Origin of the sequence: Nocardia sp. JMUB6875, from assembly GCF_041154655.1 — a bacterium.
In the GTDB taxonomy this organism is placed as follows: domain Bacteria; phylum Actinomycetota; class Actinomycetes; order Mycobacteriales; family Mycobacteriaceae; genus Nocardia.
In genome coordinates, this window is sequence record NZ_BAAFGR010000017.1 from 1 (window position 1) to 57035 (window position 57035).

The 57035-nt window shown below is 67.7% G+C and carries 53 protein-coding genes, 1 pseudogene and 1 riboswitch (1 of these 55 running past the window's edge); of the genes and pseudogenes, 30 read left to right on the top strand and 24 right to left on the bottom strand.

The window, feature by feature from the left end:
* Positions 1-924 (top strand): annotated as a pseudogene (locus ACAM49_RS06770) (DNA polymerase Y family protein); the annotation flags it as partial.
* Between the two features lie 18 nt (positions 925-942).
* Here the strand turns inward: ACAM49_RS06770 and ACAM49_RS06775 are convergent.
* Positions 943-2511, bottom strand: coding sequence for an ArnT family glycosyltransferase (locus ACAM49_RS06775; protein ID WP_369634581.1), 1569 nt, complete (start codon positions 2509-2511; stop codon positions 943-945).
* A gap of 241 nt (positions 2512-2752) precedes the next feature.
* Here ACAM49_RS06775 and ACAM49_RS06780 point away from each other — a divergent pair, with 241 nt between their 5' ends.
* The 4 genes from ACAM49_RS06780 (at position 2753) to aspS (ending at position 6656) form a co-directional block, all read left to right on the top strand.
* Positions 2753-3517, top strand: coding sequence for an alpha/beta fold hydrolase (locus ACAM49_RS06780; RefSeq protein WP_369634582.1), 765 nt, complete (start codon positions 2753-2755; stop codon positions 3515-3517).
* A 24-nt stretch (positions 3518-3541) separates the two neighbouring features.
* The gene (locus ACAM49_RS06785; RefSeq protein WP_369634583.1) at positions 3542-4102 is read left to right on the top strand and encodes a YdeI family protein; all 561 of its coding nucleotides are present in this window, start codon (positions 3542-3544) and stop codon (positions 4100-4102) included.
* A 16-nt stretch (positions 4103-4118) separates the two neighbouring features.
* Positions 4119-5114: a sucrase ferredoxin gene (locus tag ACAM49_RS06790; RefSeq protein ID WP_369634584.1), complete on the top strand. Its 996-nt coding sequence runs from the start codon at positions 4119-4121 to the stop codon at positions 5112-5114.
* Between the two features lie 243 nt (positions 5115-5357).
* Positions 5358-6656 (top strand): aspartate--tRNA(Asn) ligase, encoded by a 1299-nt coding sequence (gene aspS, locus ACAM49_RS06795; protein ID WP_369634585.1) that lies wholly within the window; start codon positions 5358-5360, stop codon positions 6654-6656.
* Here the strand turns inward: aspS and ACAM49_RS06800 are convergent.
* The 4 genes from ACAM49_RS06800 to ACAM49_RS06815 form a co-directional block, all read right to left on the bottom strand.
* On the bottom strand, positions 6607-8073 hold the full coding sequence (locus ACAM49_RS06800) for a hypothetical protein (protein WP_369634586.1): 1467 nt from the start codon (positions 8071-8073) through the stop codon (positions 6607-6609). The two genes, aspS and ACAM49_RS06800, sit on opposite strands and share 50 nt — an antisense overlap.
* Before the next feature lie 77 nt (positions 8074-8150).
* A complete protein-coding gene (locus ACAM49_RS06805; RefSeq protein WP_369634587.1) occupies positions 8151-8801 on the bottom strand; it encodes a response regulator in 651 nt (216 codons plus the stop codon).
* A 3-nt stretch (positions 8802-8804) separates the two neighbouring features.
* Positions 8805-9953, bottom strand: coding sequence for a sensor histidine kinase (locus ACAM49_RS06810; RefSeq protein WP_369634588.1), 1149 nt, complete (start codon positions 9951-9953; stop codon positions 8805-8807).
* 93 nt (positions 9954-10046) lie between these two features.
* Positions 10047-11036 (bottom strand): SDR family NAD(P)-dependent oxidoreductase, encoded by a 990-nt coding sequence (locus tag ACAM49_RS06815; RefSeq protein ID WP_369634589.1) that lies wholly within the window; start codon positions 11034-11036, stop codon positions 10047-10049.
* A gap of 152 nt (positions 11037-11188) precedes the next feature.
* Here ACAM49_RS06815 and ACAM49_RS06820 point away from each other — a divergent pair, with 152 nt between their 5' ends.
* Entirely contained in the window at positions 11189-14536 is a 3348-nt protein-coding gene (locus ACAM49_RS06820) for an error-prone DNA polymerase (protein ID WP_369634590.1), read from the top strand.
* Between the two features lie 46 nt (positions 14537-14582).
* On the top strand, positions 14583-14813 hold the full coding sequence (locus ACAM49_RS06825) for a DUF167 domain-containing protein (RefSeq protein WP_369634591.1): 231 nt from the start codon (positions 14583-14585) through the stop codon (positions 14811-14813).
* Positions 14814-14838: 25 nt separating this feature from the next.
* Here ACAM49_RS06825 and ACAM49_RS06830 read toward each other — a convergent pair whose 3' ends face one another.
* Positions 14839-15303, bottom strand: a complete 465-nt coding sequence (locus tag ACAM49_RS06830) for a tRNA (cytidine(34)-2'-O)-methyltransferase (protein ID WP_369634637.1) — start codon at positions 15301-15303, stop codon at positions 14839-14841.
* Positions 15304-15466: 163 nt separating this feature from the next.
* On the opposite strand from ACAM49_RS06830, the gene ACAM49_RS06835 reads away from it, so the two are divergent.
* A complete protein-coding gene (locus ACAM49_RS06835) occupies positions 15467-15712 on the top strand; it encodes a DUF3017 domain-containing protein (protein WP_369634638.1) in 246 nt (81 codons plus the stop codon).
* An 87-nt stretch (positions 15713-15799) separates the two neighbouring features.
* On the opposite strand, the gene ACAM49_RS06840 is transcribed toward ACAM49_RS06835, so the two are convergent.
* From ACAM49_RS06840 to ACAM49_RS06855, 4 genes are all read right to left on the bottom strand, one after another.
* The gene (locus tag ACAM49_RS06840) at positions 15800-15961 is read right to left on the bottom strand and encodes a hypothetical protein (RefSeq protein WP_167333420.1); all 162 of its coding nucleotides are present in this window, start codon (positions 15959-15961) and stop codon (positions 15800-15802) included.
* A gap of 202 nt (positions 15962-16163) precedes the next feature.
* Positions 16164-17285, bottom strand: a complete 1122-nt coding sequence (locus ACAM49_RS06845; RefSeq protein WP_369634639.1) for a homoserine O-acetyltransferase — start codon at positions 17283-17285, stop codon at positions 16164-16166.
* Positions 17286-17326: 41 nt separating this feature from the next.
* The gene (locus ACAM49_RS06850) at positions 17327-18676 is read right to left on the bottom strand and encodes a bifunctional o-acetylhomoserine/o-acetylserine sulfhydrylase (protein WP_369634592.1); all 1350 of its coding nucleotides are present in this window, start codon (positions 18674-18676) and stop codon (positions 17327-17329) included.
* Positions 18677-18772: 96 nt separating this feature from the next.
* Positions 18773-18884, bottom strand: a riboswitch (SAM riboswitch).
* A gap of 12 nt (positions 18885-18896) precedes the next feature.
* Entirely contained in the window at positions 18897-19634 is a 738-nt protein-coding gene (locus tag ACAM49_RS06855) for a TetR/AcrR family transcriptional regulator (protein ID WP_369634593.1), read from the bottom strand.
* Positions 19635-19882: 248 nt separating this feature from the next.
* Between ACAM49_RS06855 and ACAM49_RS06860 the strand changes: the two genes are divergently transcribed.
* From ACAM49_RS06860 to ACAM49_RS06875, 4 genes are all read left to right on the top strand, one after another.
* Positions 19883-21289, top strand: coding sequence for an MFS transporter (locus tag ACAM49_RS06860; RefSeq protein ID WP_369634640.1), 1407 nt, complete (start codon positions 19883-19885; stop codon positions 21287-21289).
* Positions 21290-21664: 375 nt separating this feature from the next.
* Complete coding sequence (locus tag ACAM49_RS06865) at positions 21665-22882, top strand: NADP-dependent isocitrate dehydrogenase (RefSeq protein WP_369634594.1); 1218 nt, start codon at positions 21665-21667, stop codon at positions 22880-22882.
* Positions 22883-23160: 278 nt separating this feature from the next.
* A complete protein-coding gene (locus tag ACAM49_RS06870; protein WP_369634595.1) occupies positions 23161-24561 on the top strand; it encodes an FAD-binding oxidoreductase in 1401 nt (466 codons plus the stop codon).
* Positions 24562-24716: 155 nt separating this feature from the next.
* A complete protein-coding gene (locus ACAM49_RS06875; RefSeq protein WP_369634641.1) occupies positions 24717-25922 on the top strand; it encodes an MFS transporter in 1206 nt (401 codons plus the stop codon).
* Here ACAM49_RS06875 and ACAM49_RS06880 read toward each other — a convergent pair.
* Positions 25817-26221, bottom strand: a complete 405-nt coding sequence (locus ACAM49_RS06880; protein WP_369634642.1) for a DUF6879 family protein — start codon at positions 26219-26221, stop codon at positions 25817-25819. The genes ACAM49_RS06875 and ACAM49_RS06880 overlap by 106 nt on opposite strands.
* Before the next feature lie 170 nt (positions 26222-26391).
* A complete protein-coding gene (locus ACAM49_RS06885; RefSeq protein WP_369634596.1) occupies positions 26392-26823 on the bottom strand; it encodes a DoxX family protein in 432 nt (143 codons plus the stop codon).
* 119 nt (positions 26824-26942) lie between these two features.
* Between ACAM49_RS06885 and ACAM49_RS06890 the strand changes: the two genes are divergently transcribed.
* Positions 26943-27326: a VOC family protein gene (locus ACAM49_RS06890; protein WP_369634597.1), complete on the top strand. Its 384-nt coding sequence runs from the start codon at positions 26943-26945 to the stop codon at positions 27324-27326.
* Between the two features lie 60 nt (positions 27327-27386).
* Here ACAM49_RS06890 and ACAM49_RS06895 read toward each other — a convergent pair whose 3' ends face one another.
* The 6 genes from ACAM49_RS06895 to ACAM49_RS06920 form a co-directional block, all read right to left on the bottom strand.
* Entirely contained in the window at positions 27387-28646 is a 1260-nt protein-coding gene (locus ACAM49_RS06895; protein ID WP_369634598.1) for an acyl-CoA dehydrogenase family protein, read from the bottom strand.
* An 18-nt stretch (positions 28647-28664) separates the two neighbouring features.
* Positions 28665-29543, bottom strand: a complete 879-nt coding sequence (locus ACAM49_RS06900) for an SDR family oxidoreductase (protein WP_369634599.1) — start codon at positions 29541-29543, stop codon at positions 28665-28667.
* A 10-nt stretch (positions 29544-29553) separates the two neighbouring features.
* Positions 29554-30420 carry a MaoC/PaaZ C-terminal domain-containing protein gene (locus tag ACAM49_RS06905; protein WP_369634600.1) on the bottom strand — a complete coding sequence of 289 codons (867 nt, stop codon included), beginning with the start codon at positions 30418-30420 and terminating at the stop codon, positions 29554-29556.
* Position 30421: 1 nt separating this feature from the next.
* A complete protein-coding gene (locus ACAM49_RS06910) occupies positions 30422-30859 on the bottom strand; it encodes an SRPBCC family protein (protein WP_040804814.1) in 438 nt (145 codons plus the stop codon).
* Between the two features lie 72 nt (positions 30860-30931).
* Positions 30932-32137, bottom strand: coding sequence for a lipid-transfer protein (locus ACAM49_RS06915; RefSeq protein WP_369634601.1), 1206 nt, complete (start codon positions 32135-32137; stop codon positions 30932-30934).
* Positions 32138-32295: 158 nt separating this feature from the next.
* Entirely contained in the window at positions 32296-32940 is a 645-nt protein-coding gene (locus tag ACAM49_RS06920) for a TetR/AcrR family transcriptional regulator (RefSeq protein WP_369634602.1), read from the bottom strand.
* Positions 32941-33127: 187 nt separating this feature from the next.
* Between ACAM49_RS06920 and ACAM49_RS06925 the strand changes: the two genes are divergently transcribed.
* Positions 33128-34675 (top strand): zinc ribbon domain-containing protein, encoded by a 1548-nt coding sequence (locus ACAM49_RS06925; protein WP_369634603.1) that lies wholly within the window; start codon positions 33128-33130, stop codon positions 34673-34675.
* A 312-nt stretch (positions 34676-34987) separates the two neighbouring features.
* On the top strand, positions 34988-35689 hold the full coding sequence (locus ACAM49_RS06930) for a hypothetical protein (protein ID WP_369634604.1): 702 nt from the start codon (positions 34988-34990) through the stop codon (positions 35687-35689).
* A 28-nt stretch (positions 35690-35717) separates the two neighbouring features.
* Here the strand turns inward: ACAM49_RS06930 and ACAM49_RS06935 are convergent, their stop codons facing one another.
* Positions 35718-36536: an SAM-dependent methyltransferase gene (locus ACAM49_RS06935; protein ID WP_369634605.1), complete on the bottom strand. Its 819-nt coding sequence runs from the start codon at positions 36534-36536 to the stop codon at positions 35718-35720.
* Positions 36537-36724: 188 nt separating this feature from the next.
* On the opposite strand from ACAM49_RS06935, the gene ACAM49_RS06940 reads away from it, so the two are divergent.
* Together ACAM49_RS06940 and ACAM49_RS06945 are read left to right on the top strand one after the other, a co-directional pair.
* Complete coding sequence (locus ACAM49_RS06940; protein ID WP_369634606.1) at positions 36725-37537, top strand: PTS sugar transporter subunit IIA; 813 nt, start codon at positions 36725-36727, stop codon at positions 37535-37537.
* A 9-nt stretch (positions 37538-37546) separates the two neighbouring features.
* The gene (locus tag ACAM49_RS06945) at positions 37547-39097 is read left to right on the top strand and encodes a PTS ascorbate transporter subunit IIC (RefSeq protein WP_369634607.1); all 1551 of its coding nucleotides are present in this window, start codon (positions 37547-37549) and stop codon (positions 39095-39097) included.
* 3 nt (positions 39098-39100) lie between these two features.
* On the opposite strand, the gene ACAM49_RS06950 is transcribed toward ACAM49_RS06945, so the two are convergent.
* Positions 39101-39955 carry an alpha/beta fold hydrolase gene (locus ACAM49_RS06950; protein ID WP_369634608.1) on the bottom strand — a complete coding sequence of 285 codons (855 nt, stop codon included), beginning with the start codon at positions 39953-39955 and terminating at the stop codon, positions 39101-39103.
* 69 nt (positions 39956-40024) lie between these two features.
* On the opposite strand from ACAM49_RS06950, the gene ACAM49_RS06955 reads away from it, so the two are divergent.
* From ACAM49_RS06955 to ACAM49_RS06980, 6 genes are all read left to right on the top strand, one after another.
* A complete protein-coding gene (locus tag ACAM49_RS06955) occupies positions 40025-40831 on the top strand; it encodes an exodeoxyribonuclease III (RefSeq protein WP_369634609.1) in 807 nt (268 codons plus the stop codon).
* On the top strand, positions 40828-41319 hold the full coding sequence (locus ACAM49_RS06960) for a ribonuclease domain-containing protein (RefSeq protein ID WP_369634610.1): 492 nt from the start codon (positions 40828-40830) through the stop codon (positions 41317-41319). The genes ACAM49_RS06955 and ACAM49_RS06960 overlap by 4 nt, the downstream gene beginning before the upstream one ends.
* A gap of 1 nt (position 41320) precedes the next feature.
* Positions 41321-41848, top strand: coding sequence for a barstar family protein (locus ACAM49_RS06965; protein ID WP_369634611.1), 528 nt, complete (start codon positions 41321-41323; stop codon positions 41846-41848).
* Positions 41849-41985: 137 nt separating this feature from the next.
* Positions 41986-43611: a phospholipase C gene (locus ACAM49_RS06970; protein WP_369634612.1), complete on the top strand. Its 1626-nt coding sequence runs from the start codon at positions 41986-41988 to the stop codon at positions 43609-43611.
* Between the two features lie 138 nt (positions 43612-43749).
* Positions 43750-44847: a PQQ-binding-like beta-propeller repeat protein gene (locus tag ACAM49_RS06975; RefSeq protein WP_369634613.1), complete on the top strand. Its 1098-nt coding sequence runs from the start codon at positions 43750-43752 to the stop codon at positions 44845-44847.
* Between the two features lie 55 nt (positions 44848-44902).
* Positions 44903-45700: a hypothetical protein gene (locus ACAM49_RS06980; RefSeq protein ID WP_369634614.1), complete on the top strand. Its 798-nt coding sequence runs from the start codon at positions 44903-44905 to the stop codon at positions 45698-45700.
* On the opposite strand, the gene ACAM49_RS06985 is transcribed toward ACAM49_RS06980, so the two are convergent.
* Entirely contained in the window at positions 45633-46271 is a 639-nt protein-coding gene (locus ACAM49_RS06985; protein WP_369634615.1) for a TetR/AcrR family transcriptional regulator, read from the bottom strand. The genes ACAM49_RS06980 and ACAM49_RS06985 overlap by 68 nt on opposite strands.
* Before the next feature lie 110 nt (positions 46272-46381).
* Between ACAM49_RS06985 and ACAM49_RS06990 the strand changes: the two genes are divergently transcribed.
* Genes ACAM49_RS06990 through yhjD form a run of 3 tightly spaced genes read left to right on the top strand, consistent with a single transcriptional unit; the run spans position 46382 to position 49433 of the window.
* Positions 46382-47326 (top strand): oxygenase MpaB family protein, encoded by a 945-nt coding sequence (locus tag ACAM49_RS06990; protein ID WP_040804906.1) that lies wholly within the window; start codon positions 46382-46384, stop codon positions 47324-47326.
* A gap of 21 nt (positions 47327-47347) precedes the next feature.
* Positions 47348-48373 carry a tryptophan--tRNA ligase gene (gene trpS / locus ACAM49_RS06995; protein WP_369634616.1) on the top strand — a complete coding sequence of 342 codons (1026 nt, stop codon included), beginning with the start codon at positions 47348-47350 and terminating at the stop codon, positions 48371-48373.
* Positions 48374-48410: 37 nt separating this feature from the next.
* The gene (yhjD, locus tag ACAM49_RS07000; protein ID WP_369634617.1) at positions 48411-49433 is read left to right on the top strand and encodes an inner membrane protein YhjD; all 1023 of its coding nucleotides are present in this window, start codon (positions 48411-48413) and stop codon (positions 49431-49433) included.
* 1 nt (position 49434) lies between these two features.
* Here the strand turns inward: yhjD and ACAM49_RS07005 are convergent, their stop codons facing one another.
* A complete protein-coding gene (locus ACAM49_RS07005; protein ID WP_369634618.1) occupies positions 49435-50769 on the bottom strand; it encodes a D-alanyl-D-alanine carboxypeptidase family protein in 1335 nt (444 codons plus the stop codon).
* 42 nt (positions 50770-50811) lie between these two features.
* Entirely contained in the window at positions 50812-51486 is a 675-nt protein-coding gene (locus ACAM49_RS07010; protein ID WP_369634619.1) for a SnoaL-like polyketide cyclase, read from the bottom strand.
* A 162-nt stretch (positions 51487-51648) separates the two neighbouring features.
* Here ACAM49_RS07010 and ACAM49_RS07015 point away from each other — a divergent pair, with 162 nt between their 5' ends.
* Both ACAM49_RS07015 and ACAM49_RS07020 read left to right on the top strand, forming a co-directional pair.
* On the top strand, positions 51649-53163 hold the full coding sequence (locus ACAM49_RS07015) for an MFS transporter (RefSeq protein ID WP_369634620.1): 1515 nt from the start codon (positions 51649-51651) through the stop codon (positions 53161-53163).
* Entirely contained in the window at positions 53153-53773 is a 621-nt protein-coding gene (locus ACAM49_RS07020; protein WP_369634621.1) for a TetR family transcriptional regulator, read from the top strand. Before ACAM49_RS07015 ends, ACAM49_RS07020 begins: the two co-directional genes overlap by 11 nt.
* Here the strand turns inward: ACAM49_RS07020 and ACAM49_RS07025 are convergent.
* Complete coding sequence (locus ACAM49_RS07025) at positions 53770-54660, bottom strand: phenylalanine 4-monooxygenase (RefSeq protein WP_369634622.1); 891 nt, start codon at positions 54658-54660, stop codon at positions 53770-53772. The genes ACAM49_RS07020 and ACAM49_RS07025 overlap by 4 nt on opposite strands.
* A 517-nt stretch (positions 54661-55177) precedes the next feature.
* On the opposite strand from ACAM49_RS07025, the gene ACAM49_RS07030 reads away from it, so the two are divergent.
* Positions 55178-55786, top strand: coding sequence for a chemotaxis protein CheB (locus tag ACAM49_RS07030; RefSeq protein ID WP_369634623.1), 609 nt, complete (start codon positions 55178-55180; stop codon positions 55784-55786).
* On the top strand, positions 55783-57035 hold the 5' portion of the coding sequence (locus ACAM49_RS07035) for a CheR family methyltransferase (protein ID WP_245568496.1). 634 nt of this gene lie beyond the right edge of the window; 1253 of the gene's 1887 nt are visible here — the first part of the coding sequence; it begins with the start codon at positions 55783-55785; the stop codon falls past the right edge of the window. The genes ACAM49_RS07030 and ACAM49_RS07035 overlap by 4 nt, the downstream gene beginning before the upstream one ends.

Genomic DNA, 57035 nt, shown 5'->3' on the forward strand with positions numbered 1-57035 from the left:
GTCCCGGAGCGCCCGCCCGCCGCCCGCCTGCCCGCCGCCGACCTGACCGTCGAGCACCGCTGCGATCCCCCGATCGAGCGCGTCGACATGGCCGCCTTCGTCGGCCGCATGCTCGCCACCGAACTGCACACCAAGCTCTCCGCGGCCGCCGTGGCCTGCACCCGCCTGATCATTCACGCCGAAACCGAAGCGGGCGACGAGCTTTCCCGCATCTGGCGCTGCGCCGAACCCCTCACCCCCGACAGCACCGCCGACCGCATCCGCTGGCAGCTCGACGGCTGGCTCACCCGCCGCGCCCTCGATCGCGCCCGGGCGCAACAGGATTCCGATGATCCGAACGCCGCCGTCACCATGCTGCGCCTGGAACCGGTCGAGGTGGTCTCGGCCGGTGCGCTGCAACTGGGCCTGTGGGGCGGCGTCGGCGAGGACGAGGAGCGGGCCCGCCGCGCGCTGATCCGGGTGCAGAGCCTGCTCGGCGGCGACGCCGTCCGCATGGGTGTGCTCAGCGGCGGCCGCGGTCCGGGGGAGCGGATCACCATGGTGACCCTCGGCGAGGAACCCGTCCCCGCAGCGGATCCGGCCCAGCCGTGGCCCGGCCGCTTACCGGAGCCCGCGCCCGCGCTGGTGCTCACCCATCATCCGAAGATCCGTTTGGAGGATGCCGACGGCGTTCCCATTTGGGTGACCGATCGTGGTCTGTTCACCGCGGATCCGGCACTGCTGCACTGGGGTAGCAGTTCCTGGCGGCTCACCGGGTGGGCCGGGCCGTGGCCGCTGGACGACCGCTGGTGGACGCATCGGGTCGAGCACGGTTTCGCCGCGCGGGCCCAGGTGCAGATTCACGCCGAAGATGTCCGCCGGCTGCGCGCGCTGCTACTGCTCGGCTACAACCGGACCTGGCATGTGGAGGGTCTGTACGAATGAATCGAAGGCGCGAATGAATCAAATGCCCAGCGGCAGGTGCAGATCCATCATGTCCGGCCACAGGTCGGTCCAGGGATGCGCGGGCCCGCGGCAGATCGAGATCGCGATATCGGTGTTCACGCCCGGGAAGCCATTGGGCACATCGAGGTGTTCGAGCACGGTCACCGAGGTGAACTGCCGCCGCAGGGTCGGGTCGGCGCTGTCGATGCCGACGTAGAGGACCGAGCCGGTGCCGGCCGGGGGCGGCCCGAAGTAGCCGAACCCGCGGTTGGGGGAGTACACGGGCGGGAGGCCATAGTCGCGGCCGAAGTTCTGCAGCGCGGCCGCCTGCCAATAGTTCTGGGCGACGATCACTTTCGGGCGCTCGGACTCCGGCAGCTGCCGGTAGGCCTCGGCGACCTTCGCGGTCAGTTCCGACCAGCCCGAGTACCCGTAGATGCTGGTGCGCACCGCGAAGTCGGCCTGGGTCCGGATGACGCCGTGCACCCGGGAGGCCGGCTGCGGCAGGCTGGCCAGCAGAATCGCGATGATGGCCAGCGACAGCGCGATGATCGGCCCCGCGATCATGCGCAACAGCCGCCCGCCGCGGTCGTTCACCGAGTACGGCAGCGAGGCCGCGCCGATGCCGAACAGCACCGGCAGGAATCCCGCTGTGTAGTAGGGCCGTCCGTGCCCGATGAGCACGACCAGCACCAGCAGGCCCGAGGCGACGAGCATGAACATGTAGGGCCGCAGCCAGCGCTGCCGGGCCAGGCACCAGAACGCCCAGCCGGCGAGCAGTCCGCCGAGCAGTCCGCACAGGCCGATCATTTGCGGCAGGCAGGCCAGGGGCCCGCCTCCCGCCGCGTCCTGTTCGGCGCCGATCACCTTGCTCATGGCCAGCGCCGGCCAGCCGTGCGTGTGCTGCCACCACAGGCCGGGCACCGCGGAGACCGCGAAGATGGCGACGCCCTTCCACAGCGCGCGTCGCCACAGCAGCTGCCGCGGGCCCGCGACGAGGATGCCGCCGGCCAGGCACAGCAGGATCGTGGGGATGAACCATTTGACCTGAAGATCAACCGCGGCAATGACGCTGAGAACGATGAGCAAACGGTCGTCACGGGTGCGGATCCAGCGGATCAGCAGCCAGATGATGGCGGCCTGCAGGGTGGCGTCGAAGGAGAAGGTGCTGAGCTGCACGGCCTGGGTCGCGGCCAGCGGCGAGATCCCGTAGGCGGCCGCCGCGACCAATTGCGCGGTGCGCGAGCCGCCCAGTTCGTGGGCGACCAGGGCGCTGATCACGATCGCGCCCGCGGTCATCAGCACCGCGGGTAATCGCAGCATCGGCGCCGAGCCCGGCGCCAGCACATCGGCCAGATGGGCGATGAGCGGGATGATGACGCCCTGGTCGGCATAGGTGAGACTGCGGTGGGCGCCGGCCGCGACGAAATACAGTTCGTCGCCGAAGAAGTCGTAGCGCCACGTCGGGATGGCCAAGAACACCGCGCAGAATGCGGTGAGCAGAAGGACCCGGACCGTAGCGAAGGATGGCCGCGGCGGGCTCGGTTCCTCGAGATCGACCGCGGGGGCGGCAGCATTGAGAACCATATTTCCCCGACTGAAAAGCACTGTTGAATCGGAGAAGACGCTACCGGCACGAATGACCGATTCTCCACAATGTGAAAGTGATCTATTTCATAGCCCGAACGCCTGCGCATTACCCCAGGACAGGTACTGTTTCGCTGTCATCCGCAATCGGAATGAATAGGCAACTGAATCGGTCACTCCGCTATGGCGGTGCGCACAAAGTGCGGCGCCGACACATCGCGGATCCGTACTCTGGACGATCGTGGAGTTAGCGGTCGCCAGGGTCTCGCTCGATGACGTCTCGATCGCCTACCGGGATTCCGGGGCGACGGGCGGGCATCTCCACAGCGACACCCCCGTGGTCCTGGTGCACGGCATGGGCGGGGACGGGCACACCTGGGATCGCTTCGCGGCGCAACTGGTGCGCCGCGGCCGCCGGGTGATCATTCCGGACCTGCGCGGCCACGGCCGCAGCGCACACACCGACTCGTATCGATTCCCCGAATTCGGGGCCGACATCCTGGCGCTGTGCGAACGGCTCGGGCTCGCGTCCGTCGATCTGGTCGGGCATTCGCTGGGCGGTTACGCCATCTCCTGGGTGGCGATGGAACGCCCGGAACTGGTGCGGCGCTTGGTGATCGAGGAACAGCCGCTGCCGCTGCGCTCCGGCGACGAGCAGATGAAGTTCACCCGGCGGTTGCCGTCGGTGCCGGAACTGTGGCACGCCACCACCAGTCTGATCCGGCATCCGCGCGCGGTGCTGGCCTTCGACCGGTCCATGACCGGCACGGCGCTCGAACAGTTCCGCAAGCCGTATCCGGAATGGTGGGAGGGGCTGGCCGACATCACCGCGCCCACCCTGTTCCTGCGCGGCGGGCCGGGCGGCATGGTGGATCCGGCGAAACTGGAGCAAATGCGGGCGAGTCTCGCCGACTGCACGGTGCGCACCTTCCGCTCCGGCCACAGCATCCACCGCGACCGCTATCGCGAATTCGAGACCGAAGTGCTCCCCTTTCTGGGGCATTGAGCTGGCGTTATCTACAGTTGAACGGTGTCCGCATCCGAGCGTCCCACGCTGTGGTTCTCCGACGAGCAGTCCTTCCGGGACTGGCTGACGGCCAATCACGCGGCCGTGGACGGGATTTGGCTGAAGTTCGCGAAGAAGGGCTCGGGATTCGTCTCGCTCGACTATGACGGGGCGCTGCGCCAGGCCCTGTGTTTCGGCTGGATCGACAGCCAATCGAGGACCCTCGACGACGACTTCTTCGTCATGGGCTTCACGCCCCGGCGGCGGCGCAGCCAGTGGTCGCAGCGCAATGTGGCGCTGGTGGGCGAGCTGATCGCGGCCGGGCTCATGCATCCGGCCGGGCAGGCCGAGATCGACCGGGCCAAGGCGGACGGGCGCTGGGAGAACGCGGTGGGACGCGATCTGCCGCAGGACTTCCTGGACGCGCTGGCCCGATATCCGGAGGCCGCCGCGTTTTTCGAGACGCTGCCCACGCAGTCGCGCATCGCGGTCGGGTACCACCTGGGCAGCGCGGTGCGGCCGGAGACGCGACAGCGGCGGCTGGAACAGGTGATTCGGAAGTTGATCGACGGGAAGCCACTGTGAATATGGGAATTTCGCTGTGACGGGGTTCGAGGGATTGTCGTGTTCGGCTGCGGCGGAGGAGGTTCCGCTACCCGGCAGCGCGACCCGGATCACCGGCTGGTTGTGCGTCGAACAGCCCGGCGCGTGGGGGCGCGATGTGATCGGCGACGAGGTGCTCGGTCCGGCCATCACGCCGGAACTGGCCGCGCGCACCAAGGCCGCGCATGTCCGGCCGACCCTCATCCGGCGTCCCGGCCGCAATGAATTCTCCGGTGTCCGAACGGTTCTGCTCGCCAGCTCGCGTCCGGAGGGCTCGTGGTGCGAGCGCTTCGAGATCACCGATCTGCGTGAGCTGCTCGATATCGACCTGCACCTGCTGAACGGCCCGTCCCCGGGAATCGGTGCGGCCGTGACGGATCCGCTGGTCCTGGTCTGCGCCCACGGCAAGCGCGACCAGTGCTGCGCCCTGCTCGGCCGCCCCATCGCCGCGAGCCTGTCCGCCGCGAATCCGGACCGGGTCTGGGAGTGCTCCCACACCGGCGGCCACCGCTTCGCGCCCGCCGTCATCGTCCTCCCCACCGGCCTCACCTACGGTCGCCTGACCGAGGATTCGGCCCACACCATGCTCGCCGCCGCCGACAAGGGCGAGGTCTCGCTCACCGGCTTCCGCGGCCGCAGCTGCTACACCCCGGTCGAACAGGTCGCGGAAGTCGCTGTCCGCCAACGCATCGCCGACGCCTCCTACACCCTGGCCACCCCGGCCATCGACGACTCCGGTTCCGTCACGGCCGCTCCCGGCGATATCGATCCCACCGTGGGCGTCGACGACCTCACCGTCACCCCGGCTCCCGACCATCCCGAATACTCCACCGACCCGGCCACCTACGCGGGTGCGGCCGAGGTGACCCATCGGGACGGCCGCCGCTGGCTCGTCACCACCCGCACCGTCGCCTACGCACCCCGCCAGGCCAGCTGCGGCGCGTCCCCCAAACCCGCCACCGCCGTCGTGGTCGACGAGGTCCACCCGCGATGACCTGCGAGGCGTAGCCGCTCCGACACGCCCTCGCCCACCGAAAATCGCGGGCGTGCGGGCCGTCGCGGCGGTTAGCATCGGGGTGCGGTGCTGACGGGCGTGACGAACCCCGAGCCGCGACGGCTGGTCACCGTGAACGACCGACCAGAGGCGGCCGGATCTCGGTCGCGAAGGTGTGGTGGCACCGCGACGGACCCGATCGCCCACACCTCCCGGGGAATGACTACCAGGAGGTGAGATTCGATGATGCGCAGTCTCTGCGGAAGCCTGGCGGCGGTGCACGACGCCGAGCCCGGATCGACGGTGATGCTCGAGGGCTGGGTGCATCGGCGGCGGCAGCTGGCCGGGGTGGATTTCGTGGTGATCCGGGACCGGTCCGGGCTCGCGCAGGTCGTGGTGACGGAATCGACTGTGCGGGAACAGGTCGCGGGGCTGCCGGAGGAGACGGTGGTGCGGGTGACCGGACGGCTGGCCGCCACGGCGAAGGCCCCGGGCGGGGTGGAGGTCGTCGAGCCGGCGTTCCACGCGCTCAGCGCGCCCGCGTTGCCATCGCCGGTCGAATTGTGGCGGCCCGCACTGGGTGCGACGCTGCCCACCGTGCTCGACCACGCCGCGTTGACCTGGCGGCATCCCGCGCGGCAGGCCGTCTGGAAGATCGCGGCGGCTTCGCTGGCCGGGTTCCGGCGGCACCTCGACGGGGCCGGGTTCACCGAGGTGACGACGCCGAAGATCGTGGACGGATCCACCGAGTCGGGTGCGAATGTGTTCGCGCTGGACTACTTCGGATCCACCGCGTATCTCGCGCAGTCGCCGCAGCTGTACAAGCAGATGCTGACCGGCGTCTTCGAGCGGGTGTACGAGGTGGGGCCGGTCTTCCGCGCGGAGCCGCACGACACGACTCGCCATCTGTCCCAGTACATCTCGCTGGACGTGGAGTTCGGGTTCATCGACAGCCACCGGGAGGTGCTGGCCGTGCTGCGGGACACGCTCGCGGCGATGGTCGAGGGCATCCGGGTGACGGCGGCGGCCTCGGTACAGATGCTGAGCGCCGCGTTACCGGTTGTGCCCGAGCGGATTCCGACCGTGCATTTCACGGAGGCACTCGAAATCGTCGGCGCACCGGCGGATGAACCCGACCTCGCGCCGGAACACGAACGGCTGCTGGGGAAGTGGGCGCTGGAACAGTTCGGTTCCGACTTCCTCGCCGTCGAGGGATATCCGGCCGCCAAGCGCCCCTTCTACACCCATCCGCAGCCCGGTGACCCGCGCTGGACCAACTCCTTCGACCTGCTGTTCCGGGGTCTGGAACTGGTCACCGGCGGGCAGCGGCTGCACCACCACGCCGACTACCTGGCCGCCCTCACCGCGCGCGGCGACGACCCGGCCGGGTATCCGGCCTACCTGGAGGCCATGAGCCACGGCATGCCGCCGCACGGCGGGTTCGCGATCGGGCTGGAGCGGTGGGTGGCGCGGCTGCTCGAGGTCGACAATGTCAGGTGGGCAACCCTTTTCCCGCGCGATACGCACCGAATGCGGCCGTGAGAGCGAGGGCGAACAGGAGGGCTGCGGCGGCTGCGAACCAGTCGCCGTAGCGGGCGTAAAGGGTTTCGCCGGTGGAGGTGGGGATGGCGGCGAGGACCGAGCGGGTGACGGTGATATCGGTGTCGGAGGTGGCGAGGAGGCGGCCGTGCGGGTCGCTGGCGACTAGTTGGCCCAGCTGGGGAGCTCTCGCCACGCCGACGCCGGATTCGACGCCGCGCAGGACGGCCATGCGGCTGTGGATCCAGCGGTCGTCGCGGAAGTCCAGGGCGGGGACCAGGAGCAGGGTTGCGTCATTGGCGTGGTTGGCTCGGACCAGGGCGGGGCGGTCCAGGTCGAAGCAGATGGCCAGGGCCCAAGTGGTGCCGGGGACCTGGGTCCACGTGGTGCCGGGCTGGAGGTTGTCCTCCAAACCTGGGACCAGGTAGTGCTTTTCGTAGACGATGCCGGAGGGGTAGTCGATGGCGGCGTTCACGCTGGTCCCGCCGCGGGTGAGGAGCAGGCCCGCGATGATGTGCAGGTTGCGGCGGGTCGCCACCTCGGTGAGTGGGGTGGCCAAAGTCGGCAGGGTGGAATCGGTGGCACGCCAGGACTTCTCGGGTAGGACAACGGCCTTGGCGCCGTGATCGGCCAGACGTTCCACCTCGGCGACCACGCGGGTGATCATGTCGCGGCCGTCGGGGGAATCGACCGGGACGAAGTCCTCGGGCTGAGATACGGCGACCAAGCCCACCGGCACCGTGGGACCCGTCGCGGCCGACAGCTGCCAGAAGCCGTAGCCGCACACCGCGAGCGATGCCGTGAGACCGGCTGCCGCGCAGCGGATTCGGGTTCGGCGCGGGGTCGCGGTGTCGATCAGCGCCGCCAGTATCGTCGGGACCAGCATGACGAGGAACGAGATGCCCAGCCATCCGGTCAGCGACGCGATCTGGATCACCGGCAGCACATCCGACTGCGTGTAGGCCAGGCTCCACCATGCGCCGAACGGGCCGAAACGGGAGACCAGATACTCCATGACGACCCATCCCGAGGGCAGGGCGAGGATTGCCGCAGCGCGGCAGCCACGGCGGATCAGGCTGCGGGTCAGCACGATCAGACCGGCGTAGATCGTCGCCGTGCCGATCAGCAGGCCGATCGCCGACAGCGGGGGCTGCTCGACCGTGTCGAGGAAATAGTGCCAATAGGGAAACGCCCCGGCCAGCCAGGACACGAACCCGGCCGCGAAAGCCACCCGGGCGGAGACGCGGGGAGCGATCAGCAGGACGGGAAGCGGTGCGAGAGCGGCGAATCCGGGCCACGGGTGCAGGCCGATACCGAACTTCCACAGCACCGCGGAGACAGCCGTCGCGACGACTGTCAGCGGGACGATCTTGGGAACGAAAGTCCGAGCGGAGCTTTCGACAGGGCTGGTGGTTGTCACCCTATCGATGCTGGTCCGGCGGCCGCACACGCACATCGCCGAGGAGAGCGATCCCCGCCTCACTCCTGCGGGCGAGACTAGTGGCCCGGGATAACCAGCCCGGCCTCGTACGCGAAGACCACCGCCTGCACCCGATCCCGCAACGCCAGCTTCGAAAGCACCGAACTCACATGCGTTTTCACCGTATGCTCGGTGACCGTCAGCGCCTGCGCGATCTCCGCATTGGACTGCCCGCGCGCCAGCTCACGCAGGGTGTCGCGCTCCCGGTCGGTCAACTCCGCCAGCCGATTCACCAACTCCGGCCGCGGATTCCCCTGCCCGGCAAGCTGCGCGATGACCCGCCGCGTGACAGCGGGAGCCAGCAACGCCTCACCCGCCGCCACCACCCGCACGGCGGCCACGAGCTCCTCGCGCCTGGCATCCTTCAACAGAAACCCGCTGGCCCCGGCCCGCAGCGCGGCATAGACGTATTCGTCCACGTCGAACATGGTCAGCACCAAAACCTTCGCGTCGGTGCGCGCACAGATTCGGGCGGTGGCCTCGACCCCGTCCAGCCGCGGCATGCGGATATCCATCACCACCACATCCGGCGCGAGCGCCTCCGCCAGGGCGACGGCCGCCAACCCATCGGCGGCCTCACCCACTACGGTGATATCGGGTTCGGCGGACAGGATCAGCGCGAAACCGCCCCGGAACAGGTCCTGATCATCGACGACGAGCACGCGCACCGCTCAATTCTCCTGTGCGATGGGCAGTTCGGCACGAACGGTGAAACCGGCATCGGAACGACCGGCGACCAGCTCTCCGCCACAGGACTCGACACGTTCCCGCATACCGGCCAGGCCCGATCCCGAGTACGGCAGTGTCTCCGCAGCCGTGCCGTCATCGCTGATCCGCACCCGAAGCCGATCCTCGGACCAGTCGAGTGCCACGTCCACTCGCCCGGCCCGCGCGTGCTCGAGCGTATTGGCCAGTGCCTGCTGCACCACACGGTACGCGGTCACATCGACGTCGCTGGATACCGTTCGGCGCGTGCCGTTCTCGATCATTTCGGCCACCAGGCCACCGCATCGCGCACCGTCCACCAAATCCGGAATGGCCACGATTCCCGGCTGATGGCGCGCCTGCGCGGAACCGTCGCGCAGCACTGCGAGGCTGTGCCGCAGATCGCCGACCGCCGCCCGACCGGTATCCGCGATCCCCGCGAACACGGCATCGGCCCGATCCGGATCGCTGTGCGTCAACAGCGGCCCGGTCTCGGCCTGCACGATCATGGAACCCAGTGCGTGCGTGACGATGTCGTGCACATCCCGCGCGATCCGGACCCGCTCCCGCGCCACCGCCGCACCCCGCTCCTCCTCCAGCCGCCGCGCCCGTTCCCGCAGTAGTTCGATCTGCGCGTGCCGGGCTCGCACCCCGGTTCCGAGCGTCCATGCCGTCGAAAATGACAGCGCCGCATAGGCATACGACTCCACCGGCTCATTGGGCAGGGCCAGCGACGCCAGGATCCCGATCGCCCCGACCACGGCGGCCGTCCACCGCGCCATCGAACCGCTGTACGCGGCAATGGTGTACGCGCACACCACTGTGCCGTACGGCAACGCCGGCAGCGCATGCGTACACGCCAATACGGTGATCGCCGTCCCGACCGCTGCCCCCGTCGCCAACGGCGCACGCCGCCGCCACATCAATGGCGCCGACGCCGCCACCGCTGCGACGACCACCCACCACGGCCGCTCGTTGCCCAACTGGGGCGCGACGGTCGCCACTGTCACAAGGCCCGTGACAATGGCGTCGACCATCCACGTCGGCACCTGCCGCACCCACCTCGGCGCGCGCCGCCGGCGTTCGGCCACCGAGGCGACATCGTGAATACCCATAGCCCATCGAGTCTGCCCCGCAACGACCCCGGTTCGCCTCCCGCACAAGGATGATCCCCACCCCGTACGCGAGAGCGAGCCGCCCGGCCGGGATTACCAGTAGGTGCCGGGGACCAGGCGGGCGGCTCGGCGGAGGGCGGTGCCGGTGGCGCGGACGGCGGGCGGGACCGGGCGGCGGCGGTGGCGTCGGGGGACTTCGGGTTCGAGGTCGGTGGTTTCGGGCTCGGGGGTGGCTTCGCCCTTGGCGGCGGCGGAGTCGGGGATGGCGCGGTAGTAGCGGTGGAGGACCCGCTCCTTGATGGCGGGGGCGAAGAGCTGGCCGTATTCGGCGAGGGTGCCGATGGGGACGTCGATGCGGCGGGGGCGTTCGGTGAGGGCGCGGACGATGGTGGCGGCGGCCCATTCGGGGGATTGGGTGCCGGTGCCCTGGTCGCCGCTGGGGGTGATCATGGGCGTGCGCACCAGGGGCATGTGGATGGTGGTGAAAGTGATGTTGCTGGAACGCATTTCGGCGGCGGTCACCTCGGCGAACTTGTCGAGGGCGGCCTTGCTGGCCAGGTAGGCGGCGAAGCGCGGGGTGGCCACCTGGACGCCGGCGCTGGAGATGTTCACGATGTGGCCCTCCCCGCGCTCCCGCATGCCGGGCAGCAGGCCGAGGGTCATGCGCACCGCGCCGAAGTAGTTGACGGCCATGGTGCGTTCGAAGTCGTGCATGCGGTCGGTGGAGCGGTGCACGGCGCGGCGGATGGACCGGCCCGCATTGTTGACCAGCATGTCGACGTGCCCGTGCACCTCGAGAATGGTCGCCAGGGTCTTGTCGACGGAGTCCTGATCGGTGACATCGCACTGGTAGCCGAAGGCCCGGCCGCCCTGCGCGGTGATCTCGTCCACCACGGTGGACAGCTCGTCGGCGCGGCGGGCCAGCAGGATCACGACCGCGCCCTTTTCCGCGACGGCGAAAGCGGCCGAGCGGCCGATGCCGGAGGAGGCTCCGGTGATGACGACATGCTTGCCGTTCAGATCACGGCGGGCACGCCGTCGGGCCAGGTAACCGGTGTCTTTTTCGGCCGAAACGTCGGTCATCGCTGCTCCCTTACAGATCGAATTGCCTCGAACTTACTCCAGAGTCAGTTACCGCGCCACGACCGATTGGCGTGCCGCCGTAGAGACCGCTCGGTTTCGAATGTATGTTCGATACTCGAGACCGGTCGGATTGCGGAGGAGGTGGGTCGATCGTGGGCTGGCACAACGGCCCGCCGTCCTGGGCGGAGATGGAGCGGGTGCTCTCCGGGCGGCCCGATCCCAAGCGGATAGACGGGGACGGCGGCGACGGTCCGGCCTGGTCCCGCAAGCGCGACAAGTACGAGGCGGGCAAGCTCGACCGGGTCCAGCGCTCGGCGACCCCCTACGCCGAACTGCACACGCATTCGGCCTACAGCTTCCTCGACGGGGCCAGTCAGCCCGAGGAACTGGTGGAGGAGGCCGTGCGGCTCGGCCTCGAGGCGCTCGCGCTCACCGACCACGACGGGTTCTACGGGGTGGTCCGATTCTCCGAGGCGGCCCGGGAATGGGGGATGCCGACCATCTTCGGGGCCGAACTGTCCATCGGCACCGCCGCCCGGGCGGGCGCGCACCTGGTGCCGCGCGGTCGGCGCAGACGCGAAAACGACGCGGACGCACTGAATTCCGAGCCGCGCACCGGCACCCCGGATCCGGCCGGACCACATCTGCTGGTGCTGGCGCGCGGGCAGGAAGGATACCGGCGGCTCTCCCGGGAGATGGCCGCCGCGCACATGGCGGCGGGGGAGAAGGGCATTCTGCGCTACGACCTGGACCGGCTCACCGAGGCGGCGGGCGGGCACTGGCACATCCTCACCGGATGCCGGAAAGGCACTGTGCGACAGGCGCTTGCGCAGAGCGACGCGGCGGCCGAGGCGGCGCTGCGCGAGCTGGTGGAGCGCTTCGGCCGCGAGCACGTGAGCGTGGAGCTCACCCACCACGGGATTCCCGAGGACGACGAGCGCAATGCCCGCCTCATCGCGCTCGCCGACCGGGTCGGGCTGCCCGTACTCGCCACCACCGGAGCGCATTTCGCCGCACCGCCGCAGCGCCGCAGGGCCATGGCGCTGGCCGCCATTCGCGCCCGCTCCAGCCTCGACGATATGGCGGGCTGGCTCGCGCCCACCGGCGGCGCGCACCTGCGCTCCGGCGACGAGATGGCACGGTTGTTCGCCGCTTGCCCGCGGGCCGTCGCGAATGCCGTTGCGCTGGGCCGGGAATGCGCCTTCGACCTGCGATTGATCGCGCCGCAGCTGCCGCCCTTCGACGTGCCGGAGGGCCACGACGAGAACTCGTGGCTGCGGGAACTCACCTTCAAGGGTGCGGCTCGGCGCTACGGCCCGCGCGCCGGAAACGAACAGGCCTACCGGCAGCTCGAGCATGAGCTGCGGGTCATCGAGGAGCTGGAGTTTCCGGGCTACTTCCTGGTCGTGCACGACATCGTCAGCTTCTGTCACGACAACGACATCCTGTGTCAGGGTAGGGGTTCGGCCGCCAATTCGGCGGTCTGCTACGCCATCGGCATCACCAATGTGGATCCGGTCGAGAACAAGCTGCTGTTCGAGCGGTTCCTGGCGCCGGAGCGCGACGGGCCGCCCGATATCGACGTGGATATCGAATCGGATCGGCGCGAGGAGGCGATCCAGCACGTCTACGCCAAGTACGGGCGCGAGTACGCGGCACAGGTGGCCAATGTGATCACCTATCGCGGCCGGTCCGCGGTGCGGGATGCCGCACGGGCCCTGGGCTTTTCGACCGGACAGCAGGACGCCTGGAGCAAGCAGGTGAGCCGGTGGACCGGGGTCGCGCAGGAACAGCACACCGAGATACCGGATGACGTGCTCGCGCTGGCGGGTGAATTGGAGGGTCTGCCAAGGCATCTGGGCATCCACTCCGGCGGCATGGTGATCTGCGACCGGCCCATCGCCGACGTCTGCCCGACGGAATGGGCGCGCATGGCCGATCGCAGCGTGCTGCAGTGGGACAAGGACGATTGCGCCGCAGCGGGTTTGGTGAAATTCGATCTGCTCGGGCTCGGCATGCTGTCGGCGCTGCATTACATGATCGACCTGGTGGCCGAGCACAAGGGGCAGACCGTCGAACTGCACCAGCTGGATCTGAGCGAGGAGGGCGTCTACGACATGCTGTGCCGCGCCGACTCGGTGGGCGTGTTCCAGGTCGAATCCCGCGCGCAGATGGCGACCCTGCCGCGCCTGCGGCCCCGCAACTTCTACGACCTGGTGGTCGAGGTCGCGCTGATCCGGCCCGGGCCGATCCAGGGCGGCTCGGTGCACCCCTACATCCGCCGCCGCAACGGGAAGGAAAAGGTCGTCTACGACCATCCGGCACTGAAGAATTCGCTGGAACGCACCCTCGGCATCCCGCTGTTCCAGGAGCAGCTCATGCAGATGGCCGTGGACATCGCCGGATTCACCGCCGCCGAGGCCGATCAGCTGCGCCGCGCCATGGGCTCCAAGCGTTCGACGGAGAAGATGGAACGGCTGCGCGCCCGCTTCTACGAGGGCATGGAACAGCTGCACGGCATCACCGGCGAGAAGGCCGACCGTATCTACGAGAAGGTGTACGCCTTCGCGAATTTCGGCTTCCCGGAAAGCCATTCGCAGAGTTTCGCCTCGCTGGTGTTCTATTCGGCCTGGTTCAAGCTGCATCATCCCGCGGCCTTCTGCGCCGGGCTGCTGCGCGCCCAGCCGATGGGGTTCTACTCGCCGCAGTCCCTGGTCGCCGACGCGCGACGGCACGGGGTGGCGGTGCACGGGCCCGATATCAATCACAGCCTGGCCGAGGCGACCCTCGAATCGAAGGGCATGGCGATCCGGCTGGGGCTGGCCGCGGTCCGGCACATCGGCACCGAACTGGCCGAACAGATCGTGGCCGCCCGCGAGTTCGGGCCCTACACCTCGTTCGTGGATCTCACCGGACGCGTGGAATTGACTGTGCCGCAGGCGGAAGCGCTGGCCACCGCCGGTGCGCTGGGCAGCCTCGGCAGCACCCGGCGCGAGGCGCTGTGGGCGGCGGGCGCGGCCGCGGGGGAGCGCCCCGACCGCCTGCCCGGCACCGGCGCGGCCACCGCCGCACCCGCCCTGCCCGGCATGAGCGCACTGGAACTGGCCGCCGCCGACGTGTGGGCCACCGGCGTCTCACCCGGCAGCTATCCCACCGAATTCCTGCGCGAACGCCTCGACGCGCTCGGCGTCGTCCCCGCCGCCCGCCTACTCGACATCCGCGACGGCGCAAGGGTTCTCGTCGGCGGCGCGGTCACCCACCGGCAGCGCCCCGCCACCGCGGGCGGGGTCACCTTCCTCAACCTCGAGGACGAGACCGGCATGGTGAACGTGGTCTGCTCGGTCGGCCTCTGGGCCCGCTACCGCCGCCTCGCCACCACCGCCCCCGCCCTACTCATCCGCGGCCGCCTCCAGAACGCCGAGGGCGCCGTAACAATCGTCGCCGAACACCTGCAACGCATGGACCTGCGCATAGAAGGCCGCTCCCGCGACTTCCGCTGATCGCCGGTTCGGCACAATGGCCGGAGGATTCCGAAGGGAGCACGGCGTGCCCACAGTGGTCCGGGCAACCATCAAGCCCGGCAGCAAGAAAGGCCCACTGGTCGAGATTCTCGACGACGGGGCGCTGCAGCTGTACGTGCGCGCCCCGGCCGTGGAGGGCAAGGCCAACAAGGCCGCCATTGAACTGCTGGCCGACCACTTCGGCGTCCCCAAGTCCGCGGTCCGCCTCACCGGCGGCGCGACCTCCCGCTTCAAACGCTTCGAAATCGACGACTAGCGAAAGCTGGGACGGCTAGCGAAAGCTAGACGGCCCCCGGGAAGCCCAGCTGCCGCCAGGCCTCGTACACGGCGACGGCCGCGGCATTGGACAGATTCATCGATCGCCGCCCCGGCAGCATCGGAATGCGCAGCTGCTCGGTGACACGGGGATCGGCTAGCACCTCCTCGGGCAGCCCGGTCGGTTCGGGGCCGAAGAGCAGCACATCGCCCTTGCGATAGGCGATCTCGGTGTTGTGCTTGGTGGCCGTCGCGCTGAAGGCGAAGACCCGCTCGGGCGCGAGGGCGTCCCAGCAGGTGGCCAGATTCGGATGCACGGTGACAACGGCCAGGTCGTGGTAGTCCAACCCGGCCCGGCGTAGCTTCGGCTCGGATAGGTCGAAGCCGAGCGGTTCGATCAGGTGCAGCTCGCAGCCGGTACCGGCGGCCAGCCGGATGGCATTGCCGGTATTGGGCGGGATGCGCGGTTCGAAGAACACGAGATGGAACACGGGCACCAGCATCGCAGAAGGCGGGAACCGAACTGTTCGGCGACCCGGTTGGGGATGCTCGCGGCAGGGGAGGGCCGGTTAAGCTCGTGCGGTGAATTCAGCCCATGCCGCACCCGAGAGCCGCAGCAGTCGCGCGGGGGCGTTCGTGCGCGACAATCTGCCCATGCTGCTGGTGGCCGCGGTGCTGGTGGTGGCCGTGGTGCTGCTGGCCTGGGATCGCTGGCGCCGCGGGACCTACGTCTTCGGCGGGGCGACATTGCTGGCGGCGGCGCTGCGGATGATGCTGCCGACCGATCGGGCGGGGCTGCTCGCGGTGCGCGGCAAGGCCTTCGACGTCGCGTGGCTGACGGTGCTGGGCGGCGTGATCATCGTGCTGGCCGCGACCATCAGCAGCCTCGGCGTCACCTAGCGACGCGCCGAGGTCGGGGCCGCGACCGGAGTCGCGGCACTGAATCATGAGAGGGGTGCCGCCGGGCGACCGGCGGCGGGGGGATGGCTAGACCGAGGTCATGCGGCGGCCGAGTTCCCGCCGGCATATCTCCTGGTCCGGGAGTCTGTGTAGGACGCGAAGTATGGCCGGGCGGAGTTCACGCTGCTCTTCCTCGGAAAGCAGATCGACGAGATCGCGGAGATCCATGTCATCGAATGCGGCGGTCATGGTTCACAGATTACGGCCGCCGGGCTCCGCGCACACGTATTCGGAGCGTCCGGTTACGGAGGTGTCATCCGCGCGAAACCGGAAGCGCGTCACGACAATTCGCGCGAAACAGCCACGACACGCGAGGTAACGCGCCACCGGGTGAGGCAGCGTAGTTGCAGCGGTTCGGCAGCGCTGATACAGCGGCCGGACGCGCGGTGATTCAGTGACCGGTCGCGCGCCGGGCGGCGCGCGCCAGATCCATCGTTTCGTGCGCGAGCTTGCCGACCGCGTCGAACTCGGTCAGGAAGCCGTCGTGGCCGTCCTTGGAGTGGATGACCTCGAGTCCCTTGGAACCCGGCAGCAGATCGGCCAGCTCCTGCTGGGTGCGCAGCGGGTAGAGCCGGTCCGAGTCGACCCCGCCGATCACGCACGGCACCGGCGTCGCCGCCAGCGCCGCCGCGACGCCGCCGCGGCCGCGACCCAGGTCGTAGCGGTTCATGGCCTCGGTGAGCAGCACATAGGTGCCCGGGTCGAAGCGCTGGATCAGCTTGTCGGCCTGGTACTCCAGGTAGCTCTGGACCGCGTAGCGCCCACCGGCCCACGGATCCTCGTCGCCCTGGGCGTGGTTCTCGAAGCGGTGATCGAGCTCGGCCTCGGTGCGGTAGGTCAGGTGCGCGATGCGCCGGGCGATGCCCATGCCGGCCATGGGCGCGCGCCCGGTGCCGTGGTAGTCGCCGCCCTGCCAGTCCGGATCGGAGGTGATGGCGGCCTGCTGGGTGGTCTGGGTGCCGATCTGGTCGGCGGTGGCGCGCGCGCCGACCGCCAGCACCAGGGCCGCGCCGACCCGCTCGGGGCTGCCGACCATCCACTCCAGCACCCGCATGCCGCCCATGGAGCCGCCGATGGCGGCGGCCAGGCGGTCGATGCCGAGCAGATCGAACAGCTTGCGCTCGGCGGTCACCTGATCGCGGATGGAGATCGCGGGAAACCGTGAGCCCCAAGGCTTTCCGTCCGCCGCCAGCGAGGCCGGGCCGGTGCTGCCCTTACAGCCGCCCAGCACATTGGTGGCGATGACGCACCACTCGCGGGTGTCGATCGGCGCGCCCGGGCCGACGATGCCGTCCCACCAGCCGGGCTGGTTGTGGTGCACGTCGGCGGGGCCGACCACATGCGAGTCGCCGGTCAGCGCGTGCTCCACGAGCACCACGTTGTCGGCGTTCGCGGAGAGTTCGCCCCACCGCTGCACGGCCAGCGTCACGTCGGGAATGACGGCCCCGGACTCGAGCTCCACATCCCCGATGGCAATGGTCCCGAGCGTCCCGTCGGGCGGCGGGAGCAACAACTCGGCCGCGTGACGGGACGTCCTCGATTCGATGTTCACGGTCAACTTGCCGCCGCCGTCAGGCCCGCGCGCAGATCCGCCAGGATGTCGCCGATGCCCTCGATGCCCACCGCCAAACGCACCAGACCAGGCGTGACACCGGAAGCCAGTTGCTCGGCGGGTGTCAGCTGCGAGTGCGTGGTGGAAGCCGGGTGGATGACGAGCGAGCGCACATCCCCGATGTTAGCGACATGGCTGTGCAGCACCAGCGCCTCCACGAACTTCTTGCCCGCGTCCACGCCGCCGGCCAGCTCGAAGGAGACGATGGCGCCGACGCCCTTGGGTGCCAGCTGTTTGCCGCGCTCGAACCAAGGCGAGCCGGGGAGCCCCGCGTAGTACACCTTCTCGACGCCCGGCTGGCCCGAGAGGAACTCCGCGACGGCCTGCGCGTTGGCCACGTGCCGCTCGATCCGCAGGCTCAGCGTCTCGATGCCCTGCGCGATGAGGAACGCGTTGAACGGCGACACCGCAGCGCCCAGATCGCGCAGCAGCTGCACGCGCGCCTTCAGGGCGAAGGCGGGTGCGCCGAGGTCGGCGAAGACCGCGCCGTGGTAGCTGGGATCGGGGGTGGTGAAGCCCGGGAACCGGGACTCGCCCGCCTCGTTCTTCACCGTCCAGTCGAAGGCGCCGCCGTCCACGATCACGCCCGCGACCGCGGAACCGTGCCCGCCCAGGTACTTGGTGGCCGAGTGCACGACGATGTCCGCGCCCAGCTTCAGCGGCTGGATCAGGTACGGCGTGGCGACGGTGTTGTCCACGATCAACGGCACGCCCGCGGCGTGCGCGACCTCGGCGATGCCGGGAATGTCGAGCACCGAGCTGCTCGGATTGGCAACGGTCTCACCGTAGAACGCCTTGGTGTTCGGTCGCACGGCCGCGCGCCACTGCTCGAGATCGTCGGGGTCGGAGACGAAGCTGACCTCGATGCCCAGCTTGGGCAGCGAGTAGTGCAGCAGGTTGTAGGTGCCGCCGTAGAGGTGCGGGCTGGCCACGATGTGGTCGCCCGCCTCGGCCAGATTCAGGATCGCGTAGGTCTCCGCCGCCTGCCCGGAGGCCAGCAACAGCGCCGCGACGCCGCCCTCGAGGGCGGCGATGCGCTGCTCGACCGCGTCCTGGGTGGGGTTCATGATGCGGGTGTAGATATTGCCCGGCTCGGCGAGACCGAACAGCGCGGCGGCGTGATCGGTGTCGCGGAAGGCGTAGGACGTGGTCTGGTAGATGGGCAGGGCGCGCGCTCCGGTGGCCGAATCGGGCGCCTGACCGGCGTGAATCTGCTTGGTCTCGAAGGACCAGTTGGCCGGGTCGAGGGTGTCGTCAGCCGCAACGGCCGCGGACGCGGTCGAGTCACTCATGGGTTCTGCTCCAAAAACAAGGTCGCCGAATGGCGGAAGTTTGACGTTATCGAGAAGCGAATGGGCTTCGACAACAACACATTTCGGTAGACCTCCTGGTTGCGCTTGCGTTCGTCCTTCGAACGCCCGGTCTGCACCCGGAGCACCCCACCGCAGCTGGAGGGTTGCCGATCAGCAAGCCGGGGCCTTAACGCTGATGCTCTTGACCTGTTGCGAGATTCTAACGGGCCGACGCGGTCGCTTCGGAAGTGGGGCTCGCCACACCGGATACGCAGCAGACGCGGCGGAATTCGTGGAAGGCGGCCAGCACATTGTCGGCCAGCGCACGCGCGGTATCGGCGTTGGTGCAGTCCGGGAACTCGGATTCCTCGTCGAACTCGCACTCCATGCCCACCCGCATGATGCTGTGCCAGGTGGCGGCGATCAGGCGCACCGTCAGGTGGTCCTCGGGCACCTGCAGGCGTTCGGCCAGCACGTCGGTCATGGCGCGGGTCTTGGTGTCGGCCGATTCCATGCTCAGCGCGCGCACCGCGACGCTCTCGCGTGAGATGCGCTGCATTTGCTGGAACCAGCGGAAGGGCACCGGCGCATCGGATTCGATGATCTGGTCCACGACCGAGAGGAAGGCGTCGAGCAGCGCCTGCAATTCATCGCCGGTGATGGGCTGGGCGCGCAATGCCTCGGCGAGGACCCGGCCCATGCCCTCGATGGGGGCGATGACGATCGCCTCTTTGCTGTCGAAGTACCGGTTCACCGTGCGCGGCGAGACGTCGGCGGCGTCGGCGATCTGTTCCACCGTGGTCGCGTCGAAGCCCTGCTCGTCGCACAGTCGCAGCGCCACGTCGATGATTCGGTCCCTGGTCTGCTGCTTCTTGCGTTCGCGCAGGCCGGGGCGGTGTTCACGGACGCCGGGGCGGTGACGCGAGATCACACCGATGTGACTTGACAACTCCGACATGCCTCCATCTTAAGCCGTTAACGGTCCGTCCTGTCCCATTATGACAACTGTCGCAGTGCGACAAATTTCCCTTGACGCCAATTGTCGGTGGGGGCCACTATGGTTGAGCTGTCTTCGAACTCCAAGAGGAGAAGCTCATGACCGTAGCGCCGGACGCTCTCGGTACAGACGAAAAAGCAAGTCCCGCAAAAGATTCCGCGACTCCAGCAAAAGACTCCAGGCGCTGGTTCGCACTCGCCGTGATCGCGATGGCGCAGCTCATGGTGGTCCTGGACGCCACGATCGTCACCATTGCCATGCCGTTCGCGCAGCAGGATCTGCACATCAGCGACGGTGACAAGCAGTGGATCTTCACCGCTTACACCCTGATTTTCGGTGGCCTGCTGCTGCTCGGCGGCCGCCTGGCGGACTACCTGGGCCGCCGCCGCATCCTGATGGTCGGCCTGATCGGCTTCGCCGCCGCCTCCGCGCTGGCCGGTCTCGCCCAGAACCAGGCCGAACTGTTCGCGGGCCGCGCGCTGCAGGGCGCGTTCGGTGCGCTGCTGGCCCCGGCCGCCCTGTCGCTGGTGTCGGTGACCTTCACCGAGGCCAAGGAACGCGCCCGGGCCTTCGGCGTGTTCGCGGGTGTTTCCGCGGCCGGCGCCGCGCTCGGCCTGATCGCGGGCGGCGCGCTCGTCGAGTACGCGGACTGGCGCTGGTCGCTGCTGGTGAACACCCCGGTCGCGCTGCTGGCGCTGGTCGGCGCGTTCGCCTTCGTGGTCAAGGATGTGCCCGCACCCCGCACCGGCGGCTACGACCTGCCGGGCGCGATCACGGTCACCCTGGGCCTGATCTCCATCGTGTACGGCTTCAGCCGGGCGGCCGAGGACGGTTGGACCGCCACCACCACGCTGGCCCTGTTCGTGGTGGGCGTGGCGCTGCTGGCGGCCTTCGTGGCCATCGAACGCCGCACCGCGAATCCACTGCTGCCGCTGCGTATTCCGGGCGAGATCAACCGCGGCGGCTCGTATCTGATCGCGCTGCTGGTGCCGATCGCGATGTTCGCCATGTTCCTGAACCTGAGCTTCTACCTGCAGATCGTGGAGCACTACTCGGCGCTGAAGACCGGTGTGGCGTTCCTGCCGTTCCCGGCCGGCATCGTGGTGTCGGCGGGCATCGCCTCGACGGTGCTGCCCAAGATCGGGCCGCGGCCGCTGATGCTGGCGGGTTCGGTGCTGGGCGCGGCGGGCCTGCTGTGGCTGTCGCGGCTGGAATTCGGTGACAGCTACGCGAGTGGGCTGCTGCCCGCCATGATCCTGATCGCGCTGGGGATGGGCTTCCTGTTCGTGTGCATGCAGACCACCGCGCTGCATCAGGTCGACGACGAGGACTCGGGCGTGGCCAGTGCGCTGCTCAATGCCGCGCAGCAGGTCGGCGGTTCCATCGGCACCGCGTTGCTGACCACCATTTCGGTGCAGGTGGCCGAGCGGTACGTGCGCAACAACGGGACCATCGACCATGTGCTGGAGCGGGCCTCGATCCACTCCTACGACATCGCGTTCCTGATCGGCGCGGGCTTCTTCCTGCTCTGCATTCCGATCGCCGCGTTCATGATCCGGGACAAGCCGCAGAATCTGCTCGAGGGCGACGAGCACGTCGTGCACGTGGGAGTCTGACCGGCGAAAAGATATATCTGGCCTTGTGAAGGTCAGAGGCGAAGGCCGTGGCCGCTCGCATTCCGCAAGGGTCGGGAATGGGGTTGCCGCGGCCTTCGGCATTTCGCATGCTGGAAGTGCGGAAAGTCACCCGAAAAGCTACTTATCGGTAACCGCACTGAATTCCCGCACAGCGGGGGCCGCCCGCGCGGTGAGATCGATAGCAGCAGTACGCTTGTCTTGCTTGACGCCACAGCGTACGTGGACTTGGCACCACAGGTCCCGTGCCGAGCGCCATGCGTATACGTTGTCTGTTGAACAGCTGGGGTCCGCTACAAGCGGTGCTCACCGGCCGTGCAATGGGAGCACCACCTTCCTAGGAGGACACGAAGATCCATGTCCAAGATCAAGGTTGAAGGGACTGTCGTCGAGCTCGATGGCGACGAGATGACTCGGATCATCTGGCAGTTCATCAAGGACAAGCTGATCAATCCGTATCTCGATGTGAACCTCGAGTACTACGACCTCGGCATCGAGTACCGCGACAAGACCGATGATCAGGTGACCATCGACGCCGCCAACGCCATCAAGAAGCACGGCGTGGGCGTGAAGTGCGCGACGATCACCCCCGACGAGGCGCGAGTCGAGGAATTCGGGCTGAAGAAGATGTGGCGGTCGCCCAACGGCACCATCCGCAACATCCTCGGCGGCACCATTTTCCGCGCGCCGATCATCATTTCGAACGTGCCGCGTCTGGTTCCGGGCTGGACCAAGCCGATCATCATCGGCCGCCACGCCTTCGGCGACCAGTACCGTGCCACCGACTTCAAGGTGCACCAGGCGGGTACCGTCACCCTGACCTTCACACCCGAGGACGGCTCCGAGCCGATCCAGCACGAGGTCGTCCGCATGCCCGAAGAGGGCGGCGTGATCATGGGCATGTACAACTTCCAGGAGTCCATCCGGGACTTCGCGCGGGCCTCGCTGAACTACGGCCTGCAGCAGAACTACCCGGTGTACATGTCGACCAAGAACACCATCCTCAAGGCCTACGACGGCATGTTCAAGGACACCTTCCAGGAGGTGTACGAGACCGAGTTCAAGGACGAGTTCGACGCGGCCGGTCTCACCTACGAGCACCGCCTCATCGACGACATGGTCGCCTCCGCGCTCAAGTGGGAGGGCGGCTACGTCTGGGCCTGCAAGAACTACGACGGCGACGTGCAGTCCGACACCGTGGCGCAGGGCTTCGGCTCGCTGGGTCTGATGACCTCCGTGCTGCTGACCCCGGACGGCCGCACCTGTGAGGCCGAGGCGGCGCACGGCACCGTGACCCGCCACTACCGCCAGCACCAGCAGGGCAAGCCCACCTCCACCAACCCGATCGCCTCGATCTTCGCGTGGACGCGTGGCCTGGCCCACCGCGGCAAGCTGGACAACACCCCCGAGGTGATCGGCTTCGCGCAGACCCTCGAGGACGTGGTCATCAAGACGGTCGAGTCCGGCCAGATGACCAAGGACCTCGCGCTCCTCGTGGGCGGCGACCAGGGCTACCTGACCACCGAGGAGTTCCTCGGCGTGCTGGACGCCAACCTGGCTCGCGAGCTCCGCTAGCGAGAACTTTCGACGCGCCGACGAACGTGAACAGCGCGAAGCGGTGAGATGGGGGCCGGGACCACAGTCCCGGCCAGTACATCGACCGCGCCACAACGGGCACCTGCCTCCACCGGAACCGGTGGATGGGCGGGTGCCCGAACTGTTTTCCGGGGCTGGTCGGTCATGAAACCGTCACGGGCCGATGGAGAGAATCGGTTAACGCGCAGCGACGCCGACCCAATGACCTTGGTGTTATTCGGGATCGGTCGCGATGGCGCGACGGTGAAGGAGGAGACATGTCGGGGCTGGGGAATGATCTGCGCCAGGTGGTGCGTGGCCGGGTGCTGATGCCGGGCGAGGACGGGTTCGAATACGCGAGCACGCCGTGGAATCTGGCCGTGCGGCAGCAGGTTTCGGCGGTCGTGGAGATCGCCGACGCGGCCGATGCCGCGGCGCTGGTGCGATTCGCGGCGGCGGCCGAGTTGCCGTTGAGCACGCGGGCCACCGGTCACAGCCCCTCGGCGGCGGCCGACGGGACCGTGCTGGTGACGACGGGTGCGCTGGACGGCATCGAGATCGACGCCGCCGCGCGGGTGGCGAAGGTGCAGGCCGGGGCGGCTTGGCAGCCGGTGCTGGAGCAGGCCGCCGCGCATGGATTGGCCGCAGCCTGCGGCAGTTCCGCGGTGGTCGGGGTGACCGGGTACACGCTCGGCGGCGGTGTCGGCTGGTTCGCGCGCAGCCGCGGCTACGCCTCGGATGCGGTCCGGGCGCTGGAGGTGGTGACCGCGGACGGCGATCAGCGCCGGGTGACCGCGGATTCAGATCCCGACTTGTTCTGGGCACTGCGCGGCGGCGGCGGTGATTTCGCGCTGGTCACCGGCCTGGAGTTCGAATTGTTCGACGCGCCAGAACTTTTCGGCGGCCGCCTGCTGTGGCCCGCCGAGCGGACCGAAGCGGTGATCGCCGCCTTCCATCGCGCCACCGCGGAAGCCGAAGAGGGACTGAGCCTTTGGCTGACGCTCATTCAATTCCCGCCGTTCCCAGAGCTTCCCGAGTTCCTGCGCGGGCAATCCATGGTGGCTATCGATGTGGTGGCGCTGGGCGCGGTCACGGCCCCGCTGCGCTGGTTCGACGGAATTCCGGGCGCGGTGCTCGACACCCGGCGGCCGCTGAATGCCGCGGAGGTGGGCGGCGTCTGCATGGAGCCGACCGATCCCAGCCCGGCCCGGGTGCGCGCTGAACTGCTCACCGAATTCTCGCCGGAGGTCAGCGACGCGCTGCTCGCCGCAGCCGCGCCGCAGGGGAGCGTGGGCCCGCTGGCACTGGTGCAGGTCCGGCATCTGGGTGGCGCGCTGGCCCGACCCGCCGCCGACGCGGGCTGTGCCGGGTCGATCGCCGAGCCGTATCTGCTGTCGCTGCTCGGGCCCGCGCCGACACCGGAGTTCGAGGCGGCGGTGGCCGGGCGGGCCGCCGAGGTGGCCGGGGCGATGCGGCCGTACCTGAGCGGGCGGAAGCCGTTCACCTACTTGGATTCCGGGGAGACGCCGGACGTGGTCTTCGATACGGCGACGCTGGCGCGGCTGCGGGAGATCAAGGACCGACGCGATCCCGACGGGTTGTTCCGGAGCAACTACCCCGTGGCCCCGGCGCTGGGTGAGGCCGATCCCACCCGGGTCGAGGCGCCCGCAACGGTCTGACAGTCGGTTGCGGGGGAGTGGCCCGCAGCATGATTCGGCCCGGCCGGTGAGTGAAATCACCAGGCCGGGCGGTATCGCGATGGTTCGACACTGTGTTGCGCTTGGTTGTGCCCGAATCCGTCTCCACCGCCGCCCTCGCGACCACTCCCGCCGCGATGAACCGCGCCCCCGCGCCGGAGGTGGAGCCGCGCACCAGCTGGCACGTGCCCGCCATGCTGGCGCTGGCCCTCGGCGGATTCGGCATCGGCACCACCGAATTCGTGACCATGGGCCTGCTGCCCGATATCGCGACCTCCATGAAGGTCTCCGAACCGACTGCGGGACACATTGTTTCGGCCTACGCGCTGGGCGTGGTGGTCGGCGCGCCGGTGATCGCGGCGCTGTGCGCCCGGGTGCCGCGCAAGCGTCTGCTGATGGCCCTGATGTTCGCCTTCGCGCTGGGCAACGCGGCCAGCGTGATCGCCCCCAACTTCGCGACGCTGACGGCGGCCCGCTTCGTCTCCGGCCTGCCGCACGGCGCCTACTTCGGTGTCGCGTCGCTGGCCGCCGCGTCGCTCGCCCCGGTGGGGCAGCGGGCCAAGGCGGTTGCGGCCGTTATGCTGGGCCTGAGCGCCGCCAATGTTGTCGGCGTTCCCGCCGCCACCTGGCTGGGCCAGAATCTCGGCTGGCGGGACGCCTTCATCGTGGTCGCCGTGATCGGTATCGCCACCGTCGCCGCCATCGCCCGCTTCGTCCCGGAGCTGCACGGCATCCGAATGACCGACCCCCGAACCGAATTGACGGCCCTGCGCCGCCCCCAGGTCCTGCTGACCCTCCTGGTCGGCGCCATCGGCTTCGGCGGCATGTTCGCCGTCTACACCTACATCACCACCACCCTCACCGACGTCTCCGGCCTCCCCATCGCCCTGGTCCCCGTAGTCCTGGCCCTCTTCGGCCTGGGCATGGTCGCCGGCAACATAATCGGCGGCGTCCTGGCCGACCGAGGCGTAGACCGAGCCATCTTCGCCTCCATGCTCGCCATGGTCGTAATCCTCGCCGCCTACGTAGCCGCAGCCCACAACCCCTACACCGCCGCAATCGGCGCGTTCTTGATCGGCGCATCGGGCGCCTCCCTCGCCCCGGCTCTCCAAACCCGCCTCATGGACGTAGCCCACGACGCCCAAACCCTCGCCGCCGCCCTCAACCACGCCGCCCTCAACATCGCGAACGCGGCGGGCGCCTGGCTCGGCGGCCTGGTAATCGCCGCGGGCCTGGGCTACACCGCCCCCGCCGCAGTAGGCGCAGGCCTCGCAGTCCTCGGCGTCGTCCTCTTCACAGTCACCGTCTTCGTCAGCCGCTCAGCCTCCCACCCGGCCGCCTGATTCCGGGTTCGCGTAGTCGTCATGCCGGATGGCGGCGGCCCACAACTGGTCGCGGATTCGCGCGTAATGACGGGTAAAGAATCCGGCGCATGCTCTCGGGGCAGCCACCGAATGTCCTCTCCCGCAGCCACGTTCCCGGCCGTGATAGCGATCGCGAACCGGATGTAGTCCGTGTGCGGCTCAGTCACCACCCGCACCCGTTGCACCGTTTTCCCATTTCGAGTGACCTTCCGCATCAGGTCGTACCACTGCGCGGTGAACGCCGGGTCGAGCGGTTCTCCGGCCAGGTACCGCCGCAGCGCCTCCCCGGTTCAGGCAATTGTGGAGTGGTTCGCCTTCCGGCGGATGCCCAGGGACCGACGCTCGCCGGAGTAGAACAAGATCAGGGAGCTCTCAAGGTTGGGAATCGGACGAATTTCCGGCGTGAGAGCTCCCTGATCTTGTTGAGAGGGTGGTGTAGCAGGAGGATTCAGCGGGAGGGGAGAGTGCGGGAGGCGGGGCGGAGGGACCAGGAGGCGACTACCAGGGCGAGGATGGTGCCGGTGGCGATGAGGTGCATGCCGGCGGTGCCGTTGTCGTGTTGGACGAGGTGGGAGATGAAGGCGCCGGACATGTTGAAGAACATTCCGGCGTAGGCCCATTCCTTCACGCGAGGGAAGCCGGGGGCGAGGATGGCGGCGCTTCCCAATACCTTCCAGGTGGCTATGAGGGTGAGGAAGTAGGTGGGGTAGCCGAGGATGGTGTGGGTTTCGAGAGTTCCGTATTGGTGGGTGAATTCGCCGAAGGCGCCGCTGGTCATGGTGAAGGCCAGGGTGAGGGTGGCGGCCCAGTAGGCGTAGGTGCGGAGGCGGGCTCGGGTGGGGGCGGTCTGGAGCGAGGGGGTGTGCGCGATGGCGGTCATATCTTCTCGACCGATGGCGGGGAGGAAGTGTGACAGCGGTTCGAGCCGCCCTGTCACATTCCTTCGATGCGCGCGGTCGAGGTAGTGAATCCGCAACAGCGACCGGAAGCGAGAAGACGATGACCCTGCAGGCGAACACCATCATGCTGGCCGTCGAGGACATGGAACGTTCCAAGAAGTTCTATGTCGGACTCGGGGCGAAGCTCGGCCAGGACTTCCCGAACTTCGCCGCGTTCGAACTCGGCGGCGGTTCGGGATTCGGCATCTACCCGGTGGCCGCGGCCGCGGCCGACGCGGGAGTCTCGCCGGAGGGCAGCGGTTTCCGCGGCGTCTCGTTCCACCACATCGTCGGCACCGCCGCCGAGGTCGACGAGACCATCGCCACCGCACTCACCGTCGGCGGCTCGATAGTCAAGGAAGCCGCCCCCGCCCAGTGGGGCGGCTACTTCGGCTACCTCGCCGACCCCGACGGCTACCTGTGGAAGATCGCCTCCGCCGCCTGAGCCGCACACGGTCCGGGGCCGTCACCGGCGACTGGTGACGGCCCCGGACTTCGTGCGCGCCTAGTAGGCGAGCAGTCCCTTCGCGACGTGCGTCACCTGAATCTCGTTGCTGCCCGCGTAGATCATCAGCGACTTGGCGTCGCGGGCGAGCTGTTCGACGTGGTACTCGGACATGTATCCGTTGCCGCCGAAGAGCTGCACGGCGTCCATGGCCACCTCGGTGGCGACCTCGGAGCAGTACAGCTTCATGGCCGATGCCTCGGCCAGCGTGGGCGGCTTCCCGGCTCGGGAGCGTTCCAGCGCGTTGAACACCATGTTCTGCACATTGATTCGCGCCACCTCCATCCTGGCCAGTTTGAGCTGCACCAGCTGGAAGCGCCCGATCTCCTGGCCCCACAGCTTGCGCGTCTTGGCGTAATCCACGCAGAGCCGGTGGCATTCGTTCACGATGCCGAGCGCCATGAAGGCGACGCCGATCCGTTCGGCGGTGAAACTCGAACGGGCGCTTTCGCGTCCGTCGCCGCCCTCGTGTTGTTCGGTCTCGCCGAGCAGCCGGTCGCGGCCCAATCGCACATTGTCGAAGAACAGTTCGCCGGTCGGTGAGGCGTGCAAGCCCATCTTCTTGAACGGCTTGCCCTGGGTGAAGCCCTCCATGCCCTTGTCGAGCACGAAGGTCAGCACCTTGCGTTCCCGCTTGTCAACGCCGTCGCCCTCGTCGAGCTTGGCGTAGACGACGACGGTGTCGGCGTAAGGGCCGTTGGTGATGAAGGTCTTCTGACCGTTGAGGATGTAGTCCTCGCCATCCCGCCGGACATAGGTCTTCATCCCGCCGAACGCGTCCGAGCCCGAGTCAGGTTCCGTGATCGCCCACGCCGCAACCTTTTTCATGGTCACGATGTCGGTCAGCCAGCGTTCCTTCTGCGCCAGCGTCCCGCGCGAGAGAATGGTCGTGGCCCCGAGCCCGATGCTCACCCCCATGGCGGTGACCAGCCCCATGCACACCCCGGACAGTTCGCTGACCAGCACCGCCATCAGCGATTCCTGCCCCGCGAACGGCCCGCCCTCCCCGGAGGACTTCTTCTCCGGCAACGGCTCACCCGCGGCGATCGCCTCCTCCCGCTTGCGCTGCTTGGCAAGCAGTTTGGTGACCGACTCTTCGCCCAGTGCGTCGATCCCGAACTCGGAGAACAGCTTCCGAATGATCGGGTACGGCAGCATCTCCCCGGAATCGAGGGCGTCCAGATGCGGCCGCACCTCCTTGTCGATGAAGCCGCGCACCGCCCCGCGAATCAGCTCATCGGTCTCGGACCATTCGAACATCGTTGTCCGCCTTCCTGATTACGGCAGTCGCCCGGCGATATCGTCGATGGACCACGGGCCTTCGGTCTCGATGGTCTTCACGTCGTGCCACCCCGCCAGTTCGGAGATCGCGCCGCCCTGCACCGCGAACACCTTGCCGGTGATCGGGCACTTCTCGGTGGCAAGATACGCCACCAGCGGGGAGATATTGGCCGGACTGAAGGCATCGAATTCGCCTTCTTCTAGACCGGCCTGCTGGGCCGCCATCATCTCGCCCATGCCCGGCGTCGCCAGGGTGAGGCGGGTGCGGGCGATGGGCGCGATGGCGTTCACGCGCACGCCGTAGCGGGCCAGCTCGTCGGCCGCCACCAGGGTGAGCGCGGCGATGGCGGCCTTGGCCGCACCGTAATTCGCCTGCCCGGCATTGGGCACCGTGGTGCCCGACGCCGACGCGGTGTTGATCACCGCGGCGGCAGGCTGATTCCCCGCCTTGGACTGATCCTTCCAGTACGCGGCCGCGTGCCGCAGCACCGCCGCGTGCCCCTTGAGATGCACGGCCACGACCGCGTCCCACTGCTGCTCGTCCATGCCCGCGATGAACGCGTCGCGCAGGATGCCCGCGTTGTTCACCACCACATCCAGCCGCCCGAACTCCGAAACGGCCTGATCCACCAGGTTTTTCGCGCCCTGCCAGTCGGCGACGCTGTCGGTGTTCGCGATCGCGCGCCCCCCTGCGGCGACGATCTCGTTCACCACCTCGTGCGCCGGGCCGGTGTCCGTGCCCTCACCGGCATTGCTGCCGCCGAGGTCGTTGACCACGACCGCCGCACCTTCCCGCGCGAACAGCAGCGCGTGCTCGCGGCCGATCCCCCGACCGGCCCCGGTGATGATGGCGACCCGTCCGTCGAGTGCACCCATGAATGTCTCCTCAGTTGTCCAAGATTTCGGCGAGGCCGTCGCTCAGCACGGTGTCGTCACCGCGCACGGTCCGGAAGGCATAGGTGGTGACCCCGGTACTGCTGCCGACCTTCCAGATCTGGGTCTCGAGGTCGTCGTTGGGGAATACCATTTTGGAGAAGCGCACCGAATAACGTTGCAGCCGAGCCACATCCGATCCGGCAACCTGCGTGAGCACACCCCAGGACGACATCGCCATGGTGCAGAGTCCGTGCGCGATGATGCCGGGCAGCCCGGCGTCCTTGGCGACCTGGTCATCCAGGTGCAGCGGCACCGGATCCCCGGACGCCGGGGAGTACCGGTAGGTCTGGTCGGCGTCCACGTGCGCGGTCGCCGTGGCCAGCGGCTCCCGCTCCAGCAGCGCCGCATCGAACCGGTGCGGCGGGGCCACATCGCCGACCCGCTCGCCCGCGTCGACATTGCGGAAGAACGCGGTCAGGTACTGCTCGTTGACCAGTTCCCCATCGTCCGAACGGCATTCGAGGAGAATGGTGATGGTCGAACCATTCTCCTTGCCCTCGAATCCGATGGCCTTGGCCCGCGACACCAGTTTGTCCCCCGGCCGGATCGGCCGATGGAAGTGGAAGTCCTGCTCCCCGTGGACGACCCGCCCGAAGATGTTCATCGGGGCCACCTCGATGACCGGCACCATCATGGCGTCGAACACCGGAACGATCGCGAAAACCGGCGGTGCCACATCGCCTTTCAGGTGCGCGGGGATGGGATCGTTGGTGGCCGCGGCGTATTCGGCGATCCGCTCGCGGGTGACCTCGAAGGGCTCCTCGTCGGACCATTTGTTCAGGCCCGACGCGTCGAATTCGACTGCCGTCGAGGTCATTTCAGGCCGCCGTGGCGAGCGCGTCGAGCGCGGCGAGAGTTTTGTCCAGCTGCGTGAGGCCATCCTTTTCCACCGCCTTGCCGAGCGCGCCCTTGATCAGTGCGCCCTCGAAGTCGCCGGAGACCGAGAACTTGCTGCCCTCGCCCTCAGGGGTGATGTCGAAGGCGAACTGCACCTTCACGCCCGCCATGCCGGTGCCGCTGAGCACCAGGCGATTCGGGGTGTCGACGCTCTCGACCACCCACTCGATCTTGTTGGCCATGCCTAGCATGACGATCTTGGCGGTCAGCTTCGCGCCCGGGGCCAGCACGGCCGGCGGCTCCTCCATCCAGCGCTCGTGGATGGAGAACCACTTGTCCCAGGTCTGCGGGTCGGAGACCACGGCCCACAGGCCGTCGGGAGTGGCGTTGAGATCCTTGGACGCTTCGATGTGTCCCATTTGATTACCTCTTGAAGTTCCCGCGATCCCGGCCTGGCCGGGATCGCGGATTGGGATGGAAAGGGAGAGAGATCAGCGGTCCGCGCGCTGGTAGGCGGTGACGACGGCCGCGCCGCCGAGCCCGATGTTGTGCTGGAGGGCGGCGGTCACATTGGAGACCTGCCGCTTGTCGGCGGTGCCGCGCAGCTGCCAGGTGAGCTCGCTGCACTGCGCCAAACCCGTTGCGCCCAAAGGGTGTCCCTTGGAGATGAGCCCGCCGGAGGGGTTCACGACCCACTTGCCGCCGTAGGTGGTCGCGCCGGAGTCGATGAGGTGCCCGGCCTCGCCCTCCTTGGCCAGCCCGAGCGCCTCGTACAGCAGCAGCTCGTTGGCGGAGAAGCAGTCGTGCAGCTCGATGACCTGAAAGTCCTCGGGTCCGAGACCGGCCTGCGCGTACACCTTCTCGGCCGCTTGGACATTCATGTCGTAGCCGATGAGGTTCTTGGCGCTGCCGTCGAAGGTGGACTGGAAGTCGGTGGTCATGGCCTGCCCGACGATCTCCACGGCCTGCCGCGACAGGTCGTGGCGGTCCACGAATTCCTCGGAGGCGAGGATGGCCGCGCCGGAGCCGTCGGAGGTCGGCGAGCACTGCAGCTTGGTGAGCGGGTCGTAGATCATGCGCGAGCCCAGGATGTCGTCGAGCGAATACTCGTCCTGGAACTGCGAATACGGGTTGTTCACCGAATGCTTGTGGTTCTTGTACCCGATCTTGGCGAAGTGCTCGGCGGTGGTGCCGTACTTCTTCATGTGCTCGCGCCCGGCCGCGCCGAACATCCACGGCGCCACCGGGAACAGCACCTCGGAGATCTCCGCGAGCGCCATGATGTGGCGTGCCATGGGCTGTTCGCGGTCGTCCCAGGTGGAGCCGAGCGAGCCCGGCTGCATCTTCTCGAAGCCCAGCGCCAGCGTGCAGTCCGCCAGCCCGCCCCGAATCGCCTGCGCCGCAAGGTAAAGCGCGGTCGAGCCGGTGGAGCAGTTGTTGTTGACGTTGACCACCGGGATGCCGGTCATGCCCAGCTCGTAGACCGCGCGCTGGCCGGAGGTGGATTCACCGTAGACGTAGCCGACATAGGCCTGCTCGACCTCGCGGTAGTCGATCCCGGCGTCCGCGAGGGCCTTGGTCCCCGATTCGCGAGCCATGTCCGGGTAGTCCCAGGCGCTGCCGTCTTCGTTCTTGCGCCGCCCCGGCTTCTCGAACTTCGTCATGCCGACGCCGACGACGTAGACCTTGTTCGTCATCGAACTCCTCACATAGGGGTGTAGAAACAAACATACAAAGCTGTATGTAAGTCGGCAAGAGGGTGCGCGGAATCCCGGTCGAGATGACAAGATCAAAAGGTCGGCGCTGGGCAGCCGCACATACAGCCGCGTCGGTATCAGGCGGCGGTGTGGAGAGTTCAGTCCGTGATGCGGAGGTCCGGCATGCCGGAGTCGGCGGCCAGGCGCAGCTGAGCCGAGGCGCGCAGCCAGCGGCGGTGGGCCCGCTCGGGATCGGGGGAGATGAAGCCGGTCATCAGGATTCCGCGCAGGGTATCCATGGCGGTGTAGGCGAAATCGCGAACCTGCTTGCGGTACAGCTCGTTCGGCACCAGCTGCGCCACCGCGAGCAGCACCGCGTTATTGACGAACGGCTCGACCTTCGCCACCTCCGCGGCCAGCGCCCGATCGGTCCGGCTGGCCACCCACAGTTCCAGGGCCGCGATGAACAGCGGACCCTGATGCAGCTCCCACATGAATTCCAGTGCGGTGCCGAGCGGATCGTCGCCCGCGCGCACCCGGTTGAGCTCCTTCATGGCCGCCTCGGTTCGGCGCTGCGCCAGATGACTGACGGCCGCGACCACCAGGTCGTTCTTGGAACCGAAGTGGTGCACCTGCGCACCCCGGGTTACCCCCGCGCGCTCGGCGACCCGAGGCGTGGTGGTACCTGCGTACCCATATTCGACGAGGCATTCGATGGTGGCGTCCAACAGCCGCGTACGCGTCTCGCTGCTGCGCTGCTCCTGGGTGCGGCGCGGCTGTTTCGAGACGGCGGAGCTGGTCATGTGAGGATCTTACACTTACATACACCCGTGTATGTTCGCGCCCGAATTGCGGGCCGCACCCCGGCCCGCAACCGCGGCGACGCCTAGGTTCTGGTTAATAGTCGTGGTTTTGCTGGAAACGGATGGTCTTCTTTCCATAGGGCCGATGATCGTTGCTTGTCGGTGGGGTGCTGTATGAACACTGGTTATGAGTCGAGCGTCTGCCCCCGCGATGGTTTGCCGGTCCTACCGGCTGCCCTCGCTGGCGAACGCGGACAAGCACATCCGGGTGGCTGCGATGCTGCCGGTGTGGCGGGCCGGTCTCGGGCGCGCGCAATCCGCGGTGCGGCGGCAACTGTTCACCACCGGCGTATTGCCACGCTGGATCGACACCAAAGCCTGGGACGACGGCCTGTCGCAACGGCAATGGAACTCGATCGCCCAGCAGGCCGTGGCAGCGCATCGGTCGTGGCTGGGTAACTGCGAACGCGTATTCCGCCAGCTCGTCACCGGATCGTCGCTGCCCGACACGCTCAAGCGAGATCTGTTGACGGCGAACAAGGCCCACGCCTGGTACCTACCGAGCGGATCGGCGGGTGAGCCGGTGCGGATCTCGCGCACGCGCGCCGTCGATGCGGAGGTGCTCGCGGTGGCGCGGACGATCATGCGCCGTGTCCGGTCCCGGGTCGGGGCACCGGATCTGCGGCGGGTGCGCACGATGGTGATGGACGGCAAGATCGCCGTCGTCGAAGCCCCGAAATACGCAGGCACAGCCGACTATTGGGTGCGCATCTCCACTCTGACCAAGAACAAGCCCGTGTGGATTCCGCTGCGCGCCCAGCGCGCGTTCCTGGCTCGTTTGGCCCGCCCGGGTGCGGTGGTGGCCAACCACTGTCAGGTCGTGGTTACCCCGAGCGGTGAGGTCGAGTTCCGGCTCGTCGTGAAGACCGCGATGGCGACACCCGCCAGCGAGCGCACGCGTGATCTCGGCCTGGACTGGGGCATGAGCACTTTGTTCGCGACCAGTGACGGCACCCTGCACGGGCGCGGGTTCCTGGATCGGTTGCGCGCCTACGACACCCGCCTGCAACCGTTGGTGGCGGCGCTGAACCGCCAGCACATCCGGCTGCGCGCCTCCCGCCGCTACCGCGCCCTGGTTCAGGATATTCGCGGGTTCGTCACCAACGAGGTCAAGCGTTGCCTCAACCGAATCCTGCACCCGGGCAAGGGTGCAGCCACCGATATCGCCCGAGTCATCGTGGAACGCCTGGACTTCCGAGGCCTGGCCCAGGCAGGCAAACTGTCCAAACGCCTGCGGCGGCTGCTTTCCGTTGCCGGCCGGGCCGCGGTCACCGCCAAACTCGACGCCCTGCGTGACGATCTCGGTATCGAGGTCGTCGACGTCCCTGCCGCCTATTCCAGTCAGGAATGCGGCAGCTGCGGTTACACCGCCAAAAGCAACCGCCGAACCCAGGCCCGCTTCCGGTGCCGGTTCTGCGGGCGGACCGTCCACGCCGATATCGGCGGAGCCCGAACACTGCTGAGACGTTCTCACGCAGCTGACTCCATCCGATATCGCAATCGTGGGCAAATCCTGGGCGCTCTCGACGAACGGTTCCGAGCCCGTTGGGGGCGGACCTTCGCCGAGGTCGCTCAGCGACAGCGCCACCGGGCGACACGAGTCACGCCCACCGCCGATCCGCCAGACACCACCCGTAGACGGCACAAGGGCAACGAATTATCATCCGCTGCCTGACTCCACCCGCTGTTGGTCAGCCGAATATACGAATTCCAGATCACCGCACGACAGTTCGGTGCACACCCATTTCCCGAGGACGGCTGGTGGCTGTTCGATGAGGCATTGGCCACGTGCCCGCCGCATTCGCGATGTTGAGGGCGGCGTGGTCGAGGGCGGCATCCTCGCCCTGGTAATCTCCTCCTGGCCCCTCCGTCCCGAGTCCCGCACCCTTCCCGCCCGCTGAATCCCTGTGCCGCGCAACCAGCTACGGCGAGGCCTTCCGGTAGGGTGCCCCTGGACATACGCTCAGGGGGGAAGATGGCAACTCCAGTGATCGTCGGCGTCGTGATCGTCGGCTGCGTTCTGCTGCTCGTCATTGCCGCCGTCCGCAAGAACGGTCGACATCGCGAAGAGCTCGGCCGGTACGCGGCGGCATTGGGTGGTCAACTCGGTTGGCCGTCACCGCAATGGATTTCGGATAACCGGCCGATTCTCAACCCGTATCACAAGTATGCGGATGAGAAGGATGCCATCCACGGCAAGGTGTCTGCCCGCGATTACGTCAGCTTTCGCACCATCAGCGAAATTCAGGCCGTCAAGCTCACCAAGACGGTGACTACGACCTTGTACTACAACGGCGCCGCAGTGGGCGGCATCAGGTCCGACCTGCCGCCCATCGATCTACTTTCGACGAGCGGCGAATGGAAGCCGTATTTCGACGGGAAGTCACGCGAGGGTGACCGATTCGCCACCGGCCGAGTGGAATTCGACCGGCGCTTCGTGCTCCTGGCGAATCCGGCCGATCAGGCGGCGGCCCGGGCGATGCTCACCGGCGAGGCCATGGACGCGCTGACCCTGCTGTCCCGGATCGCGGGCGGTCCGCGCATCCGGATCGCCCAAGGCCTGGTGTTGTGCTGGATTCCGGGCATCACGGATATTCGGGCCAACCATGAGGGTTACGCGGCAATGTTGAAGGCGCTGGCCATGGTAGCGACCACGATCAACCTCGCCACGGGCTATCCGACCCGGTAACCGGGCCCGCGTCGGCTGTGAGCGTTCGTCACGGCTTGCGGGACAGTGCCGCGGAGATCAGTTGTTCCCAGACGCTGAGGTCGTGGTGGTCGCTGCCGATGCGGGAGACGCCGTCGGCGGTAGGGGCGGGACGCCAGAGGGAGCAGGGGACGAGGCCGGGGTCGAGGATTTCGAGGTCGCCGAAGAGGGCGAGGATTTCCTCGTCGGTGCGCCAGCGGCCGCGGCCGAAGGTGGATTGGAGTTTCTGCTCGGCCAGGCGGGTTTCCTCGTTGAAGCCGGAGCGGAAGTGGGAGATGTAGAGCATGCTGCCGGACGGGATCTGCTCGGTCCAGAAGCGGACCACCTGTTCGGGCTTCTCGTCATTGTTGAGGTGGTGCAGGATGGCGCTGAAGATGATGGCCACCGGCTGCGTGAAGTCGATGAGGCGCTCGACCTCGGGGTGGCGGCGGATGGCTTCGGAGTCGCGCAGATCGGCCTGGATGACGGTGGTGTTGTCGTCGGTCTCCAGGATGGCGCGGCCGTGGGCCAGCACGATCGGGTCGTTGTCGACGTAGACGACGTGCGGACTGTCGAGGTGGCGCTGGGCCACCTGGTGCACATTGTCGGCGGTGGGCAGGCCGGAGCCGATGTCGATGAACTGGGTGACGCCCGCGCGGGCGATCTCGCCGACGGCGCGGATGAGGCAATTGCGGTTGGCGAAGGCGATATCCACCGAACCGGGCAGGTCCTTGATGAAGAAGTCCCCGATCTCGCGGTCGACGGCGTAGTTGTCCTTGCCGCCGAGCAGGTAGTCGTACACCCGCGCGATGCTCGGCTTCGACTGGTCCACGTGCGCTTGATCCGTCATCTTCACACCCTTTTCGAGGGACTCCGTTGTGGCAGTAATCCTATGTAAGAGAACGCTTTCCGGCGCGCTGTTCTCGGTAACGCGCGGTGTGCCGGGGGCCGCCAGTGATTCGGAGCCGGGCGGGCATTCGGATGACCGTCCGGTGTGCCGGATATTTGCCAATAGCTTGACCGTGCGAGGATCCAGGCATGACCTCGCTGGTGGATTTGCTCCCCTCGGACGCGATCGATCTGCATGGTCACGCCGACGACTGGCGGGCGGCCATTACCGCCGCCGGTGATTTGCTGGTCGCCACCGGCGTGACCTCGCCCGCGTACACCGCGGAGATGATCGGCAATGTCGAGGAGAACGGGCCCTACATCGTCATCGCCCCCGGGTTCGCCTTCGCGCACGCCCGGCCGTCACCGGCGGTGAATCGGACCGGGATGTCGTGGGTGCGCTTGGACAAACCTGTCGGCTTCGGCAGCCCCAACGATCCCGTCGATCTGGTCGTGGCCCTGGCCGCCGCCGATTCCAGCGTGCACACCGACGCCATGGCCGCGCTCGCCAAGGTCCTGCTCGAACCGGGTGCGGACAAGGTGCTGCGCGCCGTGGAGACGCCGCGTCAGCTGCGGGCGCTGCTGCTGGACGAGACCGCGATCGGCGCGCACCAGCAGGCCGAAAAACCCTCCACCCCAAAGGCTTCCGTCCCGAAATCCGGCAAGCCGCGCTCCGGTCCGGTGAAGATCCTCACCGTCTGCGGCAATGGCGTCGGCACCAGCCTGTTCCTCAAGAGCACCCTGGAATCGGTCCTCGACCGCTGGCACTGGACCCCCTACATCACCGTCGAGGCCACCGACACGATCTCCGCCAAGGGTAAGGCGTCCGAGGCGGTCGCGGTCCTCACCTCCGGAGAGATCGCCAAAACCATTGGCGACCTGGGTATTCCGGTCCGAGTGATCGAAAACTTCACCAGCGCCGCCGAAGTCGATCATGCCCTGCGCGAACTCTTCGACCTCTAGGAGAGCAGCATGAATGTCGTTCTGGCCATCGCCCAGTTCGTCGTCAATGAAATCCTCAGCCAGCCCGCCTATCTCATCGGCATCATCACCGCCGTCGGCCTCATCGCACTGCGGAAACCGGCGGGCCAGGTGGCGGGCAGCGCCATCAAGGCGACGCTGGGCTTCCTGCTCATCGGAGCGGGCGCGGGCCTGGTGGTGGAATCGCTGAAACCGCTGGGCACCATGATCCAGGGCGCGCTCGGAGCGCACGGCGTCATCCCCACCAACGAGGCCATTGTCGCCATCGCGCAGGACGAGTACGGCGCGCAGGTGACGTGGCTGATGATCCTCGGCTTCGGAATCAGCCTGGTGCTGGCCAGGTTCACGCCGCTGCGCTATGTCTTCCTGACCGGACACCACATGCTGTTCATGGCCACCCTGCTCACCATGGTGCTGGCGGTGGCCGGACTGTCCACCCCGGTCGTGGTGGTGGCGGGCGGCATTCTGCTGGGCATCGTCATGGTCTCGCTCCCCGCGCTGGCGCAGTCTTGGACGCGGCGGGTGACCGGCGGCGATGAGGTGGCGATCGGGCATTTCGGCACCGCGGGCTATATCGCGGCGGGTGCGACCGGCCAGCTGGTCGGCAAGCGCAGCCGCAGCACCGAGGAGATGGATCTGCCGGAAGGGCTGCGCTTCCTGCGGGATTCGATGGTCGCCACCGCCCTGTCGATGGTGCTGCTGTACCTGGTGCTGGCCCTGGCCTATCTGGCGCGCGCCGGGCAGGACACGGCCTTCAAGGCCTTCGAAACCGGTGCCACCAATGTGGGCAACTATCTGATGAAGGCCGTCGGGCAGGGCCTGGCCTTCGGTATCGCGGTGGCGGTCATCCTGTTCGGCGTCCGCACCATCCTGGCCGAACTCGTGCCCGCCTTCCAGGGCATCGCGGAAAAGGTTGTGCCCGGCGCGATCCCGGCCCTCGACGCCCCGATCGTGTTCCCCTACGCCCAGAACGCGGTGCTGCTCGGCTTCATCAGCAGCTTCGTCGGCGGCCTGGTCAGCCTGGGCCTGCTCAGCTGGATCTTCAACCCGCTCTTCGGCTGGGCGCTGGTGCTGCCCGGCCTGGTCCCGCACTTCTTCACCGGCGGCGCGGCGGGTGTCTACGGCAATGCCACCGGCGGCCGCCGCGGCGCGGTCTGCGGCGCGTTCGTCAACGGCTGCCTCATCACCTTCCTGCCCGCCATCCTGCTGAAGGTGCTCGGCCCCTTCGGCGAGGAGAACACGACCTTCGGCGACGCCGACTTCGGCTGGTTCGGCACCGCCATCGGCACCGCGGCGAAGCTCGGCGGCTGGGGCGCGGTGGTGGCCTCGCTCGCCATCGGCCTGGTGATTCTCCTGATCGCCATCGTGGTGCAGACCAAAGTGGTTGCCACCGGCTGGGATCCGGGCGCGGCCCGCGACCGGGCGCTCGGCATCACCCGCTCCGAGGCCGTCACCGAGGCGGTGGCACGAACGAATGCGATGGAGTTCCCGAAGATTCCGGTTCCCTCGGGAGCTCCCACCCCACCGCCGCCGCTCGACTGAGCCTCAGACCGCGCGCAGGCGGGTGCGGCTCGCGTAGACGTGCTCGGCGATCAAGGTGGCGATGCGATCCGGCGCCTCGAGCATCGGGACGTGTCCCACGTCGTGGACGAGGATGCGATCCGCGGATTCGGGGAGTTCCTCGAGGAAGCGGCGGGCGTAGGCGCGGTTCGGGATGATGCGGTCGTTCTCGCACATGAGCAGGCGTACCGGGGTGCGCAGGGTGGAGAGGTTCTCCAGTGCGGGGAATCGCAGGCCGCTCACCAGCATCGGCAGCATGGCCTTGCAGTGCATGGCCGAGCTGATGACCGCCTCGAGGCTCGCGCGCGAGGCCGCCGAGGGGTTCTTGGTGAGCAGCAGCGCCACCGCCTGCCGGATCACCGCGCTGTAGGCGATGGCGTCGGGCAGATGCTTGCCGATCTCGACGATCGGCACCAGCGACGCGAACTTCAGCCCGACCCGTAACTGCAGCGCGGACGGTGTTTGCCAGCCGCCCGCCGGGGCGATCGCGGTCAGCGTGCGGGCCCGGCCGCGGCGCGCGAGTTCGAAGCCGACCCAGCCGCCGAGCGAATTGCCCGCGATATGGCAGGTGCGCCAGCCCATCTCGTCGAGCTGGTCCTCCACGCGGTCGGCAAGGGCACTGACATCGAGATACCAGCCGTCGAAATCGGGCCCGCCCCAATGCCCGGCGAAGGCCGGAGCGAACACTTCGCAATGGCTGGACATGCGTTGCGCGACCTGCTCCCAGCAATGCGGGGACATCATGAATCCGTGCAACAGGAGCAGTGGTTCACCGGAGCCGGTGTGGAGCGCGCGAATGGGCGCGGGCGGGGCGATGGGCTTGGTGGTGCCTGACGTCATCGTCGTCACCCCTTCCTGGACCTCGATGTCCGTGAAGAGAGTCGGTAAGCCGCATTGTACGGTCGTGAAGTGGCGAAAATCATCAGTACGTGCAACGTCAATGGGGTGCGTGCCGCGTCGGGCAAGGGACTGCTCGACTGGCTGGCCGCTACCGAGGCCGATATCGTCTGCCTGCAGGAGACGCGGGCGACCGATGAGCAAACCAGAAAGGCGCTAGCACCCGCGCTGGACGCCGGATGGTTCCTGAGCCATGCCGAGCCGGGTCTGAAGGGCCGCGCGGGCGTGGCCATTCTGTCCCGCAAGGAACCGGACGCGGTGCGCGTCGGGGTCGGCCTGCTCGCGGACGGAACCTGGACTCCCGTCGAGGAATTCGCCACCCTGGGCCGCTATATCGAGGCCGACTTCGACGACCTCACCATCGCCAGCGTGTACGTCCACACCGGCGAGGCCGACACCCCGATGCAGGACGAGAAGTACCGCTTCCTCGACGCCATCGCCGCGCGCATGCTCGCCCATCCCGGTGAGTTCGTGATCATGGGCGACTGGAATATCGGCCACACCGAACTCGACATCAAGAACTGGAAGGGCAACGTCAAGAACGCGGGCTTCCTGCCGCAAGAACGCGCCTGGGTCTCGTCCATGATCGCCGCCGGATACCGCGACGTGGTGCGCGACCTGCACCCCGGAGTCCCCGGCCCGTACTCGTGGCACTCCTACCGCGGCCGCGCCTTCGACAATGACGCCGGCTGGCGCATCGACTACCAGTTGGCCCGCGGCGATATCGCAGCCCGCGCCAAGCAGGCCGTCGTGGAGAAGGCCGCCACCTACGCCGAACGCTGGTCCGACCACGCGCCGGTGACGGTGCAGTACCGATGAACGTCTCCAAGAAGACCCGCGCCTGGCTCACGCTGGGCGCGGCGGTGCTGGTGCTGCTTGTAGCGTTCCTGGCCGCCAAATCCAACGATCATCGAGACAGCAACGGCGCCAAGGCCGTTGCCACCTCCACGGTCCGGGTGACCGCGAAGCCGGGCGGCACCACGCCGGGCATCGTCGATCGATCCGTCGCGCCCACCAAGGTGGCCGGTGTCCCGGACCGCGCCTACGCGACACTGGTCGAGATCGACGCCGGGCGCTGGCCCGATTCGGCCAACGCGCCCGGCACGCACGGCGGCGAGACCTGGAACAACCGCGACGGCACCCTGCCGCGCAAGGATTCGTCCGGCAAGGCCATCAGTTATCAGGAATGGGACGTCAATCCCAAGCAACGCGGTCAGGGTCGCGACGCCGAGCGCATCGTCACCGGCAGCGACGGTTCGGCCTATTACACGGGGGACCACTACAAGACCTTCACGAGGATGCGCTGACATGACAGAGCCCATGCCGCTCTCGCAGTTCCTCTCCGCCCCGGCCGAATCCGGCCGGGCCACCGCCACCGCCGCCCAGGCCCGCCGCGCACCCGCCCCGGTGCTCGGTGTGCTGCCCCTCGGCGCGGCCGAGTTCTCCGGCGTCCGTTACCGAATCCCCGAGGGCTACGTCGCCCGGGAGGTGCGGGGCCGCAAGATGCGCACCGTCGCCCAGGTTTTCGACGAGTTCGCCGCCGCCTTCCAATTCCCCTACTACTTCGGCGAGAACAAGGACGCCTTCGACGAATGCCTGCGCGACCTCGACGAATTCGGCGAGGCCGCAATGGGATACGTGGTCGTGGTGCGCAACGCGGCGCTCATGCTGGACCAGCAGCCCGCCGAACGCGCCTGGTTCGCCGAGGCCATGACCGATGCCGCGGCCTCCTGGGACAAGCGCGGCATCCCGTTCCGGGTGGTCCTGCAGGACGCCACCCCGCCCGGATTGCCGGTCGTGCCACTGGCATTGGACGACGACTCACAGGTTTCCTGAACCCGACTCACAGGATTCGCGATTCATCGGATCTTCCCCTCTCGTTAACCTGCGGTCGAACAGGGGTGTCAGCGACGCTGCAATGGTTCGCCTATGCGATCGCGGTTTTCGCGATCCGGTTTCGCCCTGGAGGTTCCATGCCCGCCTCGGTTCGTCGCTTCGGCCAACGAAGCCGCGCCGCCGCCGCGTTCGCCGCGCTGCTCGCGCTGAGCGCCACCTCGTGTTCGTCGACGACCGACAAGGCCGGCGCGGACCCCGACACCGCGACCCCGATCAAGCACGTGGTGGTGATCTTCCAGGAGAACGTCTCCTTCGATCACTACTTCGGCACCTACCCGAACGCCGCCAACACCGACGGCACCAAGTTCACCGCGCTGCCGAACACGCCGAAGATCGACGGTCTCACCCCGGACCTGCTCACCAAGAACCCCAACAAGGCGCAGCCGGTGCGCCTCGGCGGGGCCGGTCAGCAGATCACCTGCGACCAGGACCACGAGTACAAGGACGAGCAGCTCGCCCTGAACAACGGCAAGATGGACCAGTTCGTCGAGCACACCAATGTGTCCGAGGGCAAGGACTGCAAGGCGCCGATCTACGGCCCGCAGGGTCTGGTCATGGACTACTACGACGGCAATTCGGTGACCGCGCTGTGGAATTACGCGCAGCACTACGCCATGAGCGACAACTCGTGGACCACCACCTTCGGCCCGTCCACGGTCGGCGCGCTGAACCTGGTCGCGGGCCAGACCCACGGCGTCACCAAGATGGAGCCGCCGAAGCCCGGCCAGCCCTTCCCCGAGGACACCGTGCTGCCCAACGCGGGCAACGGCCAGGGCACCGTGGTCGGCGACCCGCAGCCCTACGGCGACGACTGCTCCTCGCGCGACACCGTGCAGCTGACCGGAACGAATGTCGGTGACCTGCTGAACAAGAAGAACGTCACCTGGGGCTTCTTCGAGGCGGGTTTCAAGCCGACCGAGACCAAGGACGGCAAGGCCGTCTGCGGCTCGACCCACAATGTGGGCGTCGCGCTCGGCGGCACCGGCAAGGAGGGCGCGCTGCCCTTCGGCACCAAGGGCGATTACATCCCGCACCACGAGCCGTTCCAGTACTACCCGTCGACGGCCAACCCGCACCACCTGCCGCCGACCTCGGTCGACAAAATCGGCCAGACCGATCAGGCCAACCACCAGTACGACCTGACCGACTTCTGGGCCGCCGCCGACAAGGGCAATATGCCCGCCGTGAGCTACCTCAAGGCCGCCGGTTATCAGGACGGCCACGCGCTCTACTCGGATCCACTGGACGAGCAGCAGTTCCTGGTGGAGACCATCAACCACCTGCAGAAGCTGCCGGAGTGGAAGGACACCGCGGTGGTCATCGCCTACGACGACTCCGACGGCTGGTACGACCACGCGGCCCCGAAGCTGGTCATGAGTTCCGCCTCCGAGCAGGACGGCATCACCGCGCCCGGCACCTGTGGTGACCCGAAGGCGAAACCGGCCAAGTACCAGGGCCGTTGCGGTTATGGCCAGCGCGTTCCGCTGCTGGTGGTCTCGCCCTTCGCCAAGGCCAACTTCGTCGATCACGGCCTGACCGACCAGACCTCGATCCTGAAGTTCATCGAGGACAACTGGAAGATCGGCCGCATCGGCGACGACTCCTTCGACGAGCAGGCCGGGACTCTGGACGCGCTGTTCGACTTCAAGGGGACGGCGCAGCCCGCGCTGCCGCTGGACCCGAAGACCGGCGCGGCGAGCTGACCGCGGTTCGGTAGACCGCCCGGCCTTTTCACCGCGAAAAGGCCGGGCGGTTTTGTATTTAAGAGAGTCCGCTTACCCCTATAGTCGGCTGACAGTGTGTCCAGCGAGCGGGGTAGGGCCTTGATCAATCGTCGAAAAGTGTTGCGCGACGGGGCGATTCTGCTCGCGACCGGGGTGGTCTCGGCCTGTGCCGCGCCGCGCGCGGCCGTGGCGACCGCGGCCTCGGGCAGCATCGACTGGGAGCGCACGGTCGACGGCGGCGTGCTGGGACTGCGGTATGGGTCCGGCGCGGTGGTGGTCGAAACCGATGCGGGGCTGACGGGAATCGAGGCCACGAGTGGGCGGGAAATCTGGCGGCTGCCGATCACCGCGAGCGGAATCAGTCAACGCTCGTGCGTGCGGAACGGGGTGCTGACGGTCTGCGGGACCGAATCGGATGCGGCTCGGGCCGTTTCGGTGGATATGGCCTCGGGGGAACGGAAGTGGTCCTTCGACGCGCCCGAGGGAATCGCCCTCGACGGGGCGTTCGGAATTCGGGACTCGGTGCTGTACCTGATCGCCTCCGGACCCGGCAAGGGCGGGCGTGAAGTGTGGGCCGTGGATATGCGCACCAAGAGCGTGCGCTGGCAGGCGCCCGCTGACGGTGAGGTGCTCTACGTCCCCGACAGCGGGCCGTACCTGTACAACCAGGGTCGCGGGCGCGGCGGCACCCTCACCGCACTCGATCCCGAGACCGGCGCGACCGTCTGGTCCCGTCCGGGCGATTCCGGCGTCTACGCCACGACCGTCGCCTCCGGCCTGGTCGACGGGGCGGTCCTGGCCACCGACGGGCTGCACACCATTTCGGGGCTGGATCCGAAAACCGGTACCGCCCTGTGGAATACGCCCGCGCTGTCCTATCCGGCCGACACGGTCTTCGGTTCGGGCGACACCTACTACCTGTGCGACGGTTCGAAGCTGCATGCCATGCGTCCCGGTGGCGACACCGCTCCACTGTGGAGCCTCACCGTCTCCGACAAGGGCGAGGCCGTCGACGCGGCCGGATACGTGGCGGCTGGTGCGTTCTATCTGCTGGCCGCCCGCACCGTGCGCGCCATCGACGCGCGGACCAGCAAAGTCCGCTGGATGCAATCGATTCCGGACAAGCCCGGGACCGAGGTGCGGTTCGCGGTCGGTGAGGCGCACTGCTATGCCGAATCCCCGGACGGCGGTGCCGTGGTGGCGCTGGTGCGCTGATGCTGTCGGTGGCATCGGCTAACGTGCTTGGCAGACAAGGGGAGTGGGAGGGCTTATGACCGTCGAGGAGCACGACCGGATCGATCAGGTGGCCGCGGGGCCCGACGGCCGGCTACTGCTGGCCATGGTGGAGGAGCGGTCGTACCGGTACGGCGGCGATTTCGAGCTGACCGAGGATTTCCGGCAGAAGATGAACGCCTACGTGCATGCCATCCGCTCCGGTCATGTGCGGCAGCTGGCGAGCGATTCGGGCATCCCCGAGATCAGCGGCGTCGACATCGTCCTGTTCGCCGACACCACACCGCCGGACTCCATCCAGAAGATGATCGGCAAGGTGAATCAGCAGTGGGGCGCCGAGGGCATCGGCGCGCGCTGGGAAACCTGGAAGCCCGCGCAGGGTGAGGTGGCGGTGGTCGAGCGCGCCCTGGTCACCGAGGCGGTCGAAATCATCGGCGGTGTCTGGGATTTCGCGCTGCTGTGGGCCTTCAATGTCGGCGGCGAGGGCGCGGCCGGCATCCAGGTGAAGCGCTACGACGGTGCGCAGAACGTGCGCCCCACCGAACTGCTGCTGAACCTGCTCGCCGAACACAAGCGCGTCGCCTACGACCCGAACGCGGGTACCTGGCTCGCGGGCAGCATCGCCATCACCGATGCCGACACCTACACCCCGGATTTCTCCGCCACCGAGGTCCCCGACTGGATGCCCCGGCCCACCCCCGAAAACCTACGCCGCGAGCTGGAGTTGTTCCCGCGCACCGAGATTCCGTCCTGGATCTCCGAGCGGATCAGCGCCGGATCTCCCGCGCCAGATCCTCACCCAGCAGCACGAAAACATCGGTTGTGGCGTCGATGAGCTCGTCGCGGGTCATGGGCAGGTCGCCCTGGAGCCACGCGGTGAGGGTCTGCACCAGGCCGCCGACGAGGTAGGTGGCGCGGAAGCCGATGACCGGGTTCGGGTCGCCCTCGGTGAGGCCGTAGAAGTCGATGCCCTCGGCGGCAACGAGATTCGCGAAGGCCTTGATGGTGTGCGTGGTGCGGGTGCGTAATTCGGGGGTCGCGGAGCTGACCAGCAGGGCCACCCGGGCCTTGCGGGGGTCGTCGGTGAGGACGCCGATGCCCGCGGTGATGGCGGCGTGCGCCTTGGCGCGCGGATCGTCGGGGGCGGTGGTCACGCCCGCGAGCAGGGCGGCGGCCAGTTCCTCGGCAATGCCGTCGAACAGCGCCGAGAGCACCGCGTCGCGGCTGTCGAAGTTCTCGTAGTAGTAGCGCTCGTTCAGACCCGCGCCCGAGCAGAGGGCGGAGACGGTGAGCTTGTCGATGCCCTGGGTCCCGAGGATGTCCAGTGCGGCGTCGAGCAGGGCGGCCCGGCGTTGCGTGCGCCGCTCGTCCGCGGAAATGCCGCCGTAGGTCCGTTGCCCGGTCACGAACCGATTCTGGCACGGCGGCGATTCTGGCAGAAGGTCTTGCCAGAAGTTGATATCTGGGGGACTCTGTTTCCAGATGCGGTTCGCATCACACCCGATGGGAGGCAACGATGCCTGCACGAGCGGCTCAGAGTGGCTATTTCTCCGACGACTCGATGATCCGCAGGGTCATGCGCAAGCGCGCGGTCGGACTCACCTACGGCCAGCGGGCCCTGGTGATCGGCGCGGTGCATCCGCTGCTCTATGTCGGGACCGCCGAGAACACCCAGCATCGGACCACGCCCTACACCCGGCTCGCCCTCACCGGCCGCATGTTCGAGGCCGTCTCGCTGGGCACCCGCGAAGAGGCCGACCGCGCACGGGCTTTCACCCGCAAGCGCCACGCCCCGGTCGAGGGCGCGCTGCCCGAGGACGCGGGCGCGGCCAATCCGGCGGGCACCCACTACTCCGCGCACGACCCGCACCTGATGTTCATGACCATGGCCTTCACCTTCGACTCCGCCGAGGTCATGCACGATCTGCTGGTCCGCCGCCTCACCCCGACCGAGCGCGAGGGCCTCTACCAGGACTACGTGCGCTGGGGTGAGCTGTTCGGCATGCCGCGCAGCGCCGCGCCCTACACCTACCGCGAATTCCGCGACTACTTCGACGGCTACCTGGCCTCCGACGAGCCCTTCCTCACCGACGAGGCGAAGCTGGTCGGCTCCTATCTCATGGGCCAGCGCATCGCCCACCCGCTGCCGATGCCCATGCAGCAGGCGCTGTCCGGCTTCTCCCTGCTGGTCCAGGGCAGCCTGCCCAAGCGCATCCGCGACATGTACGAGCTGCGCTGGGGTATCCGCGAGGAGCTCGCCTTCCGCGGCCTGGCCCGCGGCATCCGCACCGCCCATCTCTCCCCGCCTCTGGTCGGCAACCCGCTCACCACGCCCATGACCGGTCCCAGCTACCCCCTCTACAAGCTGGCCACCCGCCGCGAACAGCGCCTGGTCGGATCCGGCCGCACCAGCATGCCGGGCGTGGATCCGCGCAATTGGGTGGCCAGAAACTCGGCCTAGCCGACATGCGAAGATCAGGGCATGTCGAGTTCTGAGCCGACCGCTGAGCGTAAGCAGCGGGTACTGTCCGGAATCCAGCCCACCAGCGATTCCTTCCACCTCGGCAACTACCTTGGCGCGCTGCAGTATTGGGTGCGTCTGCAGGACGATTACGACGCCTTCTACTTCATCCCGGACCTGCACGCCATCACGGTGCCGCAGGATCCCAAGGAGCTGCGCAAGCGGACCAAGGTGTCGGCGGCGCAGCTGCTGGCGCTGGGCCTGGACCCCAAGAAGTCGACGCTGTTCGTGCAGTCGCAGGTGCCCGAGCACGCCGAGCTGGCGTGGGTGCTGAACTGCATCACCGGCTTCGGCGAGGCCGGGCGCATGACCCAGTTCAAGGACAAGTCGGTCAAGCAGGGTGCGGACAACGCGACCGTCGGCCTGTTCACCTATCCGGTGCTCATGGCCGCCGACATCCTGCTCTACCGCGCCCAGTTGGTGCCGGTCGGCGAGGATCAGCGCCAGCACCTGGAGCTGACCCGAAACCTGGCGCAGCGCTTCAACACTCGCTACAAGAAGACCTTCGTGGTGCCCGAGCCGCACATCGTGACCGGCACCGCCAAGATCTACGACCTGCAGGATCCCACCTCGAAGATGAGCAAGTCGGCCACCACCGACGCGGGCCTGCTCAACCTGCTCGACGATCCCAAGATCTCGGCCAAGAAGATCCGCTCCGCGGTCACCGACACCGAGCGCGAGATCCGCTACGACCCGGAGACCAAGCCGGGCATCAGCAACCTGCTGGTCATCCTGAGCTCGCTGACCGACACTCCGGTCGTGACGCTCGAACAGGATTACGCCGGTAAAGGCTACGGTGACCTCAAATCGGATACCGCCGACGCGCTCATCGAGTTCGTGACACCGCTGCGCGCGAAGGTGGAAGAATACATGTCTGACCAGGGCGAACTCGATCGCATCCTCGCCGCCGGGGCGGAGCGGGCGCGGGAGGTCGCCGGGAAGACTCTCGCGCAGGTGTACGACCGGGTGGGCTTCCTGGCCCGCTGACCAGGCGGCCGCGCGCGACGGGCGTGCGGAGGTGGCGGTGTTCGGGCAGGTCGTGGGGAATGTGAAGGCGTGGATCGAACGGCAGATCCAGCGCCGCCCCTGGCTGGATCACGTGGTGCGCGCGGGCGGGCGCTATCAGCGCCAGCGCGGTGACTACTACGCCGCGGGCATCACGTATTTCACGGTGCTGGCACTGTTTCCGCTACTCATGGTGGGCTTCGCGGTGGCGGGCTTCGTGCTGTCGCGAAATCCGCAGCTGCTCACCGATATCCAGAACAAGATCGTGGAGAACATTCCGGGCTCGGCCGGCGACTCCATCAACGACCTGATCCACCAGGCGGTGGAGTCGCGGGCTGGGGTGGGCACCATCGGTCTGGCGACCGGTCTGTACGCCGGGTTGGGGTGGATAGCGAACCTGCGGGCCGCGCTCACCGAGCAGTGGGATCAGCCGTTCAAGCCGCGGAACTGGTTCGTCACCAAGGGTTCCGATCTGCTGGCCATGGTCGGACTGTTCCTGGCGTTCAATATCTCGATCGCCCTGTCGGTGCTGGCCTCCAGCGGCCTGATCCACACGCTGCTGAACCGCCTGCACGTGCACGAGTCGGGCTGGGTGCAGGCCCTGCTCACGGTGGCGTCGCTGGTGCTGGCCATCCTCGCCAACTGGGCGGTCTTCGTGTGGATCATCGCGCGCATGCCGCGGCACCCGGTCACCTTCCGCAGCGCGGCGAAGGCGGCGCTGATCGCGGCGATCATCTTCGAGGCGTTCAAGCAGCTGGCCTCGGTGCTGTTGAAGTCGGTGATCAACGGTCCCGCCGGGGCGGTCTTCGGACCCATCATCGGGCTGATGGTCTTCAGCTACTTCACCGCCCGCATCATTCTGTTCGCCACCGCCTGGGCCGCCACGGCGTCGGAGAACGAAGTGCCCGCGGACATTCCGGCCCCGGGACCGGCCATCATCCGGCCCCGATCCTCGATCGCCGAACTCTCCGCGAGCAAGGGCGCGATGTTCTTCGGCGCGGGAGCCCTTGCGGCGACACTGCTTTCGATGCGCCGCCGCTGAACTATCGGCGTCGGCGGCTCAGTAGGCGTGCGGCCACGAGCAGCACCACCACCAGGATCACGCCGCCGACGATGAGGATCTCGCGCAGCGGTCCATTGTCCGTGACTTCATCCCCGCGCAGATCACCCCCGGGAATCTCCTCCGTGGCCGGTGGACTGGCCAGCGCCACAGACGAATTCGGCGTCTTCCCCGACGCGTCGGGCATGCTCCCGATGCTCGCCCCGGCGGGCAGCGCGAAGGCGTAGTCGAGCAGCTTGGCCGCCTGCTCCCACGGTCGGAACGGCCGCACATCCGCCTTCAGCAGCGTCACCACATAGCGGTGCCCGTTGCGCTCGGCCGCCGCCACGAAGGTCTGCCGCGCGTCATCGGTGTAGCCGGTCTTGCCGCCGATCGCGCCGTCGTACTCGTAGAGCAGGTGGTTGTCATTGGCGATGGGGAAGCCCGGATGATCCTTGTCGTCAGGGTTTTTCGGATCCGCCGGGAAACCGGGGAAGTCCACCTGCTCGGTGTGGATGAGCTCGGCGAACAGCGGCAGCGTCATGGCGTGCCGGAACAGCAGCGCCAGATCGTAGGCCGAGGTGCTCATGCCGGGACCGTCCAATCCTGAGGGCGTGGCGGCGCGGGTGTCCAACGCCTGCAACTGTTTCGCCAGCGCGTTCATCTTGGCGACGGTCGCGTCGTCCCCGCCCAGCTGGGTCGAGATGGCGTGTGCCGCATCGTTTCCCGACGCCATGATCAGGGCCTGGAACAGCTGCTTGTTGGTGTAGTGCCCGCCCGGTCCGATACCGACCCGGGTGCCGTCGGCATTGGCGTCGTCCTGGGTGCCGGTCACCGTCTTGTTCAGATCCAGCGCGGGAATCGCCACCGAGGCCAGCAGCACCTTGATGGTGGAGGCGGGCCGGTAGCGCCCGTGCGGATCCTTGGCCGCGATCACCCGTCCGGTATCGAGATCGGCCACCTCCCACGCGGTGGCCGAAATCCCCTCCGGCACCGCCCCGGCCCCCGACGGCAGGATCACCCCGCATCCGCCCAGCGCCTTGCCCCCGATCGGCGGGTCCGGGATCGGCAGCGCGGCCGGAGCCGAATGGCCGGGCTCGGGCACCTCGGAGGTGTCGATGGGCGGCGGCGGGGAGGTCTTGTTCGGGCAGCCGTCGGTATTGGGTGTCGTGAACGGCGTTGTCGTCGTTGACGGTTGGGCCGACACGGTACCGGGTAGCGGTCCGAAGGCGACCGCGGTGAAGGCGGCCAGCCCGGCCACCGAGGTCGCGGCGGTACGAAGGATGGCGCGGCCGGTGGCCGCGCCCGCTGCTCGATGCGGATACCTGCGGATGATCATCGAGCCCGACTTTATCGCCGACCGGACCGGTTGGCGCGGAGGCTAGTTCGCGGTGTGGTTCACCGGGCAGCCGTGGGCCAGCGGGCCGAGCAGCTTGTTGTTGTCGTAGAAGTGCTCGAGCTCGAGAATGCGCAGGTCATCGGAGACCTTGGCAATGGTGATGCCGGTCATCTCGATGAGCTCGCCGGTGGGCTGGTGGCCCTTGTACTCACCCTCGTAGCGACCCCAGTGCCGCCACTTGAAGGCGACGGTCGGCGGGCCGGAGAGGACCTCGAGCACCTCCCAGAAGAAGCCGCCGGGGAAGGCGGTGTGGAAGATGTCGTGCGAGGACTCGAAGCTCTCGCCCTGCACGTCGTAGAAGGGGTTCTCACCGATCAGGATGTTGTAGGAGCCGATGCGGGCGAACTCCTCGGCATCCTGCCACGGTCCGCCGTTGACGCGGCCGCGGTAGTGCTCGGCCACCAGCGAGACCCACTTGGCCGGATCCTTCTTGTGCGAGACCTCCATCTCGAAGACCTTCACGAGCTCTTCGACGATGTGCTCCAACGAATCCGGCGCGTGCTGGGTGCTGCGCTCGACCGGAATGACTTCCTTGCTCAGGTGGTAGTCGGGGGCGCCCTCGCGCCAGTCCTCCGGCGCGGCGGCGGCGATGACGGCGTCCCGGCCCTGCAGATGCAGCGGGGTCTCGGGAGCGGATTCTGTTGCTTGGTCGGTCATTTCGTGCCTTAACTGTCCAGACCCGTTGGGGGGTCATCGATCTCAAAACGGACCGCATGACGGTAGCAGTGCCCGGCACTCATGTCGCGACAAGTATTGACAGTCTCTACAAAATGAGAGACTCTCTCATTATCGAGAAACTCGCAAATGATTGGACCTGTCATGAAAGCTGAGGGAGTGCGCCGCTGGCTGGCGCTGGGAGCCCTGGCCGTCGCCATGCTGACCATCGGTCTCGATGTGACAGTGCTGACCGTGGCCCTGCCGACCCTCGCGGTCGACCTGCACGCCGACACCTCCGCGCTGCAGTGGTTCAGCAGCGCCTACACGCTGGCGCTGGCCGCGTTCATGCTCCCGGCGGGTGCCCTCGGCGACCGGTACGGGCGTAAGAAGTTCCTGCTCGCGGCGCTGCTGCTGTTCGGCGTCGCCTCGGCGGCGTGCGCCTTCGCCACCTCCTCCGGCGCGCTCATCGCGGGCCGCGTGGTGCTCGGCCTGGGGGCCGCGGTCATGATGCCGCTGTCGATGTCGGTGCTGCCCACGCTGTTTCCGGAGCCGGGGGAGCGGCAGCGCGCCATCACCATCTGGATCACCTCGACCGCCATCGGTCTGCCGCTCGGACCGATCGTCGGCGGCTGGTTGCTGCAGCACTACTGGTGGGGCTCGGCCTTCCTGTTGAACGTGCCGCTGGTGATCGTCGGTGCGACCGCGGTGGCCCTGCTGGTCCCGGAATCCAAGAGCGCGAACCGCTTCCGCATCGATGTGCCGGGAGCCGTGCTGTCGGCGGCCGGAATGCTGGGCATCACTTACGGTTTCATTCGCTGCGGCCAGGAGGGCTGGGGTGATCCGCTGGCCTGGACGGCCATTGCCGCCGGTGTGGTGCTGGGCGGGGCCTTCGCGCTGTGGCAGCGTCGCACCGCACACCCGCTGGTCGATCTCGGACTCTTCGGCGAGCCCGGATTCCGTTGGGGCACAGTGTTCATGGTGCTGGTCAACTTCGCGATGTTCGGCCTGTTCTTCACCATGCCGCAGTACTTCCAGGCGGTGCTCGGCGCGGACGCGCTGGGCAGCGGCCTGCGCCTGCTGCCGCTCATCGGCGGTCTGCTCATCGGTTCCCGGCTGGTCGACAAGCTGCTCCCGAAGATCGGGGTGCGCGCGGTGCTCGTCTCCGGATTCGTCCTACTCGCCGCCGGTATCGGCATGGCCGCCATGATCACCGTGGACAGCGGCTACGGTTTCGCGGCGGGCGGCATCGTCCTGCTCGGCGTCGGAATGGGATTCGTCATGCCGTCGGCCATGGCGTACGCCATGAACGATCTCACTCCCGAGCGGGCCGGTTCCGGATCGGCGCTGCTGCAGGCGCTCCGGCAGGCGGGCGGCACGATCGGCGTCGCCATCCTGGGCACCATCCTGTCCACCCAATACCGTTCGAGCCTCGGCGATCTGAACCGCGAACCCGTCTCCGACGGCGTCAATGCCGGTGTCGGCGTGGCCCGCAAGCTCGGCGACCCGGCCCTGCTGTCCCACGTGCAGAGCGCCTTCGTGGACGGCATGAGCGCCATGCTCTGGGTCTGTGCCGCCATCTGCGCGGTGGCGGCGATCCTGGCCGCCTTCGTGATCCGGGGCAAGGCTCCGGTCGCGACCGCCGATCTCGATACAGGACAATCGGTTCATGTCGGCTGACACCGCCTCCGCGACGCCCCCGGCCCCGGCCAAGACCGTGGCCGGGGGCGGCCTGCGCGAACGCAAGAAGGAACGCACCCGCCGCACCATTCGCACCGAGGCCTTCCGGCTGTTCCGCGAACAGGGCTACACCGAGACCACGGTCGAGCAGATCGCGGCCGCGGCCGACATCTCGCCCAGCACGTTCTTCCGCTACTTCCCGTCCAAGGAACAGGTGGCGCTGGCCGACGACCTGGACCCGATGATGATCGCCGCCTTCGAGGCGCAACCCGCGGGCCTCTCGGTCCTGGCCGCCTTCCGGCAGGCCACCATCGAGACCTTCGCGGCAATGAGCCAGGAGGAACGCGATTTCGAGAAGCAGCGGGTGGAGATCCTGTACTCGGTGCCCGAGTTGCGCGGCGCGGTCGCCATGGAGCTGGAACGCAGCGTCGGCCTGATCGCGGACCTGGTCGCGAAGCGCACCGGCCGCGATGCGCACGAGTTCGAGGTGCGGGTCTTCGCCGGAGCGCTCAGCGGCGCCATGATCGGCTTCGTCGACCAGGCGGGCAGCTTCGGGTCGGAACAGATCCTCCGGGTCATGGAGTTCCTGGAAGCCGGTATGCCCCTCTAAACCGGCTTCACGCTCACCAGCCGAGCGACCGTGTCATCGGTCATGGTCTCGAAGAAGCCGCCGACCACATCCTCTATCTCGCTGATGGATTCGGCGCAGTACAGCACCGGCTGATAGTGCGTGATGTCGTAGACGATGGTGCCCATGGCGTGGATGTCCAGCGGCCGCAGGTCGGCCTCCCGGAACTCCTCGATCTCACCGTAGGACGACAGCAATCCCGCACCGTAGCAACGGACTTCGCCCTGCTCGCGCAGCACGCCGAACTCGAGCGAGAACCAGAACACGTCGGCCAGGAATTTCAGCGCCCGCTCGGTCTCGATCCGCGCCACCGCCGCACCGACCGTCTCGTACAGCGCCGCGAAGCGTGGGCTCGCCAATTGATTGGCGTGGCCGAGGATTTCGTGAATCGCATCCGGTTCGGGGGTGTAGAGCGGCGCGGAGTGGTGCCGAATGTACTGGGTGGAATGGAAGGTCCGATCGGCGAAGGAGCCGAAGAACTCCCGCAGCGGCACCAGCCCGGCAGCCGGGACATAGCGGAATCCGGTGAGCGGAACCAGTTTGGTGGAGACCTCGTCCAGCTGCGGAATGTGGTCGGCGGGCAGCCCCAGCCGTCCGGCCGCCTCGATCACCTCGGTGCACGCGTAGCGCTCCCGTCTGCGCGCCAATTCGGCGGAGACGATCCGCCACACCTCCTGCTCCTCGTCGGTGTAGTCGATGTGCGGCACCGGCGCGCCCGGCCGGTAGCCGAGTGCGAGAGCGGCGATGGCATTGCGTCGAGCCCGGTAGTCGGGATCGTGCACCCCCGGATGCTCATCGCTCAGGTGCACGGTCACGTCGCCGTCGGCCCCTCGGGTGACCGGCGAATACAGCTGAGCCTCGGTGAACATACCTCGATGCAATCACTGTGATGTGATCCAGACAACAAAGGGTGCTCGAGCTGTACAAATTGCCAAGCTGTCGCGGACCGCTCGCCGGTGCGGAGGCGCTGGCACCGAGTGCGGGTAGACAGCCCGACCGCTCGGCGGGCCCGGTGATTCGTGGTTGATCGGTTCGATTTCCGCTGATAGCGGCGCGGATCGGAGCTTCGGCGGATTCGGGAGTTCAGCGTATAGTCCGAAGGGTTCCTCTGAGTCCCGAAGCGCGGCTCCTGATCCGTTGTAGTACGGGCTTGGAGGTCGATATGGTTTTCGCCCCATTGCCATCGATGTGTGCGGCGTCCGTGGCGGCGGCATTCGAGAGGTCGAAGTGCGACGGCGCGTCCCCTGCCTCGCGCACCGATTCCCGTCGCCGGTCCGGGTGTCTAAGATGGGTTTCAAAGTTACTGAATTCGTATGTGACACAGTGTGATCGGCCAGAGCTGTGAGGGTCGACCATTCCCGCGACCGACCGGGATAGGCTGAGACGATGAACGACGACCCCCGCCCCCTCCCGCCCGCCGAGGGCTACGGTGTCGTCGCGATCGCGTCGTCGGCGGGCGGCATCACCGCGCTGAGTCACCTGCTGGCCCACCTGCCATCGCGGTTCCCCGTCCCGGTACTCATCGTCCAGCACTTGGATCGGCGGCACGAGACGATCATCGCCCACGTCCTCGGGCGTCGCTCGGCGTTGCCCGTGCAGCTGGCCGCGGCCGACACGCGGGTCGTGCCCGGCACCGTCTATATCGCGCCGCCCAACTACCATCTGCTCGTCGGACCCGACGGCGTGCTCGCCCTGTCGAGTTCCGAACTCGTGCATTTCGTGCGCCCCTCGGCGGACCTCTTGTTCGAGTCGGTGGCCGGGGCGTACGGTCCGCGAGCCATCGCCTGCGTGCTGACGGGGTCGGGCAGCGACGGCTCGATGGGTGTCACCGCGATCAAATCGCGAGGTGGAACGGTGATCGTGCAGGATCCGGAGGAGGCGGAATTCAGCGGCATGCCCGAGGCGGCGGTGAAGACCGGTGCGGTGGATTTCATTCTGCCGCTGGCGGATATCGCGGAGGTCGTCAGCGGCCTGGTCGAAGGAAGTAATACGTGACCGACTCCGATGAGCTGATGGTGGGCGAGCCTTCCGACCCGGTCGAGCAGGCCGATGACGGGCTGGAGGATCTGCTGATCTTCATCCGCGACTCCCGCGGATTCGATTTCACCGGTTACAAGCGCACTTCACTGGCCCGGCGCATTCTCAAACGGATGCACGAGGTCGGCATCCCCGACCACCTGGACTACCGCGATTACCTGGAGAGCAACGCCGACGAGTTCCGGAACCTGTTCAACACCATCCTGATCAATGTCACCAGCCTCTTCCGCGATGTCGAGGCCTGGCGGTATCTGCAGCGCGAGATCGTGCCGGAACTGGTCACGGACGCCGGTCCCGATGGTGAGATCCGGATCTGGAGCGCGGGCTGCTCGAGCGGGGAGGAGGCGTACTCGCTGGCGATCGCGTTCGCCGAGGTGCTCGGGATCGACGACTGCGTGAAACGGGTCAAGATCTACGGCACCGATGTCGACGAGGAAGCGCTGCGCGAAGCCCGGTCGGGCCTGTACAGCGCGAAGGCGCTCGAACCGCTCTCACCGGAGCTGCGCGGGCGCTACTTCGAGCCCAACGGCGACAAGTTCCTTTTCCGGTCCGACCTGCGCCGCCGCGTGATCTTCGGCCGCCACGACATCACCCGCGACGCGCCGATCTCCCGGCTCGATCTGCTGGTCTGCCGGAATACGTTGATGTACTTCAATGTCGAGGCGCAGGCCCAGATCATCGATCGTTTCCATTTCGCGGTGCGCCCGGGCGGGTTCCTGTTCCTCGGCAAGGCCGAGATGCTGCTGTCCGACGGTGAGCGCTTCGAGGTCGCCGATATGCGCCAGCGCATCTTCCGCCGCCGTATCGGCGACGCCGTCGCGCCCGCCCAGCAGATCGCACCGCGGCTGGATGTGGGGCTCGGCCAGGAAGTGCAGGGGTTCGTCAAGCGCCGCCAACTGAGCGAACTCGCCTTGGAGACCGCGCCTCTCGCCGTCCTCGGCGTGGACACCGAGGCCAGGGTGTCCGTCATCAACGCCCAGATGCGGAACCTATTCGGCTTGAGCACGCACGATGTGGGCAGGCCGTTGCGTGATCTGGAAATTTCTTACCGACCGGTCGAATTGCGATCGGTCATCGAACAGGCCGTCGGCGAGCGGCGCACCATTCGCCTGACATCGGTGGAACGGCGTCTCGGGCCGGAGGACACCCAGTACTTCGATGTGCAGGTGCAACCGCTCTGGGCGCAAGAGCATGTCGCCGTCGGCGT

Coding starts and splice junctions, on each gene's coding strand:
- ACAM49_RS06775 (WP_369634581.1), bottom strand. CDS start 2,511: ATGGTTCTCAATGCTGCCGCCCCCGCGGTCGATCTCGAGGAACCGAGC.
- aspS (WP_369634585.1), top strand. CDS start 5,358: ATGATGCGCAGTCTCTGCGGAAGCCTGGCGGCGGTGCACGACGCCGAG.
- ACAM49_RS06810 (WP_369634588.1), bottom strand. CDS start 9,953: ATGGGTATTCACGATGTCGCCTCGGTGGCCGAACGCCGGCGGCGCGCG.
- ACAM49_RS06815 (WP_369634589.1), bottom strand. CDS start 11,036: ATGACCGACGTTTCGGCCGAAAAAGACACCGGTTACCTGGCCCGACGG.
- ACAM49_RS06835 (WP_369634638.1), top strand. CDS start 15,467: ATGCTGCTGGTGGCCGCGGTGCTGGTGGTGGCCGTGGTGCTGCTGGCC.
- ACAM49_RS06840 (WP_167333420.1), bottom strand. CDS start 15,961: ATGACCGCCGCATTCGATGACATGGATCTCCGCGATCTCGTCGATCTG.
- ACAM49_RS06850 (WP_369634592.1), bottom strand. CDS start 18,676: ATGAGTGACTCGACCGCGTCCGCGGCCGTTGCGGCTGACGACACCCTC.
- ACAM49_RS06855 (WP_369634593.1), bottom strand. CDS start 19,634: ATGTCGGAGTTGTCAAGTCACATCGGTGTGATCTCGCGTCACCGCCCC.
- ACAM49_RS06860 (WP_369634640.1), top strand. CDS start 19,883: ATGGCGCAGCTCATGGTGGTCCTGGACGCCACGATCGTCACCATTGCC.
- ACAM49_RS06865 (WP_369634594.1), top strand. CDS start 21,665: ATGTCCAAGATCAAGGTTGAAGGGACTGTCGTCGAGCTCGATGGCGAC.
- ACAM49_RS06870 (WP_369634595.1), top strand. CDS start 23,161: ATGTCGGGGCTGGGGAATGATCTGCGCCAGGTGGTGCGTGGCCGGGTG.
- ACAM49_RS06875 (WP_369634641.1), top strand. CDS start 24,717: ATGAACCGCGCCCCCGCGCCGGAGGTGGAGCCGCGCACCAGCTGGCAC.
- ACAM49_RS06885 (WP_369634596.1), bottom strand. CDS start 26,823: ATGACCGCCATCGCGCACACCCCCTCGCTCCAGACCGCCCCCACCCGA.
- ACAM49_RS06890 (WP_369634597.1), top strand. CDS start 26,943: ATGACCCTGCAGGCGAACACCATCATGCTGGCCGTCGAGGACATGGAA.
- ACAM49_RS06895 (WP_369634598.1), bottom strand. CDS start 28,646: ATGTTCGAATGGTCCGAGACCGATGAGCTGATTCGCGGGGCGGTGCGC.
- ACAM49_RS06900 (WP_369634599.1), bottom strand. CDS start 29,543: ATGGGTGCACTCGACGGACGGGTCGCCATCATCACCGGGGCCGGTCGG.
- ACAM49_RS06905 (WP_369634600.1), bottom strand. CDS start 30,420: ATGACCTCGACGGCAGTCGAATTCGACGCGTCGGGCCTGAACAAATGG.
- ACAM49_RS06910 (WP_040804814.1), bottom strand. CDS start 30,859: ATGGGACACATCGAAGCGTCCAAGGATCTCAACGCCACTCCCGACGGC.
- ACAM49_RS06915 (WP_369634601.1), bottom strand. CDS start 32,137: ATGACGAACAAGGTCTACGTCGTCGGCGTCGGCATGACGAAGTTCGAG.
- ACAM49_RS06920 (WP_369634602.1), bottom strand. CDS start 32,940: ATGACCAGCTCCGCCGTCTCGAAACAGCCGCGCCGCACCCAGGAGCAG.
- ACAM49_RS06925 (WP_369634603.1), top strand. CDS start 33,128: ATGAGTCGAGCGTCTGCCCCCGCGATGGTTTGCCGGTCCTACCGGCTG.
- ACAM49_RS06935 (WP_369634605.1), bottom strand. CDS start 36,536: ATGACGGATCAAGCGCACGTGGACCAGTCGAAGCCGAGCATCGCGCGG.
- ACAM49_RS06940 (WP_369634606.1), top strand. CDS start 36,725: ATGACCTCGCTGGTGGATTTGCTCCCCTCGGACGCGATCGATCTGCAT.
- ACAM49_RS06945 (WP_369634607.1), top strand. CDS start 37,547: ATGAATGTCGTTCTGGCCATCGCCCAGTTCGTCGTCAATGAAATCCTC.
- ACAM49_RS06950 (WP_369634608.1), bottom strand. CDS start 39,955: ATGACGTCAGGCACCACCAAGCCCATCGCCCCGCCCGCGCCCATTCGC.
- ACAM49_RS06960 (WP_369634610.1), top strand. CDS start 40,828: ATGAACGTCTCCAAGAAGACCCGCGCCTGGCTCACGCTGGGCGCGGCG.
- ACAM49_RS06965 (WP_369634611.1), top strand. CDS start 41,321: ATGACAGAGCCCATGCCGCTCTCGCAGTTCCTCTCCGCCCCGGCCGAA.
- ACAM49_RS06970 (WP_369634612.1), top strand. CDS start 41,986: ATGCCCGCCTCGGTTCGTCGCTTCGGCCAACGAAGCCGCGCCGCCGCC.
- ACAM49_RS06980 (WP_369634614.1), top strand. CDS start 44,903: ATGACCGTCGAGGAGCACGACCGGATCGATCAGGTGGCCGCGGGGCCC.
- ACAM49_RS06990 (WP_040804906.1), top strand. CDS start 46,382: ATGCCTGCACGAGCGGCTCAGAGTGGCTATTTCTCCGACGACTCGATG.
- trpS (WP_369634616.1), top strand. CDS start 47,348: ATGTCGAGTTCTGAGCCGACCGCTGAGCGTAAGCAGCGGGTACTGTCC.
- ACAM49_RS07005 (WP_369634618.1), bottom strand. CDS start 50,769: ATGATCATCCGCAGGTATCCGCATCGAGCAGCGGGCGCGGCCACCGGC.
- ACAM49_RS07010 (WP_369634619.1), bottom strand. CDS start 51,486: ATGACCGACCAAGCAACAGAATCCGCTCCCGAGACCCCGCTGCATCTG.
- ACAM49_RS07015 (WP_369634620.1), top strand. CDS start 51,649: ATGAAAGCTGAGGGAGTGCGCCGCTGGCTGGCGCTGGGAGCCCTGGCC.
- ACAM49_RS07020 (WP_369634621.1), top strand. CDS start 53,153: ATGTCGGCTGACACCGCCTCCGCGACGCCCCCGGCCCCGGCCAAGACC.
- ACAM49_RS07025 (WP_369634622.1), bottom strand. CDS start 54,660: ATGTTCACCGAGGCTCAGCTGTATTCGCCGGTCACCCGAGGGGCCGAC.
- ACAM49_RS07030 (WP_369634623.1), top strand. CDS start 55,178: ATGAACGACGACCCCCGCCCCCTCCCGCCCGCCGAGGGCTACGGTGTC.